Raw genomic sequence first — 57,671 nt, 5'->3', positions numbered from 1 at the left:
TGCCGTTGTCCTCCCAGGCGGTGAGCATGCGGTAGGCGGCGGCGAACCCGCCCTCGGTGTGCTCGGCGGCCACCGCGCCCCGAGTGACCACCGCGTACCGGTCCAGCCAGGCCTCCCCGGTGGCGATCGCACGGTCGGTGGCCGCCCCGGCGGGTTCGGGCACCTGTGACCACCGTCCGGGCACCCCGGAGTGGGCGTTCATCGCCGCCCGGCGCGCCCGTACCTCCTCGGACGCCACGGTCTGGGCGAAGGTGCTCCTGCCCATCCGCAGCCGCCGGGTGGTCCCCCTGCCCCGGTCCCGACGCGGAGCCTTGTGTGCCCCGGAGCGTGCCCCGGAATGTGCCCCAGCACCACGGGACGTGCCGGAGCCGGGGCGGTCGGTGATCCCGGTGCCGGCCAGGCGGGCGCGGACCGGTGCGAAGGAGTCCGGCATGAGCATCCCTGCGTCGAAGAGTTCCCAGATGGCGGCGTCGACCGTGTCGTGGCTGTGCGGTGTGGCCTCCCCGGCCAGGCCGCGCTCGATCTCGGCGGCGAGGAACGCGCCTCCCCCGCTGACACGGTCACGGATCAGCATCGCCACCGGTCCCAGGCCGTCCGCCACGGCGCCGCCGTCCCCGCCACCGTCCCCGTCCGCCGCACCGTCCGCCGGCCCGTCCACCAGCAGTGGCGCCAGGTCCGACGGCAGCAGCATGATCCGCGGGTCGGTCGCCGAGGTCGCCCCGGCGCCGACGACGGACACCTCGCCGGCGGCCACGAGGTCGTCCAGGTCCGTCGGCCGGTAGTCGGGGATCCGGGCCGGCAGCACCACGGTCTCCCATGCGCTCGCCGGCAGTGCGACACCGGCGAGCTGCTCGATGACCCCGGGCAGGTCCTCGCGCGCACCGGTGCCGAGTCCGTGCCAGTCCGCCAGCACCGCGGCGTAAGTCTGCACGCTCACCGGCTCCAGGGCACCACGGGCCTTGGCCAGTGTGGCGGCACGCAGCCGGCGCAGCACGCCCGAGTCGACGTACTGGTCCCCGTCCCGGTCCTGCCCCGTGTGCGACTCCAGCCGACGTCCACTGACCCAGCGTTTCGCCAGGGAGTCCGCCGTCGCCACACCGAGTCCGAACTCCGTGGCGATGTCGGCGGCGGTGAACGGGCCGTGGGTCCTGGCCCAACGCAGGACGAGCTGGTCGAGGGCGTCGGTCACCGTCTCCCGTGCCGCGGCGACCCCGGGTGGCACGGGGATCCCCAGCCCGTCGCGGAGCAGGGCCGCGTCCTCCACCACCGCCCAGCGCAGCACTCCGCCGACCTTCACCTCGCAGACCCGCCGCGGGATCATCGTGCGCACCTGCTGCAGCACCGTGCCGTCCGGGTCCTCGGTACGCCGGGCGACGTCCTCCGGCGCGAGCGGCCCCAGGGCGCGGAGCATGTCCACGACCTGCTCGGCAGAACGGGCACGCCTGCCCTCCGACAGCCACTGCAGCGACTCCACCACCTCGTCGACGACACCCGGGTCGAGCACCAGCCCCTCGCCACGGGCGCCGAGCACCGCGGCCAGCAGCGCCGGGTCCACCGTCAGCGCCGCCGCCCGCTCTGCGGAGTCCCCCTCGTAGAGGAACGCCCCGGTGTAGCTGAACAACAGCGACTCGGCGAAGGGCGACGGGGTGTCCGTGGTGATCTCGGCGACGCGCATCGACCGGGTCCCCACCGCCGCGACGATCTTCTCCAGCGCCGGCAGGTCGTAGACGTCGCGCAGGCACTCACGCATGGTCTCCACCATGATCGGGAACTCCGGGTGCGGCCGGGCCACGTCCAGCAGCTGGGCGGCACGCTGGCGCTGCTGCCACAACGGCTGACGCTTCCCGGGGTTCCGTCGCGGCAGCAGCAGCGCCCGGGCCGCGCATTCCCGGAACCGTCCGGCGAACAACGCCGACGACCCCACCGACTCCGTCACCTCGGCGACGACAGAATTAACGGAGTTACCGGAGCCACCGTCCCCGCCGCCGGTGAGCAGCTCAATCCCCGGCGCCTCCTCGGTGTACGGCAACCGCAGCACGATCCCGTCGTCGCCGGCGACCGCCATGGCGTCGATACCGGACCGCCGCGACAACGCCGCCCCGATCGCCAACGCCCACGGGGCGTTCACCGACCGGCCCCAGGGACTGTGCACGACGACCCGCCAGTCGCCGACCTCGTCGTGGAAGCGCTCGATCAGCACCGTCCGTTCGTCCGGGACGACCTGTGTGGCCTCCCGTTGCCCCGTGTAGAACGCGTCGAGGTTGCCCCGGGTGTTGTCGTCCAGGAAATCCGCGGCCCGCAGATCCCCATCGACACCACGTCCCCACGCGCGCCGGGCGGCACCGATCACCGGCCCGAGTTCGGCCGGGCGCCCCTCGGCATCCCCCACCCAGAACGGCAGCCGACCGGTGTGGCCCGCCGCCGGGGTGACGATGACCTGGTCGCGGGTGATCTCGGCGATCCGCCACGACGACGCCCCGAGGGTGAAGACGTCGCCGACCCGTGACTCGTAGACCATCTCCTCGTCGAGCTCACCGACACGGCGCCCGCCGGTGTTCTCCCCGTCCGCCGGGAGGAAGACGCCGAACAGCCCCCGGTCGGGGATCGTCCCGCCGGACGTCACCGCCGTGCGCTGCGCCCCGGGGCGGGCCTCGAACCGCCCGGTGGCGGCGTCGTAGACGACCTTGGGACGCAGCTCGGCGAAGTCGGTCGACGGATACCGCCCGCTGACCAGCTCGATGACCCCGTCGAACGCCTCCCGGGGCAACGCGGCGTACGGGTGGGCCCGCCGGACCGTCCGGAACCAGTCCTCCACGTCCACGGTGGTCTCCCCGTCCCCGCCGGCGGCGGCCTGGGCGGCCACCGCCACCGTCTGCTGCGCGAGCACGTCCAGCGCATTCGACACCACCTGCAGCGGTTCGAGCTCACCGGCGAGCATCCGGTCGACGACCACGGTCGCCACCTCGGCGTCCTGCCGGTGCAGCGGGTACACCGTGGCCCGGGACACCGCCCCGACCGAGTGCCCGGCGCGCCCGCACCGCTGCACCGCCGAGGACACGCTCGGCGGCGCCCCGACCTGAACCACGTGGTCGACCAGCCCCATGTCGATGCCGAGCTCCAGCGACGACGTCGCCACCACGCAGCGCAGGGAACCGTCCTTCAACGCCGCCTCGATGTCGGCACGTTCGTCCTTCGACACCGACCCGTGGTGGGCGCGGGCGATGACCTGCGGGGCACCGGACACCGCGGCGGACTGCGCCATCACCTGCGCGGGGTCGCGCCGGGTCGGTGCCGCGAGCGACTCCGGATCGTGCTCCTGCGCCCACATCTCGTTGAGGGCGCCGGTGAGACGTTCGGCGGTGCGCCGGGCGTTGACGAAGACCAGCGTGGACCGGTTGGTCATCACCTGCCCGTAGATCGCCCGCTGGACGTGCGGCCACACGGACTTCTGCTGCGGCAGCGCCGACTCGCGGTCCACACCGGAGGCGACGCGGCTGCCGCTGCCCGCCTCGGTCACCCCGCCGACGCCCTCGCCGATGAGCGACGGGCCGAGCAGCGCCTCGTCGACCACCTCGTCGACCGCCCCGTACTCCTCCTCCGTCACGTCCTCGCCGCCGGCGGCCAGCACGTCCTCCACCGGCGGCGGGTCACGGAAGTCCTCGACCACGCTGCGTACCTGCACGTCCCACCGCTTGTGGGACGGCGGGTTGACCACCGTCACCGGACGGTCCCCGCCGAGGAACGCGGCGACGGTGTCGACCGGGTTCACCGTGGCCGACAGGCCGATGCGCTGCACCGGGGTGTCGCGCAACCGGTCCAGCCGTTCCAGGGTGAGCGTCAGGTGGGTGCCCCGTTTCGTGCCCGCGACGGCGTGCACCTCGTCGACGATGACGGTGTCGACGTCCCTGAGCGTGCCCGCCGGCTTCGACGTGAGCATCAGGTACAGCGACTCCGGCGTGGTGATCAGCACGTCCGGCGGGGTGCGCAGCAGCTTCGCCCGCTCCGCCTGCGGGGTGTCGCCCGAGCGCACCCCGACGCGCACCGGGGCGATGTCGGTGCCGGTGGCCGCGGCCGTCCGCGCGATCCCCGCCAGCGGGACCTGCAGGTTCCGCTCCACGTCCACGCCCAGCGCCTTCAGCGGGGAGACGTAGAGCACCCGGGTGCCGCCGCCACCGTCCTGCCGGTCGGTCATCAGCCCCTGGGACGTGAGCCTCGACAGGGCCCAGAGGAAGGCCGCGAGGGTCTTCCCCGACCCGGTCGGCGCGACGACGAGGGCGTTGTCGCCCCGGCTGATGGCGTCCCACGCCTGCGACTGCACCACCGTGGGCTCGGTGAAGACCTCCCGGAACCAGGTGGCCACCGGCGTGGAGAATCGGTCGAGCGGGTCTCGGGGATCGGTCATGCCCACCAGTCAACCACGCGGGCCGGACACGAGACCGCCGCACGGGACGGGACGGAACCGGCACGGAACCGAGACAGAACACGGAACTGCGCCGCCACTGCGACTACACTAGGGCGCCATGACGCGTTTCATCGACGACGATGCCCTTGCCGGCCGCCTCGCCCAGGGCACCGGAGAGATCCTCAAGGGGGTCCGGAACGTCGGGCTGCTCCGGGGAGGGGACCTGGGCGCGGCCGGGGACGCCATCGCCCAGGACTGGATCGCACGCTGTCTGGCACTGCACCGCCCGGACGACGCGGTCCTCTCCGAGGAGGCCACCGACAACCTGTCCCGGCTCGACCAGGACCGGGTCTGGATCATCGACCCGCTGGACGGGACGCGCGAGTACGCCGGCGTCCGCCAGGACTGGGCGGTGCACATCGCGCTGGCGGTGAAGGGCACCGTGACGGTCTCCGCGGTCGGCATGCCCGACCTGGGGCAGGTGTTCACCTCGGCGGAGTCACGCGCCGTCCTGGGCGCCCCCACCGGACGTCTCGTGATCTCCCGCAACAGCACGCCGGACGTGGCCCCCCACATCGCCGACGCCCTCGGCGCCGAGCTCACGACCATGGGGTCCTGCGGGGCGAAGGCCATCAGCGTGCTGCTCGGCGACAACGACGCCTACATCCACGCCGGCGGGCAGTACGAGTGGGACAACGCCGCCCCCGTGGGCGTCTGCCAGGCCGCCGGGCTGCACTGCAGCCGCCTCGACGGGTCCCCCCTGGTGTACAACAACGAGGACACCTACCTTCCCGACCTGCTGATCTGCCGGCCCGATGTCGCCGACGACATCCTGGCGGCCGCCGCGGCGTTCTCCGCGGAGCACGGTTCCTACACCACCGTGTGACACCGCGGCCGGTAGAATCGGCGGGATGAACTACCTGCGCACCACCGGCGGTCAGAAGGACCGGACGGACTCCCCCTCCCCGGTCGCCTACGGTGGCCTCGCCGTCGCAGGCGCCGCGGCGCTGGCGGCCGCAGCCGCACTCCCCGCGCTCACCGCGGACCTCCTCCAGCGGCGGGGACGACGGGAACGTGAGGCTCCCCGGCCCGGCACCTTCTCCGCCACCGTGGGTGACTCGGAAATGACCGTCTACACCGACGGCCGTTCGCTCTACGACGACATGATCGCCGCGATCGACGACGCCCGGGACATCGTCCTCATGCAGAACTACCTGTGGAAGGACGACGACGACGGGCTGGCGTTCATCCGTGCCCTCAACGCCGCCGCCGAGCGCGGCGTGGAGGTGTACGTGATCTACGACGGCTTCGGGAACATGGTGGTGCCGCGGTCGTTCTACGACAACTTCTCCGACAAGGTCCACGTCGCACGGCTCCCCTTCGCCTCACGGCGGCTCTGGACCGCGCCGCTGCGCAACACCGGGGTGAACCACTCGAAGATCCTGGTGCTCGACGACCACACCGGGTTCGTCGGCGGGTACAACATCGGCTCCCAGTTCGCCGGGCATTGGCGGGACACCCACGTCCGCCAGGTCGGGCCACAGCCGTGGGGGCTGCGCAACGCGGTGGCCCGGATCTGGAACGAGAAGTGGCCCGACGACGGGGACATCCCGTGGACCGCCCCCGACAGCTGGGACTCCAGGGTGCAGGTGGTGGCGAACCTGCCGGTGCAGCTGGTCTACCCGTTGCGGAACATGTACCTCACCGCGATCGAACGGGCCCGGGACCACATCTGGATCACCACCGCGTACTTCATCCCGGACCAGCAGATCCTGCAGGCCCTGTACCGAGCGGCGGACCGCGGTGTGGACGTGCGCCTGATGGTGCCCAAGGAGTCCAACCACATGATCGCCGACTGGGTCAGCCGCGGGTTCTACGCCGAACTGCTCGAACGCGGCGTCACCCTGCACCTGTACGCGGCGACGATGATCCACGCGAAGACCGCCACCATCGACGGTGAATGGTCCACCGTCGGCACGGCGAACATCGACCGCCTCTCCCTGTCCTTCAACTACGAGACCAACGTGGAGGTGACCGACCGGGAGTTCGCGGCGACGATGGAGAAGGTGTTCCTCGCCGACATCGAGCACTGCGAGACGTTGACCTCGGCGTCGTCCCGGTCCTGGCGCGATGACCATCCCCTGTCCCGGGTCGCGGAGATGGCACTGATGCCGCTGAGGAAGGTCCTGTGACCCGGGTGGTGGCCGGCCCCTTCCGGAACCTATCCTGGTAGCCATGAGTTCGGACTCCCCCATCCCCACCCCGTACGAGGACCTGCTGGCCGAGATCCTCGCCGACGGAACCCCCAAGGGCGACCGCACCGGCACCGGCACCCGTAGCCTGTTCGGCCGGCAGATCCGCTACGACCTCTCGGCCGGGTTCCCCCTGCTCACCACGAAGAAGGTCCACCTAAAGTCGGTGGTCGGCGAACTGCTCTGGTTCCTGCGCGGCGACTCCAACGTCGCCTGGCTCCACGAGCACGGCGTGAGTATCTGGGACGAGTGGGCCGACGCCGACGGCGACCTAGGGCCGATCTACGGCGTGCAGTGGCGGAGCTGGCCGACCCCCGACGGCAGGCACGTGGACCAGATCGCCGCCGCGCTGGAGACGCTGACGGCGAACCCGGACTCCCGGCGCAATATCGTCTCGGCGTGGAACGTCTCCGAACTGGACAACATGGCCCTTCCCCCGTGCCACCTGTTGTTCCAGCTGTACGTGGCCGACGGGAAGCTGTCCTGCCAGCTCTACCAGCGCAGTGCCGACATGTTCCTCGGCGTCCCGTTCAACATCGCCAGCTACTCCATCCTGACCCACATGTTCGCCCAGCAGGCGGGCCTGGAGGTCGGCGAGTTCGTCTGGACCGGTGGCGACTGCCACATCTACGACAACCATGTCGAGCAGGTCGAACGACAGCTCAGCCGGGACCCGCGCCCCTACCCGACGCTGTCCCTGACCAAGGCGCCGGACATGTTCAGCTACACCTTCGACGACATTTCCGTGGAGGGCTACGATCCGCACCCGGGCATCAAGGCCCCCGTGGCGGTCTGAGGGAGAGACGACACCGTGAACCACAGCACCACCCCTGCCCTGACCCGTGACGACCTGCGTGCCGCCGGCCTGCCCGACGGCGTGGAGATCGCCATGATCTGGGCCCAGACCACCGACTGCGTCATCGGTGACGGGGCCGACATGCCCTGGTACCTTCCCGAGGACCTCGAACACTTCAAGAACTCCACCGTGGGCGCCCCGGTGGTGATGGGCCGGATCTCGTGGGAGGCCCTGGACCCGCGCTTCCGTCCCCTCCCGGGACGCGACAACGTCGTGGTCACCCGGAACGCGTCCTACGACGCCCCCGGAGGCACGGTGTGCGCCACGATCCCGGAGGCCGTCGCCGCAGCGCACCGGGTCGCGACGGAGCGGACCTCCGGCGACGTGCCGACCGTCTGGATCCTCGGCGGCGGCGAGATCTACCGGCAGTGTCTGCCTGTCGCGGACCGCGTGGTGGTCACCGAGATCGCCTGCGGTGCCCCCGGACGGTTCACCGTGACCGCACCGGACATGCGCGCGACGGTGCAGGACGGTTCGTTCACGGTGTCGGACGGCCCGTGGCTGGAGTCCGACCGGGGCACCGCCCTGACCGGCGAGGACCCGTTGCGCTACCGGATCTGCGAATACACGTCCACGACAACCCCCGACCACGAGGAGTAACCCCCCTGATGTCCGTCACCCTGTACACGACCACCTGGTGCCCGTTCTGCCAGCGCCTCACCGCCGACCTCGACGCCACCGGCACCCCCTACGAGCGCATCGACGTCGAGGAGAACCCCGACGCCGGCGAGTGGGTGAAGTCCGTCAACGACGGCAACCGGGTGGTGCCGACCGTGAAGTACTCGGACGGCACCCACGCGACGAACCCGCCCGCCAACGACGTCCGGGCCAAGCTCGACGCACTGGGGTAGGCCTCCCCAGAAGCACATATTTTGTGAAGCATTTGTGCGGCTCCCGTCCCCGGGCAACCGTCGCACCGGTTCACGACCCACCCCCGTTAGGCTCCTGCTTAGATGCATGTCAGGACGACCTGCGGGGGTGTATTACGTCTCGCTCCCTGCACAACCCCCGTTCCACCTTGAAAAGGTTTCCGCCGGTTCTGTAACTTGTCACCCATCCACAGCTCGCCTGTGACCATTATCACTCACAAGAAAGGGAGCCGATGTCGACACCCGACCTGCGGCACACGCCGTCCCCCGAAGAGTTCATCGAGGCTCAGAGAAGCCCCGAGTTCCAGGAGCTTCGGAAGAAGCAACGGGGGTTCGCCTTCCCGGTGACGATCTGCGCCCTGCTCTGGTTCGGGGCGTACGTTGTTCTCGCCATGTTCACGCCCGACCTGTTCTCGGGGAAGGTCCTCGGCAACATCAACGTCGGAGTCATCCTGGGGCTGCTCCAGTTCGTGACGACCTTCGCCATCACCTACGCCTACGTGAAGTTCGCCGACCGAGAGATCGAGCCACGGACCTCCGCTCTGCGTGACCGCCTCGAGCGCACCGGCGACTTCGCCCAGGCGTGACCGCCGGGCGTCCAGGATTTTCTGACGACCCCGAACTGAGAGAAAACATGCAGACACACCTTCTTGCCCAGTCAGACGCGGGCAACCCCATCCTCAACATCGCCATCTTCATCGGGTTCATCGTCATCACCATGGCGATCGTGACCCGGGCCAGCAAGTCCCAGCAGAAGGACTCCGCCAAGGACTTCTACACCGGTGGCGCCAGCTTCTCCGGCACCCAGAACGGCCTCGCCATCGCCGGTGACTACCTCTCGGCGGCGTCCTTCCTGGGCATCGTCGGCGCGATCGCCCTCCAGGGTTACGACGGATTCCTCTACTCGATCGGCTTCTTCGTCGCCTGGGTCGTCGCGATGCTGCTCGTCGCCGAGCCGTTGCGTAACACCGGCAAGTTCACCATGGCGGACGTACTGTCCTTCCGCCTGAAGCAACGCCCGGTGCGCCTCGCGGCGTCGTTCGCGACCCTGTTCGTGTCGCTGTTCTACCTGATCGCCCAGATGGCCGGTGCCGGTTCCCTGGTGTCCGTGCTGCTGGACATCCACGAGAAGCCCGCCCAGGCCGCCGTGGTCGCCGTGGTCGGTGTGGTGATGATCGCCTACGTGCTCATCGGTGGCATGAAGGGCACCACCTACGTCCAGATGATCAAGGCAGTCCTGCTGTGTGCCGGTGTGTTCATCATGGCCGTCATCATCATGGTGATGGTGAAGGGCAACTTCTCCGAACTGCTGCAGATGGCCATCGACAAGCACGCCGAGGCCGGCACCGCCAACCCCGAGGGCATCCTCGAGCCCGGTATGAAGTACGGCGGTTCGCTCATGGGCCAGCTCGACTTCATCTCCCTGGCCATGGCACTGTGCCTCGGTGTCGCCGGCCTGCCCCACGTGCTGATGCGCTTCTACACGGTGCCGACCGCCCGTGAGGCCCGCAAGTCCGTGACCTGGGCCATCGTCCTGATCGGCGGCTTCTACCTGCTGACCCTGATCCTGGGCTACGCCGCCGCCGCGTACGTCGGTGTCGACCGGATCCAGAACGCACCGGGTGGGGCGAACGCCGCCGCACCGCTGCTGGCACTGGAACTCGGCGGATCGATCTTCATGGCACTGATCTCCGCGGTCGCCTTCGCCACCGTCCTGGCCGTGGTCGCCGGCCTGGCGATCACCGCCTCGGCCTCCGTCGCCCACGACTTCTACGACGCGGTCATCCGCGGCGGCAAGGCCTCCGAGGCGGAACAGGTCCGGGTCTCGAAGATCACCGTGGTCGTCATCGGCGTCGCCTCGATCATCCTGGGCATCCTCGCCATGGACCAGAACGTCGCCTTCCTGGTCTCCCTGGCCTTCTGCATCGCCGCATCGGCGAACCTGCCCACCATCCTGTACTCCCTGTACTGGAAGCGGTTCAACACCACCGGTGCCGTCGCCTCGATCTACGTCGGACTCGTCTCCTCCTTGGTCGTGCTGTTCTTCTCGAACTCCGTCTCCGGTACGGAGACCGCGATGTTCCCGAACGCCGACTGGACCCTGATCGACCTGACCAACCCGGCGATCATCTCCATCCCGCTGGGCTTCCTGGCCGGCATCGTCGGCACCTACCTCGGCAAGCCGGACAACAAGGACGCCCTGCAGGCCGAGATGGAGGTCCGCTCCCTCACTGGTGTCGGTGTCGAGGCCCCGGTCGACCACTAACACCGACCACCACCCAGCGACTCCCCCACCGACCACCACCCGCCACGGTCACCACCGCACCGTCCCCTCCGCCCCACCACGGCGGAGGGGACGTCTGTATTTCAACCCCCGGGACCACCGACCGGTACGCTCAACCCCATGACAGACGCCCTCGTCTCCTTCGCATGGATCGCCGGTGCCGGACTCCTCGCCCCGGTCCTGGCCTTCCTCACGGGCAAACGCGTTCCCGCCGTCGTCTTCCTGCTCATCCTGGGCCTGGTGATCGGCCCGTTCGGCGTCGGTCTCGCCAGCGACGGCGAAGCCGTCGGCCTGTTGCGCGAACTCGGGCTCGGACTCCTCTTCCTCCTCGCCGGCATGGAGATCAACCCGTCGATGCTGAAGTCTCGCCAGGGTGGACACGCCCTGCTCACATGGGCCCTTTGCCTCGTCCTGAGCATCGGCGGCGCCATGGTGCTCACCTCCGGGGACATCGGAGTATCGGTCGTCCTGGGGATCGCGCTGACCTCGACCGCACTGGGCACGCTCATGCCGGTGCTGAAGCAGAACGGGCTGGGCGGGACCCCGGTCGGCAACAGCGTGATGATCCACGGCGCTGTCGGCGAACTGGCCCCCGTCGTGGCCATGGCCGTCCTGTTGTCGGCGCGGACCACCTGGGCCAGCGCCGCGGTGTTGGCCGCGTTCTTCGTCATCGCGTTCATCGTCGCGCTGCTCCCCCGGACCGTACGGACGCTGACACCCTGGATCGGGTGGGCGATCCGCGACGGTGCCGGTTCGACGAACCAGACCGTGATCCGGTCGGTCGTCCTGATGCTCGCCGTGCTCATGGCCGTCGCCGCCGTCTTCGACCTCGATGTCGTCCTCGGCGCCTTCGCCACCGGCATCATCCTGCACCAGATCGTGCCGGACACCTACCGTCCCGGGCTGGAGAAGCAACTGGAGACCGTCGGCTACGGCGTGTTCATCCCGGTGTTCTTCGTGACCTCCGGCATGGCCGTCGACACCGGCGTGATCGCCGACCGGCCGTGGTTCGTCCTCGCCGTCGTGCCGGTCATCCTCCTCACCAGGGGTATGCCGATCTTCCTCCGCGAACTGTGGATGAACACCGGCTCGGAGCTGCACGGCTGGCGCGAGAAACTGGAGATGTCCCTGTACTCGGCCACCGGCCTGCCGATCATCGTCGCGGTCACCGGCGTCGCCACGTCCTCGGGGATCATGGACCAAGAGGAGGCGTCCCTGCTGGTCGCCGGTGGCGCCCTGACTGTCCTGGTCTTCCCGCTCCTCGCCCCGGCGGTCGGCCCGTCGCGGACGACGATCCCCGGCTCCCCCACCGGCGACGCCTGACACAGGGGCACCGCGTTCCCCGTCACCGACACAGACGCGCTACACTGTTCCGGTGCGCCCCAGTAGCTCAGGGGATAGAGCACCGCTCTCCTAAAGCGGGTGTCGCAGGTTCGAATCCTGCCTGGGGCACGACACAACGCAGGGGCCGGTCGTGACAACCCGTCACGGCCGGCCCCTGCGGCATTCACCCTCGCCGCTACCCCGTCCTCCCCTGCCGTGCCGGCCACCAGACACGGTCCCCGAGAATCCGGGTCAGCGCCGGCACCAGGAACGAGCGGACCAGGAACGTGTCGATCAGCACACCCAGCGAGATGATCACCGCGAGCTGCACCAGGAACTGGATCGGAATGACCAGCAACGCCGCGAACGTCGCCGCCAGCACGATGCCCGCACTGGTGATCACCCCGCCCGTACTGACCAGTCCACGTCGTACCCCGTCCGCGGTCCCGTGCACCATGGACTCCTCCCGGACCCTGGTCATCAGGAAGATGTTGTAGTCGATCGCCAGCGCCACCAGGAACACGAAGGCGTACAACGGCACCGACGGGTCGGAGCCACTCGACCCGACGAGTGCGAAGACCGCCGCACCGATGCCCAGTGCCGTCCCGAAACTGAGCACCGTCGTCGCCAACAGGACCAGCGGTGCGACCACCGAGCGCAGCAGCAGCGCCAGCATCACCGTGATCACCAGCAGCACCACCGGGATGATGACCGCCCGGTCGGCGACGGACGTCTCCTTGGTGTCCAGTTCGGTGGCCGTGGTCCCGCCGACCAGTGCGCCGAGGTCACCGACCTCGGCCCGGATCTCGCGGACGGTGTCCTCGGCGGCATCGGAGTACGGCGAATCCGCGAGCGTGACCTCCAGCAACGCCTGCCCGTCCACCACCGACGGGCCACGTCCTGCGCCGTCCCCGACTGACTGGACACCGTCGAGTGCTGCGATCGCCGTGTCGACGGCGTCCCGGTTCTCCTCGGGGACGAGGACGTACGTCGGGGCTCCGGCACCGGCCGGGAAGTGCCGGTCGAGGGTGTCCTGACCGTCGCGGGCGTCGCTCTGCCCGATCACGTAGTCACTGGTGGGGACCCCGTCGGCGTCGAGGGTGGCCAGCCCGGCACAACCGGCGAGGAGCAGGAGCACCACACCGACGGCGATGCGTCGGGGTGCACGCGCGACCAGGTCGGCGACACGGTCCCAGACCCCGCCCGGCGCCGGCGCTTCCGCGGTTCCGGTGGTTTCCGCAGCCTCGGTGGATTCCTCAGCGGGACTGGGGACGCGCGGCCAGAAGACCCTCCTGCCCAGCAGCGCCAGCACCGCGGGGAGGAACGTCAGCGAGGTGAGGAACGCCGCGACGATACCCACCGCCGCGACCGGCCCCAGCCCGGCGTTCGACGCCAGGTCCGACAGCAGCAGGCACAGCAGTCCGGCGATCACCGTGGCCGCCGACGCCAGGACGGGTTGCCAGGTGCCCCGCAGCGCCGCCACCGTCGCCGCCCAAGACGTCCCGTGCCGGCCGAGCTCCTCACGGAACCGCGCGGTGTAGAGCAGGCCGTAGTCCGTGGCCGCGCCGATGACCAGGATGAACAGGATGCCCTGGATCTGCCCGTTGATCATCACCACCCCGGAGCCCGCCAACGCCACGTTGACCAGCACCGCGGCACACAGGGCGATCATCGACCCCAGCAATACGATCAGCGGCAGGAACGGTGACCGGTACACCAGCACGAGGATCACCAGCACCGCGGCGACCGCCACCAGCAGCAGCAGACCGTCGATCCCGGCGAACGCCTCCGACAGGTCCGCGCTGAACCCCGCGGGGCCGGTGACCTGGGCCTGCAGTCCGCCCGGGAGCGCCGACGCGAGTTCGGCCCGCAGCGCGTCGACGGCGTCCGCCGGCGCGGCCGACTCCGGCGGGACGACGATGACCTGCACCGCCTCCCCGTCCTCCGACGGCAGTGGCGGGCTCGCCTCCGTACCGGACGTCCCGGTCGCCCCGTCGACGGCGGCCGAGAGCTTCCCCGGCAGGTCCCCCAGGTCACTCAACACGGCCGGGTCGAGCGTCCGGCCGTCGGTGTCGCCGCCCTCGGCGGTGACCACGACGATCGCCGGGGCCGACCCGGAGTCCTGGAAGTCCTCCAGCCGGGCACTGACCTTCGTCGATTCAGCGGATTCCGGCAGGAAGGAGGACTGGTCGTTGGTGGCGACCTCACTGATCTCGCCGAACTTCGGCCCGCCCACCGCGGCGACCCCCAGCCACAGCAGGATGAGCAGGGCGGGGAGCACGCGCCTCCGGAACGACCGGGAACGGGTGGGTGGGGCGTCCGGCATGGTGCACTCTCTTCGGTCGGGGACTCGGATCCCCTAAGAATGCCAGAGTCCGCCCGTCATAATTCGGTACACGAAAACGCCCGAGGTGCAGTCAGGTTCCGCTGTGCACCCTCAGCAACGCCTCGAACCCACCGGCGGTGTCACCGGTGACGCCGGTACCGTCCGTGCCGGTCATGCCGGTCACACCTTCTACCCCTGCCCCGACGACAGGTTCCGTCCGCAGTTCGGCCGCCAGCTCCGCCCCGGCGCGGGCGACGCGGGCCTGCAGGTCCCCGGATTCGCTGGAGTCCCCGTACTCCCCGGTGGCGACGAACACCCCGGTGGGCAGCACGGTGGCCTGCAGGAACGACAGGAGAGGACGCATCGCGTAGTCCAGCACCATGGAATGACGCAGCGTGCCGGCGGTGGCGACCAGGGTCACCGGGGTGCCACGCAGCGCGTGCTTGTCGAGGGTGTCGAAGAACATCTTGAACAGCCCCGCGTAACTGCCCTGGAACACCGGGGTCGCGGCGACCAACGCATCGGCGCGTCCGACCAGCAGCCGGGCGTCCTCGAGGGCCGGCGTCGGGATCATGGTGGTCATGAACGTCGCCAGGTCACCGGCCAACGCCCGCAGGTCGAGCACGCTGACCTCCAGGGACTCCCCGGTGGCCGCCATCCCGTGTTCCGCGGCGTAGGCGACCCGGGTGGCGATGTCACGGGTGGTCGACGGGTTGCTCAGACCCGCGTTGACCACGACGAGCTGACGGGTACTGCGGTCGGTCACTGCAGGCTCCTCTCCTTGGCGGGTTCGATGTGGTGGATCGGGTGGTCGGTTCCCGCGGCCACGAGGGACGCGTGGGTCGGCGGGCCGCTGGGGACGTGCGCGGGGCGACGGGCCTCCAACTCGCGCCGGAGCACCGGCACAACCTCGGTGCCCAGAATCTCGATCTGCTCCAGCACCACCTCGCGGGGCAGTCCGGCGTGGTCGACCAGGAACATCTGCCGCTGGTAGTCGCCGACGGCGTCGGCGTACCCGAGATAGCGGTCGATGACCTGGTCCACCGTCCCGACGGTCAGGGGTGTCATCCGGGTGAAGTCCTCCATGCTCGGCCCGTGCCCGTAGACCGGCGCGTTGTCGAAGTAGGGCCGGAAGAAGTCCTTGGCCTTCTGCTCCGTGTCGCCGATGAACACCTGCCCGCCGAGACCCACGATCGCCTGGTCGGCGGCGCCGTGGCCGTAGTGCTCGAACCGTTGCCGGTAGGTGTTCACCATGGAGGCGGTGTGCTCGATGTTCCAGAAGATGTGGTTGTGGAAGAACCCGTCGCCGTAGTACGCGGCCTGTTCGGCGATCTCCGGGGAGCGGATCGACCCGTGCCACACGAACGGCGGGGTGTCGTCCAGCGGCCGGGGCATGGACGTGAAGTTCTGCAGCGGGGTGCGGAACTCGCCCTTCCAGGAGACGTCCCGGCTGCGCCACAGCGTCCGCAGCAGGTGGTAGTTCTCCACCGCCAGCGGGATGCCCTTGCGGATGTCCTTGCCGAACCAGGGGTACACCGGTCCGGTGTTGCCGCGTCCCATCATCAGGTCCATCCGGCCACCGGTGAGGTGCTGGGCGTAGGCGTAGTCCTCCGCCAGGCGCACCGGGTCGTTGGTGGTGATCAGTGTGGTGGCGGTGGAGAACCGGATCGTCTCCGTCTGGGCGGCCAGGTGCGCCATCAGGATGGGCGGGTTGGCCGGGGCGACGAAGGGAGGGTTGTGGTGCTCGCCGGTGGCGAAGACGTCCAGGCCGACCTCCTCGGCCTTGCGGGCGTACTCCACCGTCGCCGAGATCCGCTCATGCTCGGTGGGGACCTGTCCGGTCGTGGGGTCGGGGGTGAGGTCACCGATGGTGAAGATTCCGAAGTCCATGACCCCATGATCCACCCAAAGTAGATGACATGTCAACTACTTTCGGCGGCCCCATGCCCGCACCACCCGGTGCACGACCTCGATCAGCACGGCGCCACCGGCGCCGACGGCCAACCCGAGCGTCGTCAACGACGGGTCCCCCGGCTCCAGCAGCACGAGTTCCCGCAGGAAGGGGACGGTGAACAGCACCACGTACCCGGCCACGCACCCGGCCAGCAGCAGGAGTTTCCACCACACCAGAGGACGCGCCACGATCCCCAGCACCCACAGCCCCATCACGATCAACGCCAGCAGGACCGCGGTACCGGCCTGGGCCCGTTCGAGCCCGGGGGCGTCCGCGCCGGGGTACACCACGAGCCACATCGTGACGGCGATGCCGCCGATGAGCACCCCCGACGGCACCGCCAACGACAGCACCCGGTGCAGGAACCCGTCACGTGGACGCTCGTTGTTGGGCGCCAACGCCAGGATGAAGGCGGGGATGCCGATGGTGAACCAGCCGGTGATCGTCACGTGGATCGGCTGGAACGGGAACGAGATCCCGGAGACCGCCACCACCAGGGCCAGCACCACCGAGTAGACCGTCTTGGTCAGGAAGAGGTTCGCGACCCGCTCGATGTTGCCGATGACCCGGCGGCCCTCCCCCACAACCTTCGGCAGGGCGGAGAAGCGGTTGGTCAGCAGGACGAGCTGCGCCACGCTCCGGGTCGCCGGAGCACCGGCACCCATGGCCACCCCGATGTCGGCCTTCTTGAGCGCGAGGACGTCGTTGACCCCGTCACCGGTCATCGCGACGGTCCGGCCCGCCCGGTGCAGGGACTCCACCATCTGCCGCTTCTGCTCGGGGCGCACCCGCCCGAAGACGTTGGCCCGGGCGACCTCGGCGTCGAAGTCCGGCTCCGGCAGCCCGTCCAGGGTGCGGGCGTCCACGGCGACGAGTTCGCGGTCCGTCGCCCCACGGGCCACGGCCGCCACGGAGTCCGGGTTGTCGCCGGAGATGATCTTGAGGTCGACCCGCTGCGCATCGAAGAAGTCCAGCGTCTCCCGCGCATCGGGACGCAGCTGCTGGCCGAGTGTGACGAGCACCGGCTCCTCGAGCGACGGGGCGTCGGCCATGCCGTCCCCGCCGTCCGGACCCGCCAGCGTGCCGTCGACACGTCCGAACGCCAGCACCCGCAGGCCCCGTTCACCGAACGCCGCCGCCGTCTCGCGCGCGGCCGCCGTGTCGCGACCGTCGGCGAGCAGGACGTCCGGGGCGCCGAGGATCCAGGCGTGCCCGTCGCACTGCACGCCGGAGTACTTCCACCGGGAGTTGAAGGGGATCTCGGTACCGTCGAGCGGCGCAGGCGCGTCGCTGGCGGCGAGGATCGCCTCGGACGTGGCGTTCCGGTCCTCCTGGGTGGCCACCAGCCTGCCCAGCATCTCCCGCACCTCGGCGGGCACCGGTGCCCCGTCGGCGGTGTAGACCCCGTCCAGCCCCATCTCGTTGGTGGTCAGGGTGCCGGTCTTGTCGGTGCACACCGTGTCGACCCGGGCGAGCCCCTCGATCGCGACGAGCTCGTTGACCAACGCCTTGTACTTCCCCAACCGCACCACACCGGCGGCGAAGGCGATGGAGGTCATCAGCACGAGGCCCTCGGGGACCATCGGGACGATCGCCGCGGCCATCGACAGGATGGATTCGCGCAGTCCGGTCCCCGACCGCACCAGCTGCGTCCAGATCGTGAGCACACCGGTGGGGATCAGCAGCCACGTGATGACGCGCAGGATGCTGTTGATCCCGCTCATCAGCACCGAGTCGGTGAGCGAGAACTCGCTGGCCTCCGCGGCCAGACGTGCGGCGTAGGCGTCGTCGCCCACCTTCACGGCACGGAAGACCGCCGTCCCGCCGGTGACGAAGGAGCCCGAGAGCACCTCGTCCCCGATCCCCTTCGTCACCGGGTCCGGCTCACCGGTGAGCTGGGACTCGTCGACGGCGAAACCGGACTCCGCGACCAGCAGCAACGTGCCGTCGACCACGATCTCGTCGCCGGACCGCAGCACGATGAGGTCGTCGACCACGACCTCCGACTGGTGGACGGTGATCCGCTCCCCGTCACGCAGGACAGTCGGCCGGGTCTCCCCGACGATGCGCAGGTTCGCCAGGGTCCGTTTGGCCCGCAGCTCCTGGACCACACCGACCGCCGAGTTGGCGATGATCAGCAACCCGAAGGCGGCGTTGATCCAGGATCCGGTGGACAGGACGATCACGCACATCACGCCCAGGATCGCGTTGACCCGGGTGAACACGTTCGCCCGGACGATCTGCCCTACACTGCGCCCGGTACCCCGGGTGACCGTGTTCGTCAGCCCCTGCGCCACCCGCCGGGAGACCTCGGCCCCGGTGAGACCGGTGAGCGGCACCTGTGTGGCCCGGTCCATCGTCGGCTACCTCCCCTCGAAGACGGGCGGTCGTTTCTCCTCACGTGCCCGGCGCGCCTCCGCGGCGTCCCCGCTGAGCCAGCAGGCGCCGCCGAGCCGGTCGATCTCCGCGGCGAGGGCCTCGTCGGGGTCCGGGTTGTTCATCGCCATCTTGAAGTACTGCATGGACATCGGGGCCTGCCGGGACATCGTGCGGGCGAGCTCCAGGGCGTCCTCCGGGGGGCCGCCCAGCACGGCGAACCCGTTGGCCACGGCGGCGCTCTGGCCGACCTGGGCACCGGCGATCAGGACGTTGCGCGCCAGGGACCCGCCCAGCAGTTCCACCGTCCGACGGACCGTCCACCGGTCCAGGCTGAACCCGTGGTGCACCGCCGGTATCCACACACGCGCCTTCGGCCCCATCACCCGCACGTCGCAGGCGAGGAGGAGCTGACAGCCCGCACCGACGGCGGGGCCCTGCACGTCGGCGACCACCGGGACCGGCGCCTCGGTGATCGCCAGGATCATCCGCTCGATGGCGCTGAAGAAACCGGTGGCGTACGCCCCTCCCTTGAGGTTGGCGCCCGCGCAGAAGGCGGGGCCCTCGGCGCGGAGGAGGATGACACGCACCGGGTCGTCGTCGGCGACGAGGGCCTCGACGGCGTCGGCGACGGCGGTACACAACTCCGCGTCGATCGCGTTGCGCCGGTCCGGACGGGTGAGCGTGACCACGCCCACGGCAGGCGCTACCCCGTCCCGCGTCACCCGGATCCCCGCGTCGGGCGGTGTCTGCTGTCCGTCTGCCATTCCCTCATCTACCTCTCACCGTCGCACCGGTCGTCCGGTTCTTCTCCGGTGCCCCATTGTGCTCCCATTGTCCTCCACAGTGCGGACGGCGGCCGGAGGACACCGCAAATGAGGGGTACCCGGCCCTACTCCGTGACGTCGTCCGGGAGGCCGAACGCCGCCTCACGCGGGTCGGCCCCGACGCGCCCCGCGGCGGCCGGGTCGTCGTCCAACGCGGTGATCCGGGCGATCTGTTCGTCGGTGAGCTCGAAGCCGTCGACGTCGAGGTTCTGCCGGACGCGCTCCGGATTCCGGGAACGGGGGAAGACCACGATGCCCTGCTGCAGGTGCCACCGCACGATCACCTGGGCGGGGTGCACCCCGTGGGCCTCGGCGATCGCGGTGATCACTGGGTGCTCGAGCAGTCCCCGCCCCAGCGGCGACCAGGCCTCGGTCACGATGCCGCGCCGGGCGTCGTCCGCCCGTTGCGCGGCCTGGGAAAACCCGGGGTGCAGCTCGATCTGGTTGACCGCCGGGACGACGCCGGTGGCGTCGATGATCTCGTCGAGCACCTCCGGGTAGAAGTTCGAGACACCGATGGACGTCGCCTTGCCCTGCGCGCGGGCGTCGATGAGGGCCCGCCACGCCTCCACGTAGCGCCCGTAGGACGGGACGGGCCAGTGGATCAGCCAGAGGTCGACGTGGTCGAGACCGAGGTTCGCCAGCGAGGTGTCGATCGCCTCGGCGGCCTTGCCCGGTGCCTGGTCGGCGTTCCACAGCTTCGTGGTGACGTAGAGGTCCTCGCGGGTGACCTCCCCGTCGGCGACGGCGTCCGCGATGGCGCGGCCCACCTCGCTCTCGTTGCCGTAGGCGGCGGCGGTGTCGATGTGGCGTGCCCCGGCGGTGATCGCCGCGCGGGTCGACGAGTAGGCGTCCTCCGGGGAGAGTTCCCAGACACCGAGCCCGAGCTGGGGGATCTCGTGTCCGTCGTTGAGGGTGACTGTCACCTGGGTCTGTCTCGTAGCTGTCATGCCGACCAGCGTAGGCGTCCGGCCGCGCTCGTGCACTGAGTGGACAAGGTTGACAGATCATTGGGTTTATACAACACTTTGTGGCATGTCCCCGAAAAAGAAACCGGCGCTCCCGATCCACAACCGGATCCGGGTCCTCCGTGCGGAACGGGACATGTCACGCACCGACCTGGCCACCCTCGTCGACGTGAACCCGCAGACGGTGGGGGCGCTCGAACGGGGCGACCACTCCCCCAGTCTCGATCTCGCCTTCCGGATCTGCGAGGTCTTCACCCTGCCGGTCGAAGCTGTCTTCAGCAGGACCGAGTTCGGGCCGATGTCCACCGAGATCTACCGGAAGGAACAGTGATGCAGCGATGAGCACCGACAACGCCGTCGCCACCTGGGCTGAACGACGCACGGAACGCAAGGCGGAGCGCTGGGCCGCCCGGGCGGAAGACATGTCGACCCGTCTGCCGACCTGGAGGACCGAACGCCGCGTGCGGCTCCTGATCAGGATCTACTGCTGGTCCCTGGTGGCAGGCCTGGCCACCGCCGTCACCCAGGTCTTCTGGACCCCGGCCCTGTTTGCCTGGGTGCCGTTCACCCTGGCCCTCTGCGTGAGCTGGACAATGCTGCGCACCGTGATCAACACCCGCGACGCCGCGCCGGAGACCGAACTCGACGAATACGAGTCGAGGATCCTGCGGACGTGGCAGGTCGCCGCTTACGGCTGGACCACGGCGATCCTCTTCACCGTCAGCATGTTCATGATCTTCGTGGCGGTCATCGCCCCGGACAGCCTTGACCGGTGGGTGTACACCGCCGGTCTCCTGTGCGTCCTCGGCATGCTGTCCGCCACGGCAGTCCCCACCATCGCCTACGCCACGACCTTCGGTCCCGTTCCCCCGCCAAACAACTAGTCTGGCACCCACCACCCTCAACCACGAGGAGAACCTCATGCCCACCCTCGAGCTCGACCGTCTCAACAAGACCTTCGGGAGCGGAGACTCCGCCGTCCGCGCCCTGACCGACATGAGCTTCACCGTGCACACCGGCGAGATCTACGGATTCGTCGGGTCCAACGGCGCCGGGAAGTCGACGGCCATGCGCATCGCACTCGGTGTCCTGGCCTCCGACTCCGGGGAAGCCAGGGTCGACGGCACACCCGTCGACGACGACATCCGGCGCACCATCGGGTACATGCCCGAGGAGCGTGGCCTCTACGACAAGGAGCGCATCGCCGACCAGCTCATCTTCTTCGGCCGGCTGCACGGAATGACGAAGCAGTCCGCGACCTCCGCCACCACCGACCTCCTCGACCAGCTCGGGCTCGCCGACCGCGCCGAGGCCAAACTCCAGGAGCTCTCCCTGGGCAACCAGCAGCGCGTCCAGTTGGCCGCCTCCCTCGTCCACCAGCCTGACCTGCTCATCCTCGACGAGCCCTTCAGCGGCCTCGACCCCGTCGCCGTCTCCGTGATGAGCGACATGCTGCTGTCCAAGGCTGCCGAGGGCGTGCCGGTGCTCTTCTCGTCCCACCAGCTGGACCTGGTGCAGCGGCTCTGCCACCGGGTGGGCATCATCACCAAGGGCCAGATGAAGGCGGAGGGGACCGTCGACGAGCTGCGCAACCGCGGCCCCGTCCTCTACGAGGTCGACACCACCGCCCGCGACTGGTACCCGGCGGGCACCCGCGTGGTCGAAGACGACGGGAACTCCGTGGTCCTCGACGCCGGCGACGTCCCCGACCAGCAGATCCTGCACGCAGCACTCGACGCCGGCACCGTCCACGGGTTCACCCGCCGCGTCCCCGACCTGACCGATCTTTTCAAGGAGGTCGTCTCCTCATGAGTACGCGAACAACGTCCGGCTACTCCCGTGCCCGCGCGATCGGCACCGTCACCGGCCGCGAGATCCAGGTCGCGATGAAGAACAAGGGCATCATCGCGACGTTCATCATCGTCATCGTCGTGGTCGTCGGAGGAATCTTCGTCCTCAACTACTTCAACGACCGGGACTCCGGGAACCCCTCGCTCGCCGTCTCCGGCGCCGAGGCCACGGTGGTCTCCGAGATCGCCGGCGACGGCGTCGACGTCAGCAGCGTCGACGACCGGGACGCCGCGGTGACGGCCGTCGAGGACGGCAAGGACGCCGCGCTCGTCCGCACCGACGACGGCTTCGAGCTCCTCAGCGACGGCACCCCCGACGCGGCGCTGTCCGCCGCCGCCCAGGCCGTGGCGGCCACCCTCGCCCAGAACGACGCACTGTCCGCCGTCGGCGTGGAGCCGGCGGAGTTCGCCGCCGCACTGCCCGACGCCACGGTGACCCCGGTCGACCTGTCCGCCGACGCAGACGAGGACAACACCGCCGCCGTGGTGACCACCATGCTCGGCACCATGGTCGTCCTCACCTTCATCATGACCTTCGCCGGCAACGTCGGCGGACGCGTCACCGAGGAGAAGTCCTCCCGCGTGGTCGAGATCATCCTGGCGACCATCCGTCCGATCGACCTGCTCGTCGGCAAGGTACTGGCCATGGCGGTCATCGGTTTCATCGGCACCGTCCTGATCCTCGGTGCCGCGATGGCGGCACTCCGCGCGACAGGCATGCTCGAGGACGTCCGGATCGACGCCGCGACATTACCGGTGCTCCTCGTCGCCTTCATCCTGGGCATGCTCTTCTTCAGCGCCCTCTACGCCGCGGCAGGCTCCATGGTGAGCAAGGCGGAGGACCTGGCCAGCACGCAGATGCCCGTGATGCTGCTCTTCTTCGCGGTGATGTACCCGCCGATCTTCGGGTGGAGTGCACCGGACTCCACGGTGATGCAGGTGCTCTCGTGGGTGCCGCCGGTCTCCCTCGGTGTCGCCCCGATGCGCTACGCCTCCGGCGACATGTCCCTCGGCCTGCTCGTCGCGTCCTACGCCCTGCTCGCCCTGACCACCCTCCTGGTCCTGCTGGTGGTCGCCCGCATCTACCGCGGCTCGATCCTCAACAACGGCAGGAAGCTGACCTGGCTGCGCGCCATCAAGACCGGTTAACGTCCGGGGAGGCCCCCTCCTCCGGGTGTTCACCACGGTGAAACAGGGCGGAAACGCCCCACCCGTTCACTGGGGACCATGATTGACACCGTTCCCGCCACCACCGTCGACGAACTCAACAGGATGTCCCCCGACCGGGTCGCCACCATGGTCGGCGACCTGCTCTACTCTCCCCCGCTCGGCGCCGCCATCGCCGCAGCCGCCCCCTTCCGCAGCCTCGAGCACCTGCTCGACGCCGCCCACCGCGAACTGCTGCGACTCCCGCGCGTCGAGATCCTCGCCAGCATCCAGGCCCACCCCGTCCTGGGGCAGAAAACGCCGGACGCGTACTCCCGCGAGGAACAGTCGTTCATCCTCGACTCCCCTCCCGAGGTCCTCGCCGAGATCGCCGAACTGGTGGACCGCTACGAGGAACGCTTCCACCACAAGTTCCTCGTCTGCGCCCAGGGCATCGGCGGACACGAGGTCCTGCTGCTCCTGCGCCGACGTCTCGACAACCCCACGGTCACGGAATGGGAGACCACCGTGCGCGAACTCGGCAGGGTCAACGTCCTGCGGTTACGCACGGTGGTCCGCTAACTGTCCGGAACGTACCGGGTCACACGAGGCTGACCACACCGTAGACCGCGAGCACGAGCCCGAAGGCCACGGCCGCCTCGATGGTCTGCTGGACGGTCCACACCCGCAGCGTGGTCTTCACGTCCATGTTCAGCAGGCGGCCGACCAACCAGAACCCGGAGTCGTTCACGTGGCTGGCGATCACGGAACCCGCGGCGAGCGCCATGACGACACAGGCGACCTGGACCGCGGACATGTCGCTGTTCATCACCCCGTCCGCCACGAGTGCGGCGGCGGTCGTCAGTGCCACGGTCGCGGAGCCCTGGGCCACACGGATCGCGGCGGCGATCAGGAAGGCCGCGAAGATCAGCGGGATACCGACGGACTCGAGGGACCCGGCGATGGCGTCGCCGATCCCCGTGGCGCGCAGGACGCCACCGAACATCCCGCCGGCACCGGTGATCAGGATCACCGAACAGACCGGTCCGAGGGCACCGTCGACCGTCTTCTCGATCGCGGTACCGCTCTTGCCCCGCCGGAAACCGAGCGCGAGGATCGTCACCAGCACGGCGATGAGCAGGGCGACCGGGGTCTGGCCGAAGACCTGCAGCGCCTGCACCCAGCCGGCGTCGGCGTCCACGGCGCCGACCGAACCGAGTGCGTCGAGGCCGGTGTTCAGGAGGATCAGCAGCAACGGCAGCACCAGCAGGAACACGATGAGTCCGGCGCTCGGGGGCTGCTCGACGTCCTCCTCCTCGCCGACCATCTTCGCGAACACTGCGTCAGGGACGTCGATACGCTGCCGTTTCGCCGCGAAACCACCCCAGAGGTGGCCGGAGATGAACCAGATCGGGAACGCCAGTACCAGGCCGAGGAGCATCACGATACCAAGGTTCGCCCCGACGAACTCCGTTGCCGCGACCGGCCCCGGGTGCGGCGGCAGGAACACGTGCATCACGGACAGCGCGGCCGCCACGGGGATACCGACAGCCAGCAGGTTCAGTCCGAGGCGACGTCCGACGGCGTAGATGATCGGCACCATCAGCACGAAGGCAGCGTCCATGAAGATCGGGAAACCGACGAACAGGGACGCCACACCGAGGGCGAACGGGGCCCGGTGCTCACCGAAGATCCGGATCATCGTGTCGGCCAGTGCCTTCGCACCACCAGAGGTCTCGACGAGGGCGCCGAGCATCGCGCCGATCGCGACAAGCAGGGCGACGTTGCCGAGTGTCCCGCCGAAGCTGTCGACCATCGTGTCGACCAGGTGCGCCGCGGGGATACCGGCGGCGATCGCGGTCAACAGGCTCACGATGGTCAGGGAGAGGAACGCATGGAGCTTGAACTTCATGACCATGAGAAGGAGCAGGGCCACGGCGATCACCGCGAGCCCGATGAGCCCTCCGGGGCCGAGCCAGCTCTCCCAGCCGGTCTCTTCGATCCACTGCACTGCGGGGTCCTTCCGTCGTCGGGGTAGAGGGAGGTGTCAGGGGCGCGGCACAGGCCCCGGGCGGCCCCGGGCGGCCCCGGGCGGCACAGGCGGCCCCGGGCCGACGGTCCCCCTGTGCGCCGCGCCCCGTACTAGCGGGCGTCGACCAGGTCGATGATGAAGACCAGGGTCCGGCCGGCCAGCGGGTTGCCCGCGCCGGCGGGGCCGTAGGCCAGCTCCGGCGGGATGGTCAGCTTACGGCGCCCGTTGACCTTCATCCCCGGGATCCCGTCCTGCCACCCCTGGATCAGGCCGGTGAGGGGGAACTCGATGGTCTGTCCACGGTCCCAGGAGGAGTCGAACTCCTGCCCGGACTCGTAGTCGACCCCGACGTAGTGCACCTCGACCATGCCGCCGGGCACTGCTTCGGCGCCGTCGCCGACGGTGATGTCCTCGATCACCAGTTCAGAGGGTGCGGGGCCGGCCTGGGGCTCGATGGTGGGCTTGCTCATGGGTGGACTCCTGAATATTCGAGGGCAGACTAACCGTCTCAGATTACCAGTCTCCCGGCGGCGGCCCCGATACGCCGCGAGCCCGGCCCCTGCGGTGAGGCAGGAGCCGGGCTCGGGTGGTGTCCGGTGACGGAACGGAGGCGGTGGCCGCCGTCCTAGCGCTTGTCGCGCGGGACGAAGGCGCGGTGGCTGGCACCGGTGTAGATCTGGCGCGGACGGTTGATCTTCGCCGTCGGCTCGTTGATCTGCTCCAGGTAGTGGGCAATCCAGCCCGGCAGGCGGCCCATGGCGAACAGGACGGTGAAGAAGTCCGTCGGGAAGCCCATGGCGCGGTAGATCAGGCCGGTGTAGAAGTCGACGTTCGGGTACAGCTTGCGGGAGATGAAGTAGTCGTCGTTGAGGGCGATCTCCTCCAGCTTCATCGCGAGGTCCAGCAGGTTGTCGCCGCCGAGGTGCTCGAGGATCTCGTGTGCGGACTCCTTGACGATGGCCGCACGCGGATCGTAGTTCTTGTACACGCGGTGACCGAAGCCCATGAGCTTGACGCCCGGCTCCTTGTTCTTCACGCGGTTCATGAAGTCGGTCGCGTCGTCACCGTTGGCGTGGATCTCCTCCAGCATCTCCAGGACAGCCTGGTTGGCGCCGCCGTGCAGCGGGCCGGAGAGGGCGTTCACGCCTGCGGCGATGGACGAGTAGATGTTGGCGTGCGAGGAGCCGACCATGCGCACGGTCGAGGTGGAGCAGTTCTGCTCGTGGTCGGCGTGCAGGATGAGCAGCTTGTCCAGTGCCTTGGACAGCACCGGGTCGACCTCGTACTCCTCGGTCGGGTAACCGAACATGTTGCGCAGGAAGTTCTCCCGGGCGTTCAGCTTGTTGTCCGGGTACATGTAGGGCTTGCCCTTGGACGCGCGGTACGCGTAGGCCGCCAACATGGGTACCTTCGCCATCAGGCGGTAGGTGTTCTTGGCCTGGAAGTCCTTGTTCAGCGGGTCCAGCTCGTCCTCGTAGTAGGTCGCGAGGATGTTGACCGAGGACGCGAGGACGTTCATCGGGTGAGCGTCACGCGGGAAGATCTTGAACTGGCTCTTGAAGTCCTCGTCCAGCAGCGTGTGGCGCCGGATGTTGGCGTTGAAGTTCTCCAGCTCCTCGTCGTTCGGCAGTTCGCCGTTGATGAGGAGGTAGCTGACCTCGTTGAAGGTGGCGTTGTTCGCCAGGTCGGCGATGTCGTAACCGCGGTACCGCAGGATCCCTTCGCCACCGTCGATGTAGGTGATCTCGGAGAGGGTGGAACCTGTGTTCACGTAGCCGGGGTCAACGGTGGTCAGGCCGGTTTCGGCGAGCAGCTTGCCCAGCGCGAACCCGGAGTTTCCTTCGTTGGCCTTGACGATCGGCATTTCGTATTCGCCACCGGGGTAGTGGAGAACGGCCTTGTCCTGGTTGTCGGAAGCCATTGACAGCCCTTTCGTTTATTCAGGTACTTCGATGCTTTCGGTTGTGTCCCCTGCGCCGGAGATCACCGGCCCGGGCCCAGCCTCGAGCCGAGCGGCCCGGCGTGAGTAATGCTCATGCTGCGGACCGTGGACGATCGTGGGATAGGACACACTGTACCCAATGCCTCGCGCACAGACACAGTAGGCCCGTACTGTATCCCCGTTCGCCACCCCCGGTCCATCCCGGAGTGTGGGACGTCCGGTTCCACGAAATGGCGCGACCGGCTAGGCTGGCGACGTTCCCTTACGACCCGTGCTTGGAAGACCAGGAAGAGACCAGAAAGCCTGTCATGAGCGACCAGTTCCCCACCCTGCCCGAGAATCTCCTGCCCGCCGACGGACGGTTCGGTTGCGGTCCGTCGAAGGTCCGCCAGGACCAGATCGACGCCATCGTCGCCGGTGGCCGCGACATCATCGGCACCTCCCACCGTCAGCCGGCCGTGAAGAACCTCGTCGGATCCGTCCGGGAGGGCCTGTCCACCCTCTTCAACCTGCCTGAGGGTTACGAGATCATCACCTCCCTGGGTGGCGCCACCGCGTTCTGGGACTCCGCGTCATTCGGGCTGGTCCGCAACCGGTCCGCGCACCTCACCTACGGTGAGTTCTCCGGCAAGTTCGCCACCGTGTCGAAGAAGGCACCGTGGCTGGACGCCCCCGAGGTCTTCGCCTCCGAGCCCGGCACCGCCCCCTCCCCCAGCCAGCTCGACGGTGTGGACGCCGACCTCGTCGGCTGGGCCCACAACGAGACCTCCACCGGCGCGATGGTCCAGGTCACCCGCCCCGCCACGGACGCCCTCGTCGCCATCGACGCCACCTCCGGCGCCGGCGGGCTCCCCGTGGACATCGCCGAGACCGACGTCTACTACTTCTCCCCCCAGAAGTGCTTCGCCTCGGACGGTGGCCTGTGGTTCGCCGCCTTCTCCCCGGCCGCCCTGGAGCGCGTCGAGGAGATCGCCGCCACCGACCGCTACATCCCGGCGTTCCTGGACCTGAAGACCGCGGTGGACAACTCCCGCAAGAACCAGACCTACAACACTCCCGCCGTCAGCACCCTGCTGATGATGGACGCCCAGGTGAAGTGGATGAACGCCAACGGCGGGCTGGACGGCATGGTCGCACGCACCTCCGAGTCGTCCTCCATCCTGTACTCCTGGGCCGAGGCCCGCCCGGAGGCCTCCCCCTTCGTCGCCGAACCGTCCAGCCGGTCGCTCGTGGTCGGCACCATCGACTTCGACGAGTCCGTGGACGCCGACGTCATCGCGAAGACCCTGCGCGCCAACGGTGTCCTCGACACCGAGCCGTACCGGAAGCTGGGACGCAACCAGCTGCGCATCGGCATGTTCCCGGCGATCGACCCGGAGGACGTGCGCACCCTCACCGCGGCGATCGACCACATCCTCGACTCCGGTGTCGCGGCCAGGTAACCGCCCCCCCGCGCCTGACTCACCCCCGGAAGCTCACCGTCTCCCGGGGGTTTCTGCGCTACTGTGGCGGAAAACACCCAGTGGATGGAGGTCCCACCGATGCAGGAACTGCGGTTCGTCAAAGACGACAGCGACCGGGCGTCCCTCGTTCTCCGTGTGGCCACCGACGGCGGTGACCACACCGACGAGACCGACGACACCGACGTCGCCGAGTTCTTCCTGCCGGTCACCGACGAGCTGACCGAGTTCCTCGGCATCGCCGCCGCCACGTCCCCGGATACTGCGGACACCCCGGACACCCCCGATACCGCGGACACCCCGGACAGCGCCGACGAGACCTCCACCGACGGCACCCCCACCGCGGAGGCCACCCCCGTGCCTGAACCGGCGGCCGTCCCGACGCGGGAGCGCATCCACCTGCGTCCCAAGGAGATCCAGGACCGCATCCGGCACGGTGACACCGTGGAGCAGATCGTGGCGGACACCGGTATGGAGGACCGCCGGGTCCGCCCGTTCGCAGTGCCCATCGCGATGGAGCGTAACCGCATCGCCGAGATGGCCCGGGACGCCCACCCCGTCCGCGCGGACGGCCCCACCGACAGCCCGCTGCGCGAGGTGCTCGCCGGTGCCTTCGCCGCCCGCGGGGAGAGCCTGCGCGCCGCGGAGTGGTCTGCGGCGATGGACTCCTCGGACCACTGGGTCATCTCGGTGAGCTGGACGAAGGGCAACCGCGAGGGTGCCTCCCGGTTCGTCGCGGACTTCCGGTTCGTCCCCGGCGAGGACGGGCCGGCGACCGCGGAGCCGGTAAACTCCGTGGCCTCGGACCTGATCGACCCCCGGTTCGAGCGTCCCGTGCGCACCGTCTCACCGGTGATCCCGTCCAGCCGGCGCGACGACATCGCCGACTCCGACCAGGCGGACGACGCCCCGGGCGCCTGGTACCCCGACGACGGTACGACGGGCGACCGGGTCGGCGGAACCTCCCTGGACGCCCGCCGCGGCGCCGACGCCACCCGTCCGGACAACGCGCCGGTGGACCCGGACGCCGATCCGACGGCGGACGCCCCGGTCGACCTCTTCGGGCGCCGGAACCACCCGTCCGGCGGCGACGGTGAGGCCGACGGCGGCGACTCACCCCGGCGACGGAAGAAGGCCGTGACCCCGCATTGGGAGGACGTTCTGCTCGGGGTGCGGACGAACCCGAAGGCCAACGGCCGGAACAAGAAGAAGTAGGCCGCCGTGGGCTCCCCTGACACCGTCGTGACCCTCTGGTTCGCCACCGCCGCCGTCCCACGGGACGTGCTCACCGCCGAACCGACCCCGGACCGTGGGTTCGCCCGCAAGTACCTCGCCCAGCTGGGCGTCCGCCTGGAGGCGGTGGAGAAGGGGGCGTCGACGGCCTTCGGCGACTTCTCCTCCCCCACGCACATCGGCGACTTCGACATGAACCGGTCCGCTCCCCCGGGGCGCCGGGAGTTCTACATCGGCGGGTACCCCGGGTTGTCGATCGTGCAGACGGTCCTTCCCGACGCGGGCCTGCTGTCCGAGGTCCCGCTGCCCCTGCGGGACCTCATCGCCGCCGCGGACATCTACGTGACCTGCCGCACTCCCGACGACCCGGACGGGCTCGGCGGTTTCGCCCACTGGTCGGGTGGCGTGCTCAAACGCTGCTTCACCGCCACGCGCGACAAGATCCTCGAGGACACCGGCCTGCCCGAACCCTTCGAGGCCCCGTTCTGGGAGGGCAACGTGGAGTCGTCGGGGATCCAGCTGCCGTTCCGCCCCGGGGAGTTCGCGGCCGCGGCGGAGGAGTACTGGCTGGGGTTCCGTGTGGAGCGCGAGGGCATCGACATCCCGGTGTGTGCCTTCGCCCTCGACGGGCGTGCCACCGCGTGGTCCGGACGGCGGGCGCCGGAGCCGGAGACCGGTCCGGCGGCCCACCGGCCGGTGCATCCTGCCGCACCGAACACCCCCGGCTACGACGACTACGCCGACGGCAAGGAGTCGAGCATCAGGGCCACCTCCGATCTGCTCAAGGGTGCCGCACTGTCCGCGGTGACCGGGGTGGGCCACGGTGTGCGGGGCGGGGTGCGGCTGCTCCAGACCGGCTCCCGACGCATCGGCGACGAGGTCCGGCGCCGCGCACGCAACGCCGGTCGCTGACCCCGCGTCCGACAATCGCACCCCATAACGACCTTATGACAGCAAAACTCCAGGTCAGTTTCTCATTAGCGTCCTAAGGGGTGCGATGACCGACGCCGTCACCGGCTCGCCGACCAGCCACCCCGTCCCTCAGAACTGCGCGGCGTAGAACCCGATCGCCGCCGACGTCGCCACGTTCAGCGAGTCCGTCCCCGGGGCCATGGGGATCTTCGCCCGCACGTCCGCCGCACGCATCGCGTGTTCGGTCAGTCCGGGCCCCTCGGCCCCGACCATCACCGCCACCTTGTCGGCACCGGCGACCGCCTCCGCCAGGGTCCGGTCCGTGTTCGGCGTCATCGCCACCACCCGGTACCCGCGGGCCTGCAGGTCGGCGAGACCACGCTGCCAGGTGGTGGGCCGCGCACCGACGTGGGCGAAGGGCGTCCGCAGCACGTGCCCCATCGACACCCGCACCACCCGTCGGTACAGCGGGTCGGCGCATCCCGCCCCCAGCAGGACGGCACCGACGCCGAGGCCGGCGGCGTTGCGGAACAGTGCACCGATGTTCTCGTGGTCGCCGACGCCCTCCAGCACGGCGATCACCCGGTTGTCGGGGCCGAGCCCGTCCAGCACCTCCTGCGTCGACGGTTCCTCCACCCGGTCGGCGGTGGCCACCAGGCCCCGGTGCATGTCGAATCCGGCGACCTCGGCGAGCACCTCCCGGGTGACCTCGTACAACGGCACACCGTCCAGACCGCGTGCCACGTCCGGGTCGCCCGCCGCCACGTCCCGGAGCTGCTCGAGCCGGTGGGCGAAGCCGACGACACAGCGCACCGGGAACCGGGACGCCGCCAGCCGCGGCACCACCAGGTTGCCCTCGGCGACCACGAGGCCTTTCCCGCCGGGCAGGTCGGGACGTCTGTCGGAGGAGTTCAGGTCACGGACGTCGTCCAGCCGCGGGTCCGCCGGGTCGGTGACGGGCACGGGGTCCTGCATGTGTGTCACCCGACCGCGTCCATGATCGGGTCGATCGCGAAGTAGACCACGAAGAGGGCCGCGACCAGGTACATCAGCCAGTGCAGGGTTTTCCCGCGTCCGGTCACCAGCGCCATGACCGCGTAGGCGATGAAGCCGATGCCGATGCCGTTGGCGATGGAGTAGGTGTACGGCATGATCACGATCGTCAGGAACGCCGGCAGGGCGATCTCGAACCGGGAGAAGTCGATCTCGGTGATCTGGCCCATCATCATGGCGCCGACGACGACCAGCACGGGTGCGGCGGCCTCGATCGGCACCACGGAGTACAGGGGTGTCAGGAACATGGCGGCGAGGAAGATCAGGCCGGTGACCACGTTGGCCAGGCCGGTGCGTGCACCGTCGCCGATGCCGGCGGCGGAGTCCACGAACACGGTGTTGGACGAGGCCGACACGGAACCGCCGACCGCGGCACCCGCGCCCTCGACGATCAGCGCGGTGCGCAGGTTCGGCAGGTTCCCCTGCTCGTCGACGAGCCGGGCCTGTTTACCCAGTGCGGTCATGGTGCCCATCGCGTCGAAGAAGTTCGCCAGCACCAGGGTGAACACCAGCAGGCAGGCGGACAGGGCGCCGACCTTCGCGAAGGCGCCGAAGACGTCCACCGCGCCGACGAGGCTGAGGTCCGGGACCGAGCCCAGGGAGTCGGGGATCTCCGGGGTGGCCATCTGCCAGCCCTTGCCGTCACCGAAGTCGCCGGTGAACGCCTGGACGACCATGGCGAAGACGGTGGTGACGATGATGCCGATGAACAGCCCGCCGCGCACCTTCTTCGCCACCAGGATCCCGCAGACGACGAGGCCGAGCACGAAGGTGGCCGTCGGCCAGGAGGCGATGGAGCCGTCGATGCCCAGCGAGACCGGCACCGTGGTCCCGGCGGCGTCGGGGACCCGTCGGACGAACCCGGAGTCCACCACCCCGACCAGGGCGATGAACAGGCCGATGCCGACGCCGATCGCCGCCTTGAGCGACGGCGGGATCGCGTTGAAGACCGCCTCGCGGAAACCGGTGACCGCGAGGATCACGATGATCACGCCGTCGATCACCACCAGGCCCATCGCCTGCGGCCAGGTCAGTCCCTCGGTGGCGACGAAGGTGACGGCGACCAGGGTGTTGATGCCCAGACCGGCGGCGATGCCGAACGGGTACTTCGCGAAGACGCCGAAGGCGATGGTCATCACCCCGGCCGCCAGGGCCGTCACCGCCGCGACGCGCGAGGTGCCCAGGACGTCGCCGTTGCTGTCCTCGACCGTGCCCAGGATCAGGGGGTTGAGGATGATGATGTAGGCCATCGCGAAGAAGGTCACGACGCCGGCACGGACCTCGGTGCCGACCGTCGAACGACGTGCCGTGATGTGGAAGTACCGGTCAAGGGCCCCGGTGGCTGGTGCGGCGGTCTTCTCGCCGGTGGATTCTGACATAACTAGTAAGAATCGCACCAGGCAGGCCTGCGTGCAAGCGGTGTGGCAGCATGGAGCACATGACCTCTCGCGTTCAGTCTGCGCCGCGTGGCGCGGCCACGGTGTCCCTCCTGACCACCGCCGTACTGGCGGTCACGGTGGCCGGGTGTTCCGCCGCGGACGAGGCCGAGCCCGTGCCGGACGTCCCGGTGCTCACCGCCGAGGTGCTCGCCGAGCACCCCTTCGACTCCTCTGCGTTCACCCAGGGCCTCGAGGTCATGCCGGAGGGTGACCTGCTGGTGTCGACCGGGCTGAACGGCGAGTCCCGGATCTTCCGGGCCCCCGTCGACGACGTGACGTCCCCGTCGGTCGACGTGGACCTCGACGAGCGGTACTTCGGTGAGGGGGCGACGCTGCACGGCGACACCGTCTGGCAGTTGACGTGGAAGTCCGGCGTGGCCTTCGCCCGCGACGCCGGGACCCTGGACGTGACCGGGACGGCCTCCTACGAGGGGCAGGGCTGGGGGCTGTGTTCCGACGGGGACCGCCTGGTCATGTCGGACGGCTCCCCCACCCTGACGTTCCGGGACCCCGCCACCTTCGAGGCGACCGGCAGCGTGGAGGTCACGCTCGACGGCGAACCCGTCGAGGAGGTCAACGAGCTGGAGTGCACCGGCACCGACGACGACCGTGAGGTGTGGGCGAATGTGTGGCACTCCGACCGGATCCTGCGGATCGACCCGGCCACCGGCGAGGTGACCGGCGTCGTCGACCTGGACCTGCCCGCCGGGGACGAGGACGGTGCCGACGTCCTCAACGGCATCGCCGCGACCGGGACCGACGGGCGCTTCCTCGTGACCGGGAAGCTGTGGGACACCCTCTACGAGGTGGAGTTCCGTGAGGACTGACGGCGTGATGGCCCGGTCCGCCAACCGGGTCTGGGGCCTGATGGGTGCCGACGGCGCCCGCGAGTCCGGGCTGACGGCGCTGATGTACACCTCCATCGCGAACTTCGCGGTGGACGCCGTCCTGGCGGTGTCCCTCGCCGGCACCCTGTTCTTCTCCGCCGCCGAGGCGGAGTCCCGGACCTCGGTCGCCGCCTACCTGCTGGTGACGATCGCCCCCTTCGCCCTGCTCGCGCCGCTGATCGGCCCGGCGCTGGACAGGATCCGCACCGGCCGACGGTTCGCCCTGTCGCTGACCTTCGCCGGACGGGTGATCCTCGCGGCGGTGCTGCTGCAGAACTTCGGTTCCTGGATGCTGTACCCCGCGGCCCTGGGCATGCTGGTGCTCAGCAAGTCCTACGGGGTGCTGAAGTCGTCGGTCACCCCACGCGTCGCCCCGGCGGAGCTGGACCTGGTGCGGGCGAATGCGCGCCTCACGATCGCCGGACACATCGGCGGCTCCCTGGTGGCCGGTGGTCTCGCCGCGGCGATCGCCTACCTCATCGACCCGCAGGCCGCCCTGTGGCTGCTCATGGTCGTGGCCCTGTCCGGGATCTACGGGTGCGCCCTGATCCCCTCGAGCGCCGAACGCGGCAGCGACGAGGTCACGGTGAGCCCGTTCATCCCGGACGAGCCCCCGGTGGACACCGCGACCCGTCGGGGTGCGGCCGCCGGCACCGTGGTGTCACGGTGGCGCCGCTCAATCAGGGTGCGGTTCCCGGACGCGGCGCGCACGTGTATGTGGGCGACGGCCCTGCAGCGGTGCGGGACCGGGTTCATGACGATCTACATCGCCTTCGTCGCCAAGTCCTCGGCCCACCTGGCCGCGTTCGACCAGCTCACGATGCTCGCGGCAGTCGGTGCCGCCGGCGGCGTCGGCACGTTCGCCGGCAACGCCCTGGGTTCCCGGATCCGGTTCGCCCGCCCCCAGGCCGCCGTCCTGGTCCTGGGTGCGGTGTCACTGGGGGCCGTGGCGTGTGCCGCCGTGTGGGACGGGACGGTCACCGCCGCCGTGGCCACCGCCGTGCTGTCTCTGGGCAGTGCGATGTCGAAGGTGTGTCTGGATGCGGCGATCCAGTCCGGGCTCGCCCCCTCGGCGCAGGCGTCGGCGTTCGGCATCTCCGAGACGTCGCTGCAGCTGTCGTGGGTGTTCGGCGGCACTTTGGGGATCCTGCTTCCCCCTGAGCTCACCGTGGGTATGGCTGTCCTGGGGCTGGTCGGTACAGTGATGTACGTCAATGTCATCGCCGCGGCGCGTGGTGTCGGTCTGGGAGCCCTGATCGGTCGGGCGAGGAGTTCCCGGTGAGCAGGTAGACGGTCCCGACCCCCGTGGACAGGAGTTCCCCACCGAATGAGCACCGAGAAGCAGACGAAGAAGGCGCGGCGCAAGGCCGCCCAGCGTAGGCAGTACATGATGTTCGGGGCGATCGTGCTCCTGGTCGTGGTCGTGGCCGGCGCGGTGCTGGGGTACCAGCGCTGGAGCCAGAACCGTCCCGGTCCGGACCCGCAGGACCTGCGGGTCACGGTCACCGACGCCTCCGGCGAGGAGACCGAGTACGCGCCCTTCTCCGTCTGCCAGCGGTTCACCGGCGACTGCGAGGAATCGGAACAGCAGCCGGTGGAGATCGGGCCGGACGACGAGATCACCCTGTCGGTGCCCGAGGAGGTCAGCAGCCAGGACTGGTCGCTGCTGCAGATCTACGACGATCCGGCGGCGAACTCCGAGAACACCTGGGCCGCCGGTGAGCGCACGGAGGTCACCGTCCGCGGTTCCGCGGAAACTGGGGACGGCGGGGACGGCGCCCGGCTCAGCGTGGTGGAGGTCCACGCCCTGGTCCTCGGTGAGGATGACGGCGAGGAGGTGCCCTACGGCGTGGTGTGGGCGTTCGGTACCGGCGTCGAGTCGGCCCCTGCCGGGGACACCGGGGAGTGACCCGGGCGGCGGCCCGCCGCCCGCCGGTCAGCTGTCGAGTTCGCGGGCGATGGTCCGCAGGATCTCGGCGACCTGGCGTCCTTCCTTCCGGTCGGGACGCCGTCCCGCCTCAAGGCTGGGCTGCACGCGGGACTCCAGCAGGGTCACGGTGTCCTGGACCAGCTCGTGGAGCTTGTCGGGACTGTACTTGTGGTTCCGTGCCCCCTTCTGCGGGGCCGAGGGCGGCCCGTCGTCCAGCACGCTGACACGCATGGCCTGCGGACCCTTCCGCGCTTCGGCAAAGTCGTATTCGAGCCGCTGTCCCTTGTGCAGTTCGGTGACACCGTCGGGCAGGACCTGCGACCCGACGTAGACGTCCTCGCCCCCGGGGTTGGACACGAAGCCGAATCCCCGGTCCGGGTCGTACCACTTCACTCTTCCGGTCGGCATGATTGTCGCCCTGTCCTTTCTCTACGTACCACTACGTATGTGTTGCTCGTGTTGTTGCTGTTGTTCACAGCCGGGGAACACGCCAGTCTACCCGCGGCCGCGCGCGGGCCAACATCCCCGCCGTAGGCGCCGATGTGACGAAGGTCACAACAGAATAATAACGGTTCGATAACGTTCGAGACACGGAACGGTAACACACAGGGCAACGGCGGTTTTCACCCTTTCCACGACCTGGCTCACATTCTGCCTTCCGGAGCACAATGCGGCCTGAACAGCCACGAATCCGACGGATCAGCGTGACTCAATCGTGACAAACCGTTACTGTCAGACCCCAGCAATGAACACCGCGGTGACCCACGGGACCCGATCACCGCACCACCGACTCCGAAAGGAATCACCCCACATGGGACGACACACCATCCGTAACAGCAGCTTCAGCACCAAGCGCCTCGCCGTCGCCGGCATGGCCACCCTGGCACTCGGTGCCGTCGCCGCTCCGGCAGCCAACGCCGCCCCCGACTCCGACTGGGACCGTCTCGCACAGTGCGAGTCCGGTGGCAACTGGCAGATCAACACCGGCAACGGATACCAGGGTGGACTGCAGTTCTCCCCGAGCACCTGGAGCGGCCACGGCGGTGGCGAGTTCGCACCGTCCGCCGACCAGGCCTCCCGCGAAGAGCAGATCGTTGTCGCCGAGCGCGTCCTCGCCGCACAGGGCTGGGGCGCATGGCCGTCCTGCTCTGCCCAGCTGGGCCTGAACTCCGCCGCCGAGCAGCGCTCCGCCCCGGGCGCCCCCGCCGCGGACAACTACGCCGCCAACCCGCAGGCCGCGGCCGCCGACCTGAGCAGCCAGAACGACGCCCTCGCCATCGACGGCGTGTGGGAGAAGGTCACCGAGGCCTTCGCCGCCAACGGCATCGAGGTCCCGGCCCAGCTGGAGGCCCTCTACAAGGACAACCGCGCCGCCCTCAACGACCACTACACCGCCGGTGTCAAGCAGGCCGAGTCCGCCGCCGACCAGTACAAGGCACTCGCCGCCAACCTCGCCTGATCCAGCCAGGTGAGCCGCGTCCCCGCCCCTGCGGGACGCGCGCACCCCGCGCCCCTCTGAGGCGCGACATCCGGGTCCCACCCACGAAAAGATCGTCGCCCGGGCTGTTCTTCCTCGTCATCGGAAGGAAACAGCCCGGGCGACGACCTTTTGTCGTACCGTCCGGCCCTCGGCTAGCGGTTGATCACCGTGTACGGGTGCACGTACGGAAGCTTCTCCGCGGGCACCGGGATGTCGACGTCCCCGAACGGGCTCAACGCCCCGGCGTCGTCGGCCACGAGCTCGGTGACCGCGTGCTTACCTTCGGGCAGGTTCTGCGGCCAGCCCGGATCAACGTAGTGCTTCTTCTTTGCGTCAGCCATGGGGTCAATCATTCCACAACCGTGCCGATCAGGCGACTTTCCGACGGTGCCGACCACGGCGAGGTGTACACCCGGGTGGACTCCGACGGGTAAAGTTACCGGCGTTATGCCTGACTCCTTCCCCACCTACGCCGACTGGCTGTCCGGACACCCGGACGACGTCCTCGTCGACCTGCTCTGGCGCCTGCGCGCCTTCCACCCCGGGTCCCTGGGGTCGGTCTCCGACGTGGCCGCGTTGCGACGGCTCGACGCCACCGGGCTCGCCGTCCTGCACGCCCTCGTCGCCGCCGGCGCCGACCACCGCCCGGTGGAACTGGAGGAGGTCACCGCGACCCTGGCACAGCTGTGGGACGACGCCGGCACCGACCCCGACCACCGCGCCGACACCCCCACCGTCCAGGCGACACTGCACACCCTGGCCACCTGGGGGCTGGTCTTCGGCCCGGCACTGACGGTGTCCCCCCAGGCCCCGGACACCCCGCCCGGGCCGGTGAAGGTGCCCGTGCACCTGCCCCCGCTGTTCTCCGCGACCACCGACCTGCCCTGGGTCCTGGTCGACGGGTACCGGTGCCCGATCCCCACCGACCAGCTGCCGGCGGTCCTCGACGCCCTGCCGACCCGTCAGCGTCGCCTCCTCGACACCCTCGAGCTCTCCGGCGGGATCGGGCACTCCGCCACCCTCGACGACCCGGACCGTCCCCTGGCCCGGATGATCTCCGCCGGCCTGCTGGACCGCGTCGACTCGCAGACCGCACGCCTGTCGCCCCGGGTGTCGGCCTGCATCGCCGGACGCGTCGTCCCCCGTCCCGGCGGTGACTTCAGCCCGCGGGAGGACCCCGCCCACCCCGACACGCACCCTGACGCCCGCACCGACGCCACCGCGGTGGCGCGGGTCGTCGAGACCGCCCGGCTCGTCGCCGACGTCCTGGAACAGGTCGGGAACACCCCCGTGCGGCCGCTCAACGCCGGCGGCGTCGGGGTCCGCGAGATCGCCCGGCTGGCCAAGGCACTGGCCCTCGACGCCGCCGTGGTCAGCGACACCCTCGTCCTGTGCCGCCACGCCGACCTCATCGCCGTCGGCCTGCCCGTCCCCGCCCCCCGCGACGTCGTCGGCGACGGTGACTTCTGGTGCCTGAGCGAACGCGGCGCCACCTACCTGTCGGCGCCGCTGTCACGGCGCTGGGCGATGCTCCTCGACGGATGGCGCCACAGCCCGCACGCCCCGTGGCTGGCCGGAGGCACAGGGGGCACCGGAGGCACAGGGGACACCCGGGACACCGGCGCCACGGCCGGCGCGCACCTGCTGCAGGACTCCCTCGACGTCCCCGGGGCCGCCGCACTGCGCGGTGTCGTCGCCGCGGGCGGACGGGTCATGACGGCGGAGGAACTCTGGCGGGCCCGTCCGTCCGTCGCGGCGGTGACCCCCGTCGCCGCCGTCGACAGCGTCCACGACGAGGGCGTGATCCTGGGCCTGTCGGCGGACGGGGAGGCGTCGTCGGCCGCCCTCGCACTGGCCGCCGTCGCCGCCGACGGGGACGACTCCGACAACTCCTCCGCCGAGGACCGGCTCACCGCGGCCCTCGCCGACGTCCTGCCGCCCCCGGTCGGCATGCTGATCATCCAGGGCGACATGACGATCCTCGCCCCCGGCCTCCTCGACGCCGACACCGAGGCCCGGCTGCGCACCTTCGCCGACGTGGAGTCCACCGGCATGGCCAGCGTATGGCGGGTGACCAGGGAGAGCATGCAACGCGCCGTGGAGTACGGGGAGACCGCCGAGGGCATCGAGGACTTCCTCGCCGGCATGGCCCCCGACGTCCCCCAGTCCCTCTGGTACCTCGTCCAGGACACCTTCCGCACCCACCGTCCCGACGCCCCCGTCATCGGCAGCACCGCCGCCAGCGTCCTGACCGCACCCGACGAGAAGTCGATGGCCGCGATCATGGACACCGAAGCGGCGGAGAACACCGGCCTGCGACTGCTCTCCCCCACCGTGGCCGCCAGCTCCGTGCAGCTGTCGCTGATCGTCGAGGCACTCGAGGACGAGGGGGTGACCGTCAACGTCGACGGCGGCGGCACCGGACGCGCCACCGCCGCACCGGTGTTCTCCACCGTCCCTGACCCGCAGCGCGCCGTCACGTCCTTCCCCCAGGTCGCCGACCAGCTCGCCGGGGCGGTGGAGGGGTTCCGCCGCACCCGCCAGAACGAGGACGAGGACGCCGGCCACAGCGGGGACACCACCCGGGTCAACGACCCGCGCGCCATCATGGCCGCCCTGCGCCACGCCTACGACGCCGGCACCCCGGTGGAGATCAGCTACGTCGACGCCACCGGATCCGCCGTGCACGAGTGGATCTCGGTGGTCACCATGAGCCCGGTGTCGATCATCGGCGTCACCGAGGCCGGGGGCCAGTCGCTGCACATCCAGCCGCACCGGGTGGCCTGGGTCGCCACACCGGTGCAGACCACGGACAGCTGACGGACACCTGACGTCCACGCCGGCACCGCGTAGAATGGCCTGGTTGCACCAACGGCAACGCACACCTGCCCCAACCCCTGTGAGGAGGCATCCGTGGGACTCGGTGACGGCCCGCTGATCGTCCAGTCGGACAAGACCGTACTGCTGGAGACCGGGCACGCCCAGGCGCAGGAGGCCCGTACCGCGCTGGCCCCCTTCGCGGAACTGGAACGCGCGCCCGAACACGTCCACACCTACCGGATCACCCCGCTGGCCCTGTGGAACGCCCGCGCCGCCGGGCACGACGCCGAACAGGTCGTGCACGTCCTGGAGACCTACTCCCGGTTCCCCGTCCCCCAGCCGCTGCTGGTCGACGTCGCCGAGACCATGGAACGCTACGGACGGCTCACCCTCGCCAGCCACCCCGCCCACGGGCTGGTGCTGGAGTCGACCGACCGCGCGGTGCTCGCCGAGATCCGCCGGCACAAGAAGATCCGCCCCATGCTCGGCGAGGAGATCGACGAGGACACCCTCGTCGTCCACCCCTCCGAACGAGGACGGCTGAAGCAGGAACTCGTCAAGGTCGGCTGGCCCGCCGAGGACCTCGCCGGATACGTCGACGGCGAGGCGCACCCGATCTCCCTGTCCACCGAGCAGGAGGACTGGCAGCTGCGTGACTACCAGGAGATGGCCGCCGAGTCCTTCTGGGCCGGCGGGTCCGGCGTGGTCGTGCTGCCCTGCGGCGCGGGCAAGACGATGGTCGGCGCGGCGTCCATGGCGAAATCCCGGACCACCACGCTGATCCTGGTGACCAACACCGTCGCCGGACGGCAGTGGAAGGACGAGCTCATCCGCCGCACCTCCCTCACCGAGGACGAGATCGGCGAGTACTCCGGCGAGAAGAAGGAGATCCGCCCGGTCACCATCGCCACCTACCAGGTGGTCACCCGCAAGACGAAGGGCGAGTTCCGTGCCCTGGAGCTCTTCGACTCCCGCGACTGGGGACTGATCATCTACGACGAGGTCCACCTGCTGCCCGCGCCGGTGTTCCGGATGACCAGCGACCTGCAGTCGCGCCGTCGCCTGGGCCTGACCGCCACCCTGGTGCGCGAGGACGGCCGGGAGGACGACGTCTTCAGCCTCATCGGCCCGAAGCGCTACGACGCCCCCTGGAAGGACATCGAGGCCCAGGGCTGGATCGCCCCCGCCGACTGCACCGAGGTCCGCGTCCAGCTCACCGAGTCCGAACGCATGGTGTACGCCACCGCCGAGCAGAACGAGAAGTACCGGCTCGCGGCGTGCTCACCGACCAAGAACCGGATCGTCCGTCGGATCCTCGACCAACACCCCGACGAGCCGAAGCTGGTCATCGGCGCCTACATCGACCAGCTCGAGGAGCTCGGCGAGGAGCTCGACGCCCCGGTGATCGACGGGCGCACCACCACCCACCGGCGCGAAGAGCTCTACGACGCCTTCCGCTCCGGCGAGCTGCGCGTACTGATCGTGTCAAAGGTGGCGAACTTCTCCATCGACCTGCCCGGCGCCTCCGTCGCCGTCCAGGTGTCCGGCACCTTCGGGTCCCGGCAGGAGGAGGCCCAGCGGCTGGGACGGATCCTGCGTCCCAAGCCCGACGGCGGCCCCGCCTACTTCTACTCCGTCATCGCCCGGGACACCCTCGACGCCGACTACGCCGCGCACCGCCAGCGGTTCCTGGCCGAGCAGGGGTACGGCTACCGGATCATCGACTCGGTCGATCTGTAGCCCGACCTGTCAGCCTGTAGGATTGTCCGGCGTGATCCCGTTCAACTTCACCGTCGACGAGCCCTTCGCCCGCAAACACAACGAGTTCTTCCGTGACTCCCGCCGGTTCCAGTGGTCGGCCGGGCTGATGGGCGCGACGATGGTCGCCGCCGCCGTGGTCCTGTTCGTGGTCGTCGACGCCGGCTGGGCGGTGATCGTCGGCATCGCCGCGTCGATCATGGCGCTGATCTGCTTCATCATGGTCCCGGTGTTCCCCCGCCAGCTCGGCTCGCCGCAGCAGTACTACGACAGCTACGACCTGGCGCCCACCGTGATCGCCCAGGTCAACCCGCGTGACGTGGTCCTGATGGCGCTGGTGGACACCGCTGCCACCGGCACCGCGTCGTCCCGTCCGGCCCTGGCCCTACGCACGGTGACCTCCATCCCCGGTGTGGAGCGGACCGTCGGCGAGCGGGTGCCGTCCATGGCGGTCACCGGGATGCGCTCGGTGGGTCACCAGGACCACTGGGAACAGATCTCGCCGATGCCGGTGGCGTGGGGGACGCAGGACCGGTCCGTGATCGCCGCCGCGGAGAAGGCGGTCCCCGAGGCGGAATGGGCGCGGCTGGAGTCGCTGATCGACCGGCTGCAGGACGTCCAGAAGACCCGTAACCTGCTGCTCGAGCTGGACTGAGGGTGGGGGTGGCGGCGGCCGGCTGGCGGCCAGCCGGCGGCCGGTTGATCATCGCACCCCGTCAATTCCTTAACGATCTACGACCTGGGGTTTTCCTAGGGTAATCGCCTTATGGGGTCCGATTGTTGCGGCGCCGGCACAGGGCGATCCCCTCGGCGACCGTGCACTCCAGCAGATCGGGGTCCCGCAGGTGCCCGTACGTCAGCCGCAGCACATGCCACCCCAGGTTCGCCAGCGCCGCGGTCACCCGGGAGTCCCGGTCACGCCGACCACGCTCCAGATGCCCCGCGCCGTCGTACTGCAGCGCCAGCTTCAACGTCGGCGACCCGAGATCCACCCGCGCCACCACCCCGGGCCCCGCCACCTGCGGGGAATGCACCGGATCAGCCACCGACCCGTCCCGGTGGATCACCAGCTGGGAGATGAAGTCCCCGCCGAACATCCGCGCCACCTGCAGGCGCATCACCGACTCCATCGGCGACTCCGCACCCCGGTCGGCCATCGCCGCGATCCGGGCCAGGTCCCGCTGGGAGTACTGGTCCCCGCAGGCCCCGACGAACGCGGACGGGTCGCAACCGAACAGGTCACAGGCGGCGTCGACGAACTGCACCGCCCGCACCGTCCGGTCGTCGAGCCCCGTCCCCGGGGGAACAGCCCAGACGTGGTCACCGGCACGGAGGGAACGCAGGCAGTGCGCGACGGTGAGCGCCGGCGGGGTGACACACAGCTCCGGCATCTCCCGGTCCACCCGAGACCGGGGACGCACCGAGGCCAGCGTCCCCTCCCGGCGGTACCTCGACACCTCCCGGGTCGTCGTGGCCGACCTGCGCCGCCCACCCGAGAGCACGCAGGTGTCCGCGTCGTCGCAGAAGTAGGCCATCCCCCAGACCCGGGCGGCACTCCAGCTGTGGGCGGTCCAGTCCGGACGCCGCGTCACGGCCATCCGGATCCGGGTCAGCGCGTCGAGCTCGTAGCCCAGACCCCGGGGATGGTCGGCGGCACCCCACCTCACCTGCTCCGGTGAGCGCAGCGCCCCGTTGGGCACCCACAGGTCACCGACCTGCGTGAAGTCGTCCTCGATACTCCTGCCACCGCGCATGCCCCGTCGGCGTCGTTCGATGTTCCCCCTGGTGTCCGGCCGCCACAACGGCCGGTGGTCGACCCGCCCGTGCAGCCTGCCGATGATCTCGTCGTCGAGCCTGATCCCCCGGTACGCCATGTCCGTGCCCCCGTGTGTGTCCCTGTATGTGTCCCCGTCCACCCCCGTGGACTGCACACCAGGGTAGCCGGTCCGGCGACGCCGCCTCCGTACCCGGGCTCAATCGCACCCCATCAGTAGCTGCTCCATATCTGACCAGGCACGATGCAGGCGTCAGCATCTTATGGAGTGCGATCACCGCCGGACTCCGCCACGCTTCCGCTACCCTGGACTTTGTTGAACAATCCCCGTCCCCGTCCCGTCCCCCACCCGGCGCGAGAAACGGAGTCCCCGATGACCACCATCGACCTGAACGCCGACCTCGGTGAGACCACCGACGGCATCGCCGTCGCCGACGACCCCGCCATGATCGCCCTGGTCTCCAGCGCCAACGTCGCCACCGGGTTCCACGCCGGCGACCCGCACCACATCGCCGCCACGGTCCGCGCCGCCGCGGAACGCGGGGTCACCGTCGGGGCGCACATCGGCTACCGGGACCCGGGGAACTTCGGACGCACCGCCGTCGACATCGACCCCGCCCGCCTCGCCGACGAGACCCTGTACCAGATCGGCGCCCTCGACGCGCTGGCCCGGGCACACGGCACGAAGGTCAGCTACGTCAAGCCCCACGGCGCGCTGTACAACACCATCGTCCACGACGCCGCCCAGGCCGGCGCGGTCGTCGACGGGGTCCGCGCCTTCGGCGACCTGCCGCTGATGCTGCTGCCCGGCGGAGTGGCCGTCGACCTCGCCGAGAAGAAGGGGCTCCGGGTGGTCAAGGAGGCCTTCGCCGACCGGAACTACACCCCCGGGGGCACCCTCGTGCCCAGGACGGACGACGACGCGGTCATCCGGGACCCGGCTGCCGTCGCCGCCCGCGTCCTGCAGGTCGCCACGACCGGGGCGGTGACCGCCGTCGACGGCACGGTCCTGCGGGTCGACGCGGAGTCGGTGTGCGTCCACGGCGACTCCCCCGGCGCGGTGGAGCTGACCCGGGCGGTCGTCGCGCGGCTCCGCGCCGAGCGGGTCGGGATCAGGGGTTTCCTGTGACTGCCCCGGTAACGGCCCCGCTGATCCACCGTGTGGGCACCCGTGCCCTGCTGGTCGACCTGCCGGACCTGCCGACGGCGATGGCGTGGCACCGTCGTCTGACCGACGTGCCGCTCGACGGTCAGCGGGACGTCGTCGCCGCCGCACGGACGGTGCTCCTCGTCCTCGACTCCCCCTCGGCGGTGCGCGCGGCCATGGAGCTGCTGCGCACCGCCGACCCCACCGCCACCTCCAGCGATCCGGTGACCGGGACGGCACGGACCGTCACCGTCGACGTCGTCTACGACGGCCCGGACCTGGGGACCGTCGCCGAGCTGCTCGGCACCACCGTCAACGGGGTCGTCCGGCACCACACCTCGACGACGTGGACCGGGGCCTTCGGCGGATTCGCCCCCGGGTTCACCTACTGCGTGGGGAGGGACGTGCCGTCCGTCGCCCGCCGGGACACGCCCCGCACCGCCGTCCCGGCCGGCGCGGTCGGCCTGGCGGGTGAGTTCTCCGCGGTGTACCCCCGCAGGTCACCGGGCGGATGGCAGGTGATCGGCACCTCGGCCACCCCGGTGTGGGACCCGTCGGCCGACGAGCCAGCGATGATCCGCCCCGGCGACCGCGTGGTGTACCGGGCGGTACGCCAGCGGGTGGAGGTCTGTCCGGCTGCACCGTCGGCACCGTCAGCACCGTCGGCACCGTCCCCCGTCGCGGCGTCGCAGGACGCCCCGGCCCTGACCCTGACCGACACGGGCCTGCTCACGCTCGTGCAGGACGCCGGCCGCCCGGGACACGGCGGGTTGGGGGTCACCCCGTCCGGGGCGGCGGACATGGCGTCGGCGCAGGTGGCCAACGACGTGGTGGGCAACCCTCCCGGCGCGGCCGTGCTGGAGAACATCGGCGGGCTGTCGTTGACCGTGGACGGCGGCGGGGACGCTGGGGACGGCGGCGCCGATGCCGTCGTCGCGGTCACCGGCGCGGTGGCACCGGTGACCGTGGACGGGCGGGCCTGCGGGCTGGCCCGTCCCCTGCTGCTCACCGCAGGGTCCACCGTGACGGTCGGGCCCGCCGCCACCGGGCTGCGCAGCTATGTCGCGGTCCGCGGCGGGATCCGGTGCGACGGGGAGGTCCTGGGGTCGGTGTCCACCGACATCCTCTCCGGACTCGGCCCACGCCCCCTGTCCCCCGGCGACCCCGTCGTCGCCGGTGACGCCCCACTCCGCCCGACCCGTACAGGCACCAACCCGCTGCGCGTCCCGGACGTGCTCCGGGTCGTCGCCGGCCCGCGGGACACCTGGTTCACCGACGGGGTGGCGGCACTCACCGGCCGGGAGTGGACGGTGAGCCCGTCCTCGGACCGGGTGGGAGTGCGACTGTCCGGCCCGACGGTACGCCGCTGCGCCAACCGGGACGGGCAGGAGCTGCCGAGCGAGGGGATGGTCGCCGGCAGCGTCCAGGTCGCCCCGGACGGCCACCCCGTGCTGTTCCTCCGGGACCACGCCGTGACCGGCGGATACCCCGTCATCGCCACCGTCATCACCGAGGACCTCGACGCCGCCGCCCAACTGGCGCCCGGCGCCACGGTCAGATTCGAGGAGTACCAGTGACCACCGTCCCAGCCCTGTCCTCCGTCCTCGTCGCCAACCGCGGCGAGATCGCGGTGCGTGTCGCCCGCGCCGCCCACGACCTGGGTCTCCGCACCGTCGCGGTGTACACCGACGCCGATGTGGGCGCCCTGCACGCCGGGATCGCCGACGAGGCCCACGCGGTGCCCTCCTACCTGGACATCGACGCCCTGGTCGACGTGGCCGTGCGCGCCGGGGTGGACTGCGTGCACCCCGGCTACGGGTTCCTGTCGGAGAACGCCGGCTTCGCCCGGGCCGTCCGGGACGCCGGGCTGGTGTGGGTCGGCCCCTCCCCGGAGACGATCGAGACCCTCGGCGACAAGATGGCCGCGCGCCGGTTGGCGGAGCAGGCCGGCGCTCCCCTGGCCCCGGGCACCTCCGAGCCCCTGACCTCCTGGGAACAGGCCCGTGACTTCGCCAAGGAACACGGCCTGCCGATCGCGGTCAAGGCCGCTTTCGGTGGCGGTGGACGTGGACTGAAGGTCGTCACCGAGGACGACGGGATCGCGGCGGTCGAGGGCGCCTTCGCCGCGGCCGGCAGGGAGTCACAGGAGGCGTTCGGCCGTGCCGAGTGCTTCGTGGAGAAGTTCCTCACCCGCCCCCGGCACGTCGAGGCGCAGGTGCTGGCGGACACCCACGGCGCGGTCGCGGTGGTCGGCACGCGGGACTGCTCCACCCAGCGTCGCTTCCAGAAGCTGGTGGAGGAGGCGCCCGCCCCGTTCCTCACCGGGGAGCAGCACCGGCTGATCGTCGACGGTGCCCGCGCGATCTGCCAGGCCGCCGGCTACGTCGGCGCCGGGACGGTGGAGTTCATCGTCGCCGAGGACGGCACCGTGTCCTTCCTGGAGGTCAACACGCGTCTGCAGGTGGAGCACCCGGTGACCGAGGCGGTGACCGGCGTCGACCTCGTCCACGAGCAGTTCCGCATCGCCGCCGGGGAACACCTGACCGTCGAGGCGGACGCGGACCCCGTCACGCACGGCCATGCCGTGGAGTTCCGGATCAACGCCGAGGACGTCGCCCACGGTTTCGCCCCGTGCCCGGGCACGGTGACCCGTTTCGAGGCCCCGACGGGCCCGGGGATCCGGGTGGACAGCGGTGTGCGCTCCGGGTCGACGGTCCCGGGGTCCTACGACTCGCTGCTGGCGAAACTCGTCGTCTGGGGGCCGGACCGGGCGACCGCACTGCGGCGGGCCCGCGCCGCCCTCGACGAGTTCCGCATCGAGGGGGTGCGCACCGTGCTGCCGTTCCACCGCGACATCGTGCGTGAGCCGGCGTGGACCGCGCCCGACGGTGCGGTGGACTTCCGCATGTGCACCGACTGGGTCGACCGCGAGTACGTGCCGGGCGCCCACACCGTGTCCCCCGAGGTGTCCTTCGAGGACGTCTACGCCGACCGGACGACGCTCGCCGTGGAGATCGACGGGACGCTGCGCCACGTGCTGGTGCCGTCGGTGCTGCTGCAGGGCGGCGGGACTGACAGCCGCGGCGGGACCGACGGTGACGGCAGCGCGACGACCTCCGACCCCGACCCCGGCGCCGTCGCCGCGCCGTTCGCCGGCACGCTGGTCGAGTGGACGGTGCAGGACGGCGACGCCGTGGTCGCGGGTCAGACGGTCGCCACCGTCGAGGCGATGAAGATGGAGTCGCCGGTCACCGCTCCGACCGACGGCACCGTCCGGCTGCACACCGAGGCCGGGGCCGTCGTCGCCCGCGGAGACGTGATCGCCCGGGTCACGCCGTGACGAGTTGCGCGGGGGTGTCCCCGACCCACGGCAGACAGCGGTAAGCGCCGTCCCATCTGACTGCGGCGACCTCCGGCTGCAGTCCCTCTTCGGCATGCATTCCGACGGCATGTTTCCATCCTCTTATGCAGGCGGAGTCTGCGTGGTCCCGGCGTGACATTGCGGGGGCTCCATCCTTCACCCATCGCCTGAGAATAATCTGAGTAGCATGCCGTGACGTGCAACGACTCAACCCCCGACCCCCGGTGATTTCAACGCTTGATCCACTGTTTTCACCCCGGTTCCATGAGAAGAACCCTCCGCCACAGAAAAGGAGCGTCGTTCTCCATGACAAATCCGGACACTGGCGTCCAGGCGACACCGCCGACCCCGTCAACACAGACAACACAGACCCTCAGGCCGCGCACCACCGCGGTCCTCCTGCTCGCCGCAGTCCTCCCGTTGATCGACTCCAGCCTGGTCAACGTCCTGCTCCCGGCGATCGGACACGACCTCGGCGCCCCGGAGAGCTCCGCACAGCTCGGCGTCTCCGGCTACATGCTCGCCGCCACCGCCGGCATCGTCGTCTCCACGACGTGCATGCGTCGCTACGGCGCCCGGAACGTCTGGATCGGCTCTGTCCTGGGATTCGGCCTGGCCTCCGCGCTCGTCGGCGCCAGCGCGACGCTCCCGGTCTTCGTCGCCGCCCGTGCTCTGCAGGGCGCCGCCTGCGGCTTCATCATGCCTGCGGTCCAACAGATCGCCGCGGACGTCGTGGGACGCGAGGGGATGCGGGCAGCGTTGGCGACCATCGGACTGCCGGCGGTCCTCGCCCCCGCCTTCGGACCGTTGCTCGGAGGCGTCCTCGTGGACGCAGTGGGGTGGCGCGTGTTGTTCCTGGTCAACGTACCGGTCGCCGTGATCTCGCTGCTTCTGGCCCGGGGCGTGCTACCGCCGGGCACCGGCACACGGGCACCGTTGGGGTTGGGACAGGCGCTGCCGGGTGTTCTCGGCATGGTCGGCGTGCTCTGGGCCGTCAGCTCACTGGGCACGGGATCCACGGGAATGATCCTCCTCACCGTGGTGACGGCCGTCGGCCTGCTTGTCGTGTTCTGTCTGGCCGATCTGCGCTCCGCGGCGCCCGTGCTGGATGTGTCGCTCTACCGCGGACGTGCGTTCACCACGGTGATGCTCCTGAGCCTGATCGTGGGAGCGGTGTTCTACGGCACCCTGCTGTCGACCTCGTTGCACGTGCAGGCCGGGCTGGGCCGACCGGCGTGGGTCGCCGGTGTCCTGCTGGGCGTTCAGGGCCTGGGCGCGTGGGCGGCCCGCAGCCTGGTCAAAGGGCCGTTGGCGTCCGCGGACGCGTTCCCCGTCATCGGGGCCGGCCTGCTGATGACCGCAGTGGGGACACTCGGTGTCCAGGCCGTGACGTCATGGGGCACGGGCGCGGTAACCGTGGCAACCGTCAGTTGCCTTGTCCGTGGCCTGGGCATCGGGGCCTGCACCCTGCTGACGCTCTCGGCCGCCTACGACGTCGTCGAGGACGCACAGGCGCCGGCCGTCGGTGCACACACCCGTCTGATGCTCCAGATCGGCGGAGCATTCGGCACCGCCATAGTCGGTGTGTGGGCAGGGTCCGCCCTCGGCCTCGGTCTGCTGGTCGGCACCGTCGCCCTCGTCGGCGCAGCTGCTGCCGCCGGGTTGTGGCGGCTGAGGTGCCGTACGATCGACAGGTATGGATGACCCCGCCATCGTCGGTTTCCGCCTACGCCACGTCCGCGAGGAGCGGGGTATGTCACAGGCCGCACTGGCGTCCGGGATCTGCTCCGCCAGTGCGGTCTCCCGGTGGGAGTCCGGGCAGTGCGTTCCGTCCGACGAGATCATCGTCCAGCTTGCCGACCGGCTCGCACTCCCCGCCGAGGTACTCACCCGCCGGGACTTCGATTCCCGACTGCTCACCTCCGGCGACGGCTTCGGAGAGGTGGTCGAGGCCTCCTTCGACACGGGCCGAGACACTGCCGGGACCTCTCCGATGGCGTCCTGGATCTCCCGGGTACGGCAGGTGTCCCGCCATGCCGATCCGTGGACGTCCGGCCCGGATCCACGGCCGATGGTCGACGATCTCGCGGTGGATCCGCTCACCGTCTCTGTTCCGGTCTCGGTGGAGACGGTGGAGTTGCTCGACGCGATGGTCCGGGTCAAGGAAACGCAGGACCGGGAGACCGTGGATGCTCTGGCCGACACGCTTTCCTGGACCGTCGATGCCCCGGAGGTCATCCGGCGGACAGCCCTGGAGACCGTCATCGCGGTACTCGTCGGCGTCGGAATGCCCGTCGCCGCGCGAGGTGCGGCGGTCCGGACCGGCCTCCCCCGCATCACCGCGACCACCGCCGCATTGTTGACCTGGGACGGGTCCTCCGACGACGGCCTGCCGCCGGTCGCCGCAGACCGCAGCGCCCGGGACGTGGCCTTCGACGTCCTCTCCCGTCTCAGGGACATGCCCGGGGACGACCGGCAGCGGGTCGCGGCACTGGTCGCGGCCTCGTGCCCCGGCGACGGCCTCGTGAGCCTGTGGGCCGGGTGACGGGGCCGGTCCACTAGACTCCGACACCATGCGCGCCCAGACCGCCGCCCAGCAGCTCCGCCTCGCCGTGTCCGCCGGTGAGTTCGCCCCGGGCCAGAAACTCAGCGAGGTCGCCGTGGCGGACCGCTTCGGGATCTCCCGCAACACCCTGCGCGAGAGCTTCGCCATGCTCCTCGCCGACGGTGTCCTCGAGCGTATCCCGAACCGCGGCGTCTTCATCGCCTCGCCCGGCGCGGAGGACGTGCGCAGTCTCTACCTCGCCCGGGCCGTCGTCGAACCCGGGGCACTGCTGTGGGGCAGCGACCTCGACGTCGACGTCCTGCACCGGATCGTCGCCGAGGCCGAGGCGCACCGGCGCGACGGTGACCTGACGGCGACGGCGGCGGCGAACCAGGAGTTCCACCGTGCTGTAGTCGCCGCGGCGGGGTCGGAGCTGCTCGACGAGGAGATGGAGCGGCTGCTCGCCCGGATGCGGCTGGTGTTCCTGCAGGCCGAGCAGCGCGACCCCGGCTTCCACGGCGGATTCGTCGCGGTCAACCGGGCCGTCGTGACCCTGCTGCAGGCCGGCGAACGGCAGGATGCGGCGACCCGCCTGCGCGACTCCCTGCTGCAGACCCGGGAGACGCTCGCCGCCCTCATCGGGTGAGAACCCCCCCCCCGTCAAAGGTCCGCGGCGTCGCCGGTCTCCAGGAACCTCAGCACCCAGTCCCGGTACCCCGCGGCGTCGAGCCCGTTGTCCGCCAGCCAGGTGTCCGAGTAGTACTTGTCGAGGTAGCGTTCCCCCGAGTCGCAGATCAGGGAGACCACGCTGCCCTGCTCCCCGGCGTCCACCATCTCGGCGACGAGGCGCAGTGCCGCCCACAGCCCGGTCCCGGTGGACCCTCCGGCCCGGACACCGGTCGTCCGCTCCAGTGCGTGGACCGCGCCGATGGCCGCGGCGTCGGGCACCGCCATCATCCGGTCGACGACGCTCCCGGTGAAGCTGGGCTCCACCCGCTGGCGTCCGATGCCCTCGATCCGCGACGGCGCCCCGGTGGTCACGTCCGGGTCGCCGGCCTCCCACCCCGGCTGGAACGCGGAGTTCTCCGGGTCGGCGACGCACAGGCCGGTCATCCGTCCGGTGTAGCGGACGTAGCGTCCCAGGGTCGAGGACGTCCCGCCGGTGCCGGCGGTGGCCACGATCCACGTCGGCTCGGGGTGGCGTTCCATCGCCATCTGCCGGAACACCGACTCGGCGATGTTGTTGTTCCCCCGCCAGTCCGTCGCCCGCTCGGCGTAGGTGAACTGGTCCATGTAGTGCCCGCCGCTGCGCCGCGCGATGTCGGCGGCGACGGCGTACACGGTGGACGGGTCGTCGACGAACCGGACCTCGGCGCCGTACGACCTGATCAGGCGGACCTTCTCCGCGCTGGTGGACGCCGCGACCACGGTGATGAACGGCACCCCGATGAGCCGGGCGAAGTACGCCTCGGAGATCGCCGTGGACCCCGACGACGCCTCGACCACCGGCGCACCTGGCCGGATCCACCCGTTGCTCAACGCGTAGAGGAACAACGAGCGGGCCAGCCGGTGCTTCAACGACCCGGTGGGGTGCGTCGACTCGTCCTTGAGGTACAGGTCCACACCCCAGTGCTCCGGGAGGGGCACCGACAGCAGGTGGGTGTCGGCGGACCGGCACTGGTCCGCCTGCACCTTCGCCACCGCGCCGGCGAGCCAGCGGCGGGCCTCCCCGTCGTACCGGTTGACGTCACGCATGTCCACCCCCGCTACCGCCGGGCCAACCACGCCGCGTCGTCGCCGACCCGGCGCCGCCACACGTCCGGCGCCCCGATCAGGTGCTCCGACAGGTAGGCGCGGAACAGGTGGTCCGGCGCGCAGGAGGTGAAGAACTCCTGCACCTGCGCCGCCGGGGTGCCGCGGGAGTCCTCGGACGCCACCGACACCAGGGTGGGCACCTGTGCCAGCGCCGGGGGTGCGGCCAGCAGGTCGTCGCCGATGCGCGGGGTCATGGCCAGCAGGAAGTCCGCCTCCTCGACGACGTCGCGGGCCAGCCCGAACCCGGACCCGAAGGTCACCAGCCCGGTGCGCTGGTCCGGACGGTCCCAGCCGCGTACCTCGGCGAACGCCGCGGCGACGGCGTCGCGCGTCCGCTGCGGGGACGCGTCCTGCCCGTACGCGGGCAGCGGGTAGAGCAGGTCCACCACCGTCACCCCGGACTTCTCCGCCAGCGCGGCGAACAGCGGCAGCCAGAGCTGGTCGTGGGACTCGGCGTCACCGAACCAGCCGGGGCCGCCGTGCAGGCTCACCGCCACCGCCCCGGTCGGCTCACTGGGAGTCAGGACGGTCCCCGGCACCCCGGCGACGGTCACCGGCTCGGCCGACGGCCCGGTCTTCAGGAACGCCGAGGTGGGCATGGCGTGGTCCAGGCCCGCGCCGAGGACCAGCAGGCTGCAGTGGGTGATCAGGTCCGGCACCCGCGCCCACAGCCGTTCGGTGCGGTCCTTGAGCTCGGCGGTGACCCCGTCCGGCGAGTCGGCCGCCTCGTCGGTGGTCAGCGACCGGAAGATCTCCGGGTAGCTGTCCTCGAAGAAGGTCAGCAGCTGGGTGAGCTGCTCGCGGGGGCTGATGCCGTCCCGGCCCGCCTGGACGTCCACCGGGTGGCCTTTCGGCAGGGTGGCGGGGTCGGTCTGCTCCAGGGGGACGGTCTCGTCCGGGTCCGCCCCGGTCGCGGTTATCGGCTGAATGCTCATGACCCCATACTATGGCTGCATGGCATCCGAGTATCACAGCCCCACCCACGTCCCGGTGCGCCCGGTGCGCCCGGCGTCCCGCGTCGCCGGAGTCGGCCCCACGGTCTTCGCCACCATCACCGCCGAGGCGGTACGCACCGGTGCAGCGAACCTCGGCCAGGGCTTCCCCGACGAGGACGGCCCGGCGGAGATGCTGCGGCGCGCCGCCGCGGAGATCACCGGCGGCAACAACCAGTACGGCCCCGGGCGCGGCCTGCCCGAGCTCCGCGTCGCGGTGGCGGACGACCGGCGCCGCCGGCTCGGGCACGACGTGGACCCGCAGGACGTGCTGGTCACCGTCGGTGCGACCGAAGGCATCGCCGCCGCCGTCCTCGGCCTGGTCGACCGGGGCCGGGAGGTCGTGGTGCTGGAACCCACCTACGACGCCTACTCCGCGGCGATCGGGCTGGCCGAGGCCGTCGCCCGGCCCGTCCGCCTGCTGCTGGACGGCGGACGCTGGCACCTGGACCGGGAACGCTTCACCGCCGCGGTGGCGGACGGGCCGGCGGCGGTGATCCTCAACTCGCCGCACAACCCCACCGGCACCGTCCTGGGGCGTGCGGACCTGGAGTTCATCGCCGACACCGTGCGCGGCACCGAGGTGGTCGTCATCAGCGACGAAGTCTACGAGCGCCTCGCCTTCGACCGCCCCCACACCGCGTTCGCCACCCTGCCGGGGATGGCGTCGCGGACGGTGACGCTGTCCAGCGCCGCGAAGTCCTTCAACGTCACCGGCTGGAAGACCGGGTGGGCGATCGCGCCGCCGCCCCTGCTGGACGCGGTCACCGCGGCCAAGCAGTTCCTCAGCTACGTCGGGGTCACCCCGTTGCAGCCGGCGGTGGCGTGGGCCCTCGACAACGCCGACGACTGGAGCGACGCCTGGGGCCGCACGCTGCGCGACCGGCGTGACCGGCTCGCGGACGTCCTGCGCGCCACCGGCCAGGACGTCCTGCACAGCGACGGCACCTACTTCCTGGTCAGCGACATCGCCCCGCTGGGTCTCGGCCTGAGCGCCGCGGAGTTCTGCCGGGCGCTCCCGGAGGCCGTCGGGGTCGCGGCGATCCCGGTGAGCAGCTTCGTCACCGGGGAGGACGCGGGGACCGGCACCCTCGTACGCTGGACGTTCTGCAAGGACGACGCGACGCTCGACCTGGCCGCACAACGGCTGCGCTCCGCCGACTGGACGCGCCTGCAGCAGATCGTTCACTGAACACTACGATGGTGCCTATGACTCACATCCGCACCACACATGTTGGTTCCCTCCCCCGCACCCCGGAACTGCTGGCGGCCAACCACCGCAGAAGTACCGGCGACATCAGCCAGGAGGAGTTCCTCGGCATCCTCCAGGACGGTGTCGACAAGGTCGTCCGCCGCCAGGTCGATCTCGGCCTCGACATCATCAACGAAGGCGAGTACGGCCACGTCACCTCCGGCGCGGTGGACTACGGCGCCTGGTGGAACTACATCTTCTCCCGCCTCAGCGGGCTCACCATGACCGACACCGACCGGTGGGCCAACGCCGAGAAGGTCCGCTCCACCCCCGGCAACATCCGCCTGACCTCCTTCCCCGACCGTCGCGACCGCGCCGCCTTCGCCGCCGCCTACGACGACCCGGAGTCCGGCATCTTCACCGGCCGCGCCAAGGTCGGCAACCCGAAGTTCACCGGTGAGATCGGCTACATCGGCGCCGAACAGGTCGACGCCGACGTCCGCCTGCTCACCCACGCCCTGTCCGCCGCCGACAAGACCGCCGCCGACGGCTTCATCGCCGCGATCTCCCCCGGCTCCGCCGCCCGCCTGACCGACGAGTACTACGGCGACGACACCGCCCTGGTCAACGCCTGCGCCGACGCCCTGCACCACGAGTACAAGGCCATCACCGACGCCGGACTCACCGTCCAGATCGACGCCCCGGACCTCGCCGAGGCCTGGGACCAGATCAACCCGGAGCCCTCGGTCGCCGACTACCAGGCGTGGATCCGCATCCGCATCGACGCCATCAACCGGGCGCTGGCCGGCCTGCCGAAGGAGCAGACCCGCCTGCACATCTGCTGGGGCTCTTGGCACGGCCCGCACACCACCGACATCCCCCTGGCCGACATCGTCGACGAGATCCTCCGCGCCGAGGTCGGCGGCTTCTCCTTCGAGGGTGCCAGCCCCCGCCACGCACACGAATGGCGTGTCTGGCAGGACCACCCGCTGCCCGAGAACACGCTGATCTACCCCGGTGTGGTCTGCCACTCCACCAACGTCGTGGAGCACCCGCGCACCGTCGCCGACCGGATCCTCACCTTCGCCGAGGTCGTCGGACCCGACCGCGTCGTCGCCTCCACCGACTGCGGCCTCGGCGGCCGCCTGCACGAGCAGATCGCCTGGGCGAAGCTCGAGTCGCTCGTCGAGGGCGCACGCCTGGCCAGCAAGGACCTGCTGGGCTGACGACCTGGCCGGGCGGGGCAGGGCCTGTCGCGACCCCCGGGGTCTACTCCCAGCGGGGACCACCGGCTGTGACGCCAGTGCGCCGGTGGCGACGGTGGCGCCGGTGGCGCCTGTGGCGCCAGCCTGTTCACCATCGTCGACGCCTCCCCCTGTCGCCGGCGACGACCACCGCCCCGGCTGCTGGCCGACCTGCCCATGGCCCGTTTCCCGCCTCGCCTACGCATCCGGCTACCACGCTTCACCTGCGCTGAGGCTTCCTGCGACCGGAAGTTCTTCCAGACCTCGGAAGCCCTCTGCGCCTGAGAGCCCGGGGCGTTGGTGGTTTCGATGCATGGAAACCGACAATGCCCCGGGCTCCCAGGCCGAGCCCGTCAATGCTGCCCGGCCCCACCTGGACGGAATCCAGCCCCTCGGCGTCGACCAGCACATGTGGGAACGCACCCGCAGACCCCGGGTAGCCGCATTCGAGTCTCACAGTACTGGTGGAACTGACTCCAATCGTCGACGGGCACGGACCGTGCACCGTTGATCGGCTTCCCCGGGGTGCAGTGCCGGGCTTCTGCGCGCCTCATTGGCTGAACCTGATCCGCAGTTCCGGGCCGGGGTGAAGGTCGCGAAGAGTGACAAGGCTACGCCGGCCTTCATCAAGGAGTTCAGTTCGTGAGCTCCAACGAGAGCTCGGCAGTGGCCGGGTCCGCCCGAGCAACGGAGCCAAGTTCCTCAGTGCAGCGACGGAAGTCTCACGACCGGACGGGGTTCTGGGTGATCAACCCACTTTCCTGCACGGACGCCCCGTCAGCCCCTGTCACGGAACGCATGGTGCCGAGCGGGTCCGATGAGGTGACTCTTGTGGCCCAATGACGGCGGCTGAGGGCAAGTACCGTGCGAATGTCAGATAACGGGGCCAGACGCTCGTCCTGCAGGGGATCAGGAAGCTGCAGACTACCGGTGGGAAACGCCCATAGCCGCGAAGGCCACCGATGGTGCCACTGCCCCACAATTCCTTTGCCGGGCTGCTCCGGAGTGACCGAACTCGGCCACTGCTCTCCTAGATCTCTCTATACCGGACCTCGACGAGTTGTGGGGCCTTCAGTGCCATTCCTGGCTCTGTGATGACCACCTGCGGTCGCCACCTCGCCCTCGTTGCGCTTCCGTTTGTTCCGTCGGTGGCCGACGAGGACTTCGACCAACCCATGGCACTGACCGCAATCCGCATGATCTTCACCGACCCAGTCACCGG

The 57,671-nt window shown here is 70.2% G+C and carries 48 protein-coding genes and 1 tRNA gene (1 of these 49 running past the window's edge); 32 read left to right on the top strand and 17 right to left on the bottom strand.

Features of this window, described 5'->3' with window-relative positions; genetic code table 11:
- Positions 1 to 4,402, bottom strand: partial view of a DEAD/DEAH box helicase gene (locus tag MUN33_RS01375; protein WP_244803123.1) — the 5' portion only. Its footprint begins 506 nt before the window's first position; 4,402 of the gene's 4,908 nt are visible here — the first part of the coding sequence; the start codon lies at positions 4,400 to 4,402; the stop codon falls past the left edge of the window.
- Between the two features lie 118 nt (positions 4,403 to 4,520).
- On the opposite strand from MUN33_RS01375, the gene MUN33_RS01370 reads away from it, so the two are divergent.
- The 9 genes from MUN33_RS01370 to MUN33_RS01330 all read left to right on the top strand — a co-directional run bounded on the left by MUN33_RS01370 (position 4,521) and on the right by MUN33_RS01330 (position 12,115).
- Positions 4,521 to 5,288 (top strand): 3'(2'),5'-bisphosphate nucleotidase CysQ, encoded by a 768-nt coding sequence (locus MUN33_RS01370; protein ID WP_244803122.1) that lies wholly within the window; start codon positions 4,521 to 4,523, stop codon positions 5,286 to 5,288.
- 25 nt (positions 5,289 to 5,313) lie between these two features.
- On the top strand, positions 5,314 to 6,594 hold the full coding sequence (locus MUN33_RS01365) for a phospholipase D-like domain-containing protein (RefSeq protein ID WP_244803121.1): 1,281 nt from the start codon (positions 5,314 to 5,316) through the stop codon (positions 6,592 to 6,594).
- A gap of 43 nt (positions 6,595 to 6,637) precedes the next feature.
- Positions 6,638 to 7,450 (top strand): thymidylate synthase, encoded by an 813-nt coding sequence (locus MUN33_RS01360; protein WP_244803120.1) that lies wholly within the window; start codon positions 6,638 to 6,640, stop codon positions 7,448 to 7,450.
- Between the two features lie 93 nt (positions 7,451 to 7,543).
- Complete coding sequence (locus tag MUN33_RS01355) at positions 7,544 to 8,110, top strand: dihydrofolate reductase (RefSeq protein ID WP_439647816.1); 567 nt, start codon at positions 7,544 to 7,546, stop codon at positions 8,108 to 8,110.
- Between the two features lie 8 nt (positions 8,111 to 8,118).
- Entirely contained in the window at positions 8,119 to 8,361 is a 243-nt protein-coding gene (locus tag MUN33_RS01350; RefSeq protein WP_244803118.1) for a mycoredoxin, read from the top strand.
- A 251-nt stretch (positions 8,362 to 8,612) separates the two neighbouring features.
- Positions 8,613 to 8,966, top strand: coding sequence for a DUF485 domain-containing protein (locus tag MUN33_RS01345; protein ID WP_244803117.1), 354 nt, complete (start codon positions 8,613 to 8,615; stop codon positions 8,964 to 8,966).
- A 47-nt stretch (positions 8,967 to 9,013) separates the two neighbouring features.
- Positions 9,014 to 10,645, top strand: a complete 1,632-nt coding sequence (locus MUN33_RS01340) for a monocarboxylic acid transporter (protein WP_244803116.1) — start codon at positions 9,014 to 9,016, stop codon at positions 10,643 to 10,645.
- 138 nt (positions 10,646 to 10,783) lie between these two features.
- Positions 10,784 to 11,986, top strand: coding sequence for a cation:proton antiporter (locus tag MUN33_RS01335; RefSeq protein WP_244803115.1), 1,203 nt, complete (start codon positions 10,784 to 10,786; stop codon positions 11,984 to 11,986).
- Between the two features lie 56 nt (positions 11,987 to 12,042).
- A tRNA-Arg gene (locus MUN33_RS01330) sits at positions 12,043 to 12,115 on the top strand.
- Between the two features lie 67 nt (positions 12,116 to 12,182).
- Here MUN33_RS01330 and MUN33_RS01325 read toward each other — a convergent pair.
- From MUN33_RS01325 to MUN33_RS01300, 6 genes are all read right to left on the bottom strand, one after another.
- Positions 12,183 to 14,312 carry an MMPL family transporter gene (locus MUN33_RS01325; protein ID WP_244803114.1) on the bottom strand — a complete coding sequence of 710 codons (2,130 nt, stop codon included), beginning with the start codon at positions 14,310 to 14,312 and terminating at the stop codon, positions 12,183 to 12,185.
- Positions 14,313 to 14,403: 91 nt separating this feature from the next.
- Positions 14,404 to 15,078 carry a CE1759 family FMN reductase gene (locus MUN33_RS01320; protein WP_244803113.1) on the bottom strand — a complete coding sequence of 225 codons (675 nt, stop codon included), beginning with the start codon at positions 15,076 to 15,078 and terminating at the stop codon, positions 14,404 to 14,406.
- Entirely contained in the window at positions 15,075 to 16,202 is a 1,128-nt protein-coding gene (locus MUN33_RS01315; RefSeq protein WP_244803112.1) for an LLM class flavin-dependent oxidoreductase, read from the bottom strand. The genes MUN33_RS01320 and MUN33_RS01315 overlap by 4 nt, the downstream gene beginning before the upstream one ends.
- A 36-nt stretch (positions 16,203 to 16,238) precedes the next feature.
- Positions 16,239 to 18,623, bottom strand: a complete 2,385-nt coding sequence (locus tag MUN33_RS01310) for an HAD-IC family P-type ATPase (protein WP_244803111.1) — start codon at positions 18,621 to 18,623, stop codon at positions 16,239 to 16,241.
- Positions 18,624 to 18,629: 6 nt separating this feature from the next.
- A complete protein-coding gene (locus MUN33_RS01305) occupies positions 18,630 to 19,409 on the bottom strand; it encodes an enoyl-CoA hydratase (protein WP_244803110.1) in 780 nt (259 codons plus the stop codon).
- 125 nt (positions 19,410 to 19,534) lie between these two features.
- Positions 19,535 to 20,419, bottom strand: coding sequence for an aldo/keto reductase (locus MUN33_RS01300; protein WP_244803109.1), 885 nt, complete (start codon positions 20,417 to 20,419; stop codon positions 19,535 to 19,537).
- A gap of 85 nt (positions 20,420 to 20,504) precedes the next feature.
- Between MUN33_RS01300 and MUN33_RS01295 the strand changes: the two genes are divergently transcribed.
- From MUN33_RS01295 to MUN33_RS01275, 5 genes are all read left to right on the top strand, one after another.
- Positions 20,505 to 20,768 (top strand): helix-turn-helix transcriptional regulator, encoded by a 264-nt coding sequence (locus tag MUN33_RS01295; RefSeq protein ID WP_244803108.1) that lies wholly within the window; start codon positions 20,505 to 20,507, stop codon positions 20,766 to 20,768.
- Between the two features lie 7 nt (positions 20,769 to 20,775).
- Entirely contained in the window at positions 20,776 to 21,321 is a 546-nt protein-coding gene (locus MUN33_RS01290) for a hypothetical protein (protein WP_244803107.1), read from the top strand.
- Positions 21,322 to 21,358: 37 nt separating this feature from the next.
- Complete coding sequence (locus MUN33_RS01285; protein ID WP_244803106.1) at positions 21,359 to 22,249, top strand: ABC transporter ATP-binding protein; 891 nt, start codon at positions 21,359 to 21,361, stop codon at positions 22,247 to 22,249.
- Positions 22,246 to 23,436 carry an ABC transporter permease gene (locus MUN33_RS01280; protein WP_244803105.1) on the top strand — a complete coding sequence of 397 codons (1,191 nt, stop codon included), beginning with the start codon at positions 22,246 to 22,248 and terminating at the stop codon, positions 23,434 to 23,436. The genes MUN33_RS01285 and MUN33_RS01280 overlap by 4 nt, the downstream gene beginning before the upstream one ends.
- 78 nt (positions 23,437 to 23,514) lie before the next feature.
- On the top strand, positions 23,515 to 24,015 hold the full coding sequence (locus MUN33_RS01275) for a 2-oxo-4-hydroxy-4-carboxy-5-ureidoimidazoline decarboxylase (RefSeq protein ID WP_244803104.1): 501 nt from the start codon (positions 23,515 to 23,517) through the stop codon (positions 24,013 to 24,015).
- 19 nt (positions 24,016 to 24,034) lie between these two features.
- Here MUN33_RS01275 and MUN33_RS01270 read toward each other — a convergent pair whose 3' ends face one another.
- The 3 genes from MUN33_RS01270 to MUN33_RS01260 form a co-directional block, all read right to left on the bottom strand.
- Entirely contained in the window at positions 24,035 to 25,444 is a 1,410-nt protein-coding gene (locus tag MUN33_RS01270) for a GntP family permease (RefSeq protein ID WP_244803103.1), read from the bottom strand.
- A gap of 131 nt (positions 25,445 to 25,575) precedes the next feature.
- Positions 25,576 to 25,935, bottom strand: coding sequence for an FKBP-type peptidyl-prolyl cis-trans isomerase (locus MUN33_RS01265; RefSeq protein ID WP_244803102.1), 360 nt, complete (start codon positions 25,933 to 25,935; stop codon positions 25,576 to 25,578).
- A gap of 155 nt (positions 25,936 to 26,090) precedes the next feature.
- On the bottom strand, positions 26,091 to 27,386 hold the full coding sequence (locus MUN33_RS01260; RefSeq protein WP_244803101.1) for a citrate synthase: 1,296 nt from the start codon (positions 27,384 to 27,386) through the stop codon (positions 26,091 to 26,093).
- 329 nt (positions 27,387 to 27,715) lie between these two features.
- Here MUN33_RS01260 and serC point away from each other — a divergent pair, with 329 nt between their 5' ends.
- From serC to MUN33_RS01245, 3 genes are all read left to right on the top strand, one after another.
- Complete coding sequence (gene serC, locus MUN33_RS01255) at positions 27,716 to 28,849, top strand: phosphoserine transaminase (RefSeq protein WP_244803100.1); 1,134 nt, start codon at positions 27,716 to 27,718, stop codon at positions 28,847 to 28,849.
- Positions 28,850 to 28,948: 99 nt separating this feature from the next.
- A complete protein-coding gene (gene sepH, locus MUN33_RS01250; protein ID WP_244803099.1) occupies positions 28,949 to 30,082 on the top strand; it encodes a septation protein SepH in 1,134 nt (377 codons plus the stop codon).
- 6 nt (positions 30,083 to 30,088) lie between these two features.
- Positions 30,089 to 31,012: a DUF6928 family protein gene (locus MUN33_RS01245; RefSeq protein ID WP_244803098.1), complete on the top strand. Its 924-nt coding sequence runs from the start codon at positions 30,089 to 30,091 to the stop codon at positions 31,010 to 31,012.
- 129 nt (positions 31,013 to 31,141) lie between these two features.
- Here MUN33_RS01245 and MUN33_RS01240 read toward each other — a convergent pair whose 3' ends face one another.
- Both MUN33_RS01240 and MUN33_RS01235 read right to left on the bottom strand, forming a co-directional pair.
- Complete coding sequence (locus MUN33_RS01240; RefSeq protein WP_244803097.1) at positions 31,142 to 31,987, bottom strand: TrmH family RNA methyltransferase; 846 nt, start codon at positions 31,985 to 31,987, stop codon at positions 31,142 to 31,144.
- Between the two features lie 5 nt (positions 31,988 to 31,992).
- A complete protein-coding gene (locus MUN33_RS01235; protein WP_244803096.1) occupies positions 31,993 to 33,444 on the bottom strand; it encodes an NCS2 family permease in 1,452 nt (483 codons plus the stop codon).
- Positions 33,445 to 33,494: 50 nt separating this feature from the next.
- On the opposite strand from MUN33_RS01235, the gene MUN33_RS01230 reads away from it, so the two are divergent.
- From MUN33_RS01230 to MUN33_RS01220, 3 genes are read left to right on the top strand one after another with little or no spacing between them, the layout of a single operon-like run.
- Complete coding sequence (locus tag MUN33_RS01230; protein WP_244803095.1) at positions 33,495 to 34,331, top strand: glutaminyl-peptide cyclotransferase; 837 nt, start codon at positions 33,495 to 33,497, stop codon at positions 34,329 to 34,331.
- The gene (locus tag MUN33_RS01225) at positions 34,321 to 35,673 is read left to right on the top strand and encodes an MFS transporter (protein ID WP_244803094.1); all 1,353 of its coding nucleotides are present in this window, start codon (positions 34,321 to 34,323) and stop codon (positions 35,671 to 35,673) included. The genes MUN33_RS01230 and MUN33_RS01225 overlap by 11 nt, the downstream gene beginning before the upstream one ends.
- A 45-nt stretch (positions 35,674 to 35,718) precedes the next feature.
- On the top strand, positions 35,719 to 36,300 hold the full coding sequence (locus tag MUN33_RS01220; protein ID WP_244803093.1) for a DUF2771 domain-containing protein: 582 nt from the start codon (positions 35,719 to 35,721) through the stop codon (positions 36,298 to 36,300).
- A gap of 27 nt (positions 36,301 to 36,327) precedes the next feature.
- Here MUN33_RS01220 and MUN33_RS01215 read toward each other — a convergent pair whose 3' ends face one another.
- Positions 36,328 to 36,729 (bottom strand): cold-shock protein, encoded by a 402-nt coding sequence (locus MUN33_RS01215; RefSeq protein ID WP_244803092.1) that lies wholly within the window; start codon positions 36,727 to 36,729, stop codon positions 36,328 to 36,330.
- A gap of 403 nt (positions 36,730 to 37,132) precedes the next feature.
- Here MUN33_RS01215 and MUN33_RS01210 point away from each other — a divergent pair, with 403 nt between their 5' ends.
- Positions 37,133 to 37,780: a resuscitation-promoting factor Rpf1 domain-containing protein gene (locus tag MUN33_RS01210; protein WP_244803091.1), complete on the top strand. Its 648-nt coding sequence runs from the start codon at positions 37,133 to 37,135 to the stop codon at positions 37,778 to 37,780.
- Between the two features lie 173 nt (positions 37,781 to 37,953).
- Here the strand turns inward: MUN33_RS01210 and MUN33_RS01205 are convergent, their stop codons facing one another.
- Positions 37,954 to 38,142, bottom strand: a complete 189-nt coding sequence (locus MUN33_RS01205; RefSeq protein WP_244803090.1) for a hypothetical protein — start codon at positions 38,140 to 38,142, stop codon at positions 37,954 to 37,956.
- Between the two features lie 106 nt (positions 38,143 to 38,248).
- Here MUN33_RS01205 and MUN33_RS01200 point away from each other — a divergent pair, with 106 nt between their 5' ends.
- From MUN33_RS01200 to MUN33_RS01190, 3 genes are all read left to right on the top strand, one after another.
- Positions 38,249 to 40,621 (top strand): helicase-associated domain-containing protein, encoded by a 2,373-nt coding sequence (locus MUN33_RS01200; protein WP_244803089.1) that lies wholly within the window; start codon positions 38,249 to 38,251, stop codon positions 40,619 to 40,621.
- A gap of 93 nt (positions 40,622 to 40,714) precedes the next feature.
- Positions 40,715 to 42,361 (top strand): DNA repair helicase XPB, encoded by a 1,647-nt coding sequence (locus MUN33_RS01195; RefSeq protein ID WP_244803088.1) that lies wholly within the window; start codon positions 40,715 to 40,717, stop codon positions 42,359 to 42,361.
- 31 nt (positions 42,362 to 42,392) lie between these two features.
- On the top strand, positions 42,393 to 43,034 hold the full coding sequence (locus MUN33_RS01190) for a DUF3239 domain-containing protein (protein ID WP_244803087.1): 642 nt from the start codon (positions 42,393 to 42,395) through the stop codon (positions 43,032 to 43,034).
- A 109-nt stretch (positions 43,035 to 43,143) separates the two neighbouring features.
- Here the strand turns inward: MUN33_RS01190 and MUN33_RS01185 are convergent, their stop codons facing one another.
- Entirely contained in the window at positions 43,144 to 44,253 is a 1,110-nt protein-coding gene (locus MUN33_RS01185) for a putative endonuclease domain-containing protein (RefSeq protein ID WP_244803086.1), read from the bottom strand.
- Positions 44,254 to 44,526: 273 nt separating this feature from the next.
- On the opposite strand from MUN33_RS01185, the gene MUN33_RS01180 reads away from it, so the two are divergent.
- The 6 genes from MUN33_RS01180 to MUN33_RS01155 all read left to right on the top strand — a co-directional run bounded on the left by MUN33_RS01180 (position 44,527) and on the right by MUN33_RS01155 (position 51,852).
- Positions 44,527 to 45,282 carry a 5-oxoprolinase subunit PxpA gene (locus MUN33_RS01180; protein ID WP_244803085.1) on the top strand — a complete coding sequence of 252 codons (756 nt, stop codon included), beginning with the start codon at positions 44,527 to 44,529 and terminating at the stop codon, positions 45,280 to 45,282.
- Positions 45,279 to 46,877, top strand: coding sequence for a 5-oxoprolinase subunit B/C family protein (locus MUN33_RS01175; RefSeq protein WP_244803084.1), 1,599 nt, complete (start codon positions 45,279 to 45,281; stop codon positions 46,875 to 46,877). Before MUN33_RS01180 ends, MUN33_RS01175 begins: the two co-directional genes overlap by 4 nt.
- On the top strand, positions 46,874 to 48,640 hold the full coding sequence (locus tag MUN33_RS01170; RefSeq protein ID WP_244803083.1) for an acetyl/propionyl/methylcrotonyl-CoA carboxylase subunit alpha: 1,767 nt from the start codon (positions 46,874 to 46,876) through the stop codon (positions 48,638 to 48,640). The genes MUN33_RS01175 and MUN33_RS01170 overlap by 4 nt, the downstream gene beginning before the upstream one ends.
- A gap of 327 nt (positions 48,641 to 48,967) precedes the next feature.
- On the top strand, positions 48,968 to 50,365 hold the full coding sequence (locus tag MUN33_RS01165) for an MFS transporter (protein WP_244803082.1): 1,398 nt from the start codon (positions 48,968 to 48,970) through the stop codon (positions 50,363 to 50,365).
- Positions 50,358 to 51,206: a helix-turn-helix domain-containing protein gene (locus MUN33_RS01160; protein WP_244803081.1), complete on the top strand. Its 849-nt coding sequence runs from the start codon at positions 50,358 to 50,360 to the stop codon at positions 51,204 to 51,206. Before MUN33_RS01165 ends, MUN33_RS01160 begins: the two co-directional genes overlap by 8 nt.
- A gap of 28 nt (positions 51,207 to 51,234) precedes the next feature.
- Positions 51,235 to 51,852, top strand: coding sequence for a GntR family transcriptional regulator (locus tag MUN33_RS01155; RefSeq protein ID WP_244803080.1), 618 nt, complete (start codon positions 51,235 to 51,237; stop codon positions 51,850 to 51,852).
- A 14-nt stretch (positions 51,853 to 51,866) separates the two neighbouring features.
- Here MUN33_RS01155 and MUN33_RS01150 read toward each other — a convergent pair whose 3' ends face one another.
- Positions 51,867 to 52,961 (bottom strand): PLP-dependent cysteine synthase family protein, encoded by a 1,095-nt coding sequence (locus MUN33_RS01150; protein ID WP_244803079.1) that lies wholly within the window; start codon positions 52,959 to 52,961, stop codon positions 51,867 to 51,869.
- An 11-nt stretch (positions 52,962 to 52,972) separates the two neighbouring features.
- Complete coding sequence (locus MUN33_RS01145; RefSeq protein WP_244803078.1) at positions 52,973 to 53,956, bottom strand: alpha/beta hydrolase family protein; 984 nt, start codon at positions 53,954 to 53,956, stop codon at positions 52,973 to 52,975.
- A 19-nt stretch (positions 53,957 to 53,975) separates the two neighbouring features.
- On the opposite strand from MUN33_RS01145, the gene MUN33_RS01140 reads away from it, so the two are divergent.
- Both MUN33_RS01140 and MUN33_RS01135 read left to right on the top strand, forming a co-directional pair.
- The gene (locus tag MUN33_RS01140; protein ID WP_244803077.1) at positions 53,976 to 55,205 is read left to right on the top strand and encodes an aminotransferase class I/II-fold pyridoxal phosphate-dependent enzyme; all 1,230 of its coding nucleotides are present in this window, start codon (positions 53,976 to 53,978) and stop codon (positions 55,203 to 55,205) included.
- An 11-nt stretch (positions 55,206 to 55,216) separates the two neighbouring features.
- Positions 55,217 to 56,431, top strand: coding sequence for a cobalamin-independent methionine synthase II family protein (locus MUN33_RS01135; RefSeq protein ID WP_439647815.1), 1,215 nt, complete (start codon positions 55,217 to 55,219; stop codon positions 56,429 to 56,431).
- Positions 56,432 to 57,671 lie beyond the last annotated feature (1,240 nt).

This window comes from Corynebacterium kalidii (assembly GCF_022869005.1).
GTDB classification, from domain to species: Bacteria; Actinomycetota; Actinomycetes; order Mycobacteriales; family Mycobacteriaceae; genus Corynebacterium; species Corynebacterium kalidii.
Note: the sequence above shows the minus strand (reverse complement) of the source record. Positions and strands in the feature narration are given on the sequence as shown.

Bases quoted from the DNA above. Each gene is read 5' to 3' on its own strand.
- MUN33_RS01150 (WP_244803079.1), bottom strand. From the start codon at position 52,961: ATGCGTGACGTCAACCGGTACGACGGGGAGGCCCGCCGCTGGCTCGCC.
- MUN33_RS01275 (WP_244803104.1), top strand. From the start codon at position 23,515: ATGATTGACACCGTTCCCGCCACCACCGTCGACGAACTCAACAGGATG.
- MUN33_RS01315 (WP_244803112.1), bottom strand. From the start codon at position 16,202: ATGGACTTCGGAATCTTCACCATCGGTGACCTCACCCCCGACCCCACG.
- MUN33_RS01335 (WP_244803115.1), top strand. From the start codon at position 10,784: ATGACAGACGCCCTCGTCTCCTTCGCATGGATCGCCGGTGCCGGACTC.
- MUN33_RS01325 (WP_244803114.1), bottom strand. From the start codon at position 14,312: ATGCCGGACGCCCCACCCACCCGTTCCCGGTCGTTCCGGAGGCGCGTG.
- sepH (WP_244803099.1), top strand. From the start codon at position 28,949: ATGCAGGAACTGCGGTTCGTCAAAGACGACAGCGACCGGGCGTCCCTC.
- MUN33_RS01305 (WP_244803110.1), bottom strand. From the start codon at position 19,409: ATGGCAGACGGACAGCAGACACCGCCCGACGCGGGGATCCGGGTGACG.
- MUN33_RS01235 (WP_244803096.1), bottom strand. From the start codon at position 33,444: ATGTCAGAATCCACCGGCGAGAAGACCGCCGCACCAGCCACCGGGGCC.
- MUN33_RS01230 (WP_244803095.1), top strand. From the start codon at position 33,495: ATGGAGCACATGACCTCTCGCGTTCAGTCTGCGCCGCGTGGCGCGGCC.
- MUN33_RS01140 (WP_244803077.1), top strand. From the start codon at position 53,976: ATGGCATCCGAGTATCACAGCCCCACCCACGTCCCGGTGCGCCCGGTG.
- MUN33_RS01365 (WP_244803121.1), top strand. From the start codon at position 5,314: ATGAACTACCTGCGCACCACCGGCGGTCAGAAGGACCGGACGGACTCC.
- MUN33_RS01300 (WP_244803109.1), bottom strand. From the start codon at position 20,419: ATGACAGCTACGAGACAGACCCAGGTGACAGTCACCCTCAACGACGGA.
- MUN33_RS01210 (WP_244803091.1), top strand. From the start codon at position 37,133: ATGGGACGACACACCATCCGTAACAGCAGCTTCAGCACCAAGCGCCTC.
- MUN33_RS01240 (WP_244803097.1), bottom strand. From the start codon at position 31,987: ATGCAGGACCCCGTGCCCGTCACCGACCCGGCGGACCCGCGGCTGGAC.
- MUN33_RS01290 (WP_244803107.1), top strand. From the start codon at position 20,776: ATGAGCACCGACAACGCCGTCGCCACCTGGGCTGAACGACGCACGGAA.
- MUN33_RS01160 (WP_244803081.1), top strand. From the start codon at position 50,358: ATGGATGACCCCGCCATCGTCGGTTTCCGCCTACGCCACGTCCGCGAG.
- MUN33_RS01355 (WP_439647816.1), top strand. From the start codon at position 7,544: ATGATCTGGGCCCAGACCACCGACTGCGTCATCGGTGACGGGGCCGAC.
- MUN33_RS01220 (WP_244803093.1), top strand. From the start codon at position 35,719: ATGAGCACCGAGAAGCAGACGAAGAAGGCGCGGCGCAAGGCCGCCCAG.
- MUN33_RS01280 (WP_244803105.1), top strand. From the start codon at position 22,246: ATGAGTACGCGAACAACGTCCGGCTACTCCCGTGCCCGCGCGATCGGC.
- MUN33_RS01370 (WP_244803122.1), top strand. From the start codon at position 4,521: ATGACGCGTTTCATCGACGACGATGCCCTTGCCGGCCGCCTCGCCCAG.
- MUN33_RS01265 (WP_244803102.1), bottom strand. From the start codon at position 25,935: ATGAGCAAGCCCACCATCGAGCCCCAGGCCGGCCCCGCACCCTCTGAA.
- MUN33_RS01180 (WP_244803085.1), top strand. From the start codon at position 44,527: ATGACCACCATCGACCTGAACGCCGACCTCGGTGAGACCACCGACGGC.
- MUN33_RS01145 (WP_244803078.1), bottom strand. From the start codon at position 53,956: ATGAGCATTCAGCCGATAACCGCGACCGGGGCGGACCCGGACGAGACC.
- MUN33_RS01185 (WP_244803086.1), bottom strand. From the start codon at position 44,253: ATGGCGTACCGGGGGATCAGGCTCGACGACGAGATCATCGGCAGGCTG.
- MUN33_RS01200 (WP_244803089.1), top strand. From the start codon at position 38,249: ATGCCTGACTCCTTCCCCACCTACGCCGACTGGCTGTCCGGACACCCG.
- MUN33_RS01260 (WP_244803101.1), bottom strand. From the start codon at position 27,386: ATGGCTTCCGACAACCAGGACAAGGCCGTTCTCCACTACCCCGGTGGC.
- MUN33_RS01155 (WP_244803080.1), top strand. From the start codon at position 51,235: ATGCGCGCCCAGACCGCCGCCCAGCAGCTCCGCCTCGCCGTGTCCGCC.
- MUN33_RS01350 (WP_244803118.1), top strand. From the start codon at position 8,119: ATGTCCGTCACCCTGTACACGACCACCTGGTGCCCGTTCTGCCAGCGC.
- serC (WP_244803100.1), top strand. From the start codon at position 27,716: ATGAGCGACCAGTTCCCCACCCTGCCCGAGAATCTCCTGCCCGCCGAC.
- MUN33_RS01285 (WP_244803106.1), top strand. From the start codon at position 21,359: ATGCCCACCCTCGAGCTCGACCGTCTCAACAAGACCTTCGGGAGCGGA.
- MUN33_RS01215 (WP_244803092.1), bottom strand. From the start codon at position 36,729: ATGCCGACCGGAAGAGTGAAGTGGTACGACCCGGACCGGGGATTCGGC.
- MUN33_RS01205 (WP_244803090.1), bottom strand. From the start codon at position 38,142: ATGGCTGACGCAAAGAAGAAGCACTACGTTGATCCGGGCTGGCCGCAG.
- MUN33_RS01340 (WP_244803116.1), top strand. From the start codon at position 9,014: ATGCAGACACACCTTCTTGCCCAGTCAGACGCGGGCAACCCCATCCTC.
- MUN33_RS01360 (WP_244803120.1), top strand. From the start codon at position 6,638: ATGAGTTCGGACTCCCCCATCCCCACCCCGTACGAGGACCTGCTGGCC.
- MUN33_RS01165 (WP_244803082.1), top strand. From the start codon at position 48,968: ATGACAAATCCGGACACTGGCGTCCAGGCGACACCGCCGACCCCGTCA.
- MUN33_RS01295 (WP_244803108.1), top strand. From the start codon at position 20,505: ATGTCCCCGAAAAAGAAACCGGCGCTCCCGATCCACAACCGGATCCGG.
- MUN33_RS01310 (WP_244803111.1), bottom strand. From the start codon at position 18,623: ATGGACCGGGCCACACAGGTGCCGCTCACCGGTCTCACCGGGGCCGAG.
- MUN33_RS01345 (WP_244803117.1), top strand. From the start codon at position 8,613: ATGTCGACACCCGACCTGCGGCACACGCCGTCCCCCGAAGAGTTCATC.